This is a genomic window from Ferriphaselus sp. R-1 (assembly GCF_000746095.1).
Taxonomy (GTDB): domain Bacteria; phylum Pseudomonadota; class Gammaproteobacteria; order Burkholderiales; family Gallionellaceae; genus Ferriphaselus.
Genome location: NZ_JQKP01000015.1, coordinates 1 through 57,671 on the forward strand (window position 1 = coordinate 1; position 57,671 = coordinate 57,671).

Sequence of the window (57,671 nt, forward strand, 5' to 3'; positions counted from 1 at the left end):
CAAGCGGAAGCAAACGGGCAGCAGACAACAGAGTTTTAGCAGGAGACAACCGACAGCGATTGCATGGCAAACGAATTGATGGCAAACAGGTCAGACCGGCGCAGGCAATTCAGTTAATTGCGATGGCTCCCTGCCGCAGCAACACACGGCAAAGCCGCTAGGGCGATTTGAAACTTGCGCGCGAATTCCATCATGGCTCGGACGGCTCGCCGCCCAACAGGAAGCCGGATATACGGAAGCAGTTGCACCCAAAACCATCAACACGCGTTGCTTGCAAAACGGGAGGTGTCCATATAGGGGAAATACGCGAAATCTGAACTGCAGAGAATTGGAGAAACAAAAAGGCCCGCACGTGGCGGGCTTTTGCGGTGGTTCCGGGTTGGGCTGACCCAACCCGGGACTGTCTGGCGGAGAGAGAGGGATTCGAACCCTCGATCCAAGTTTTAGCTCGGATGCACCCTTAGCAGGGGTGTGCCTTCGACCTCTCGGCCATCTCTCCAGCGGGCGCGCAGGATACTCGAATCAGCGCGTCAGGTCAAACTTATGCGTCTTCTTGATCGAGGTCGAAGGCTTTGTGCAGTACGCGCACGGCCAGTTCCAGATACTTCTCGTCGATGACGACGGAGATCTTGATCTCGGAGGTGGAGATCATCTGGATGTTGATGCCTTCCTCGGCCAGAGTGCGGAACATCTTGCTGGCGATGCCGACGTGGGAGCGCATGCCGACACCGACTACGGAGACCTTGGCGGTCTTGTTGTCGCCGACCACGTCGCGTGCGCCGATGTGCGGTTGGACCTGGTTCTTCAGGATGTCCATCGCCTTGGCGAACTCGCTGCGGTTGACGGTGAACGAGAAGTCAGTGGTGCCGTCGGTGCCGACGTTCTGGATGATCATGTCCACGTCGATGTTGGCATCCGACACCGGGCCGAGGATCTGGTAAGCGATGCCGGGCTTGTCGGGTACGCCGATGACGGTGATCTTGGCTTCGTCGCGGTTGAAGGCGATGCCGGAGATGATGGCCTGTTCCATTGTATTTTCCTCAAACGTGATCAGCGTGCCTTCGCCCGGTTCGTCCAGGAACGAAGAGAGTACGCGCAACTTGACTTTGTATTTGCCGGCGAATTCCACCGAGCGGATCTGCAGCACCTTGGAGCCCAGGCTGGCCATCTCCAGCATCTCCTCGAAGGTGATGCTCTTCAGGCGGCGGGCTTCCGGCACCACGCGCGGGTCGGTAGTGTAGACACCGTCGACATCGGTGTAGATCTGGCATTCGTCGGCGCGCAGGGCGGCGGCCAGCGCCACACCGGTGGTGTCCGAGCCGCCGCGTCCTAGCGTGGTGATGTTGCCATGCTCGTCCACGCCCTGGAAACCGGCGACCACCACGACGTAGTCATTCGCCAAGTCGGCGCGGATGTTCTGCTCGTCTATGCTCAGGATGCGCGCCTTGGTGTGGGCGCTGTCGGTGAGGATCTTGACCTGGCTGCCGGTGTAGCTCCTGGCCTGCAAGCCTTCGGCCTGCAGCGCCATCGCCAGCAGGCCGATGGTGACTTGCTCGCCGGTGGAGACGATGACATCCAGCTCGCGCGGGTCGGGCGTGGTCTGGATCTCTTTGGCCAGTGCGATCAGGCGGTTGGTCTCGCCGCTCATGGCAGAGACGGCAACCACGACCTGATGACCTTGTGCCTTGAATTTTGCGACACGGCGCGCGACGTTCTTGATGCGCTCCGGACTGCCGACGGAGGTGCCGCCGTATTTTTGAACTATCAGTGCCACGATATTCCTAGCGATACGTTACAAAACGGCGCGCATTTTACCTGAGTGCGGGATAAAGTGGACAGAAAACGCGTGCTGCCGAGTCTGTTAAACTCCGCCGGAATCGAAACGTCGCCCGCCTTGACCATGCCCAGAATCGCCACCCGTAACTATTCCGCCGACACCGCCCGCAGCCTTGCCGGGAGCGGCATCCCGCCCTTGTTGGCGCGGGTCTACGCCGCACGCGGCATCGCGGTGGCGGATGAGCTGGCAGGCGGCTTGGCGCGCTTGTTGCCATTCGAGCGGATGAAGGGCGCGCGTGCGATGGCAGTGCGGCTGGCCGAGGCCATCGCAGCGGGGAAAAAGCTGCTGGTGGTGGCCGATTACGATGCCGACGGGGCGACCGCCTGCGCGGTGGCGGTACGCGGCTTGCGGATGTTCGGCGCGCGCGTCGAGTTCATCGTGCCCAACCGTTTCGAGTACGGCTACGGGCTGACCCCGGAGATCGTGCGGCTGGCAGCGGGAGCGGAGCCTGATCTCATCGTCACCGTGGACAACGGCATCGCCAGCGTGGACGGCGTGGCCGAGGCCAACCGGCTGGGCATCGAGGTGCTGGTCACTGACCATCACCTGCCCGGCGACGCGCTGCCGCAGGCCGCCTGCATCGTCAACCCCAACCAACCCGGCTGCGATTTTCCCAGCAAGCATCTGGCGGGCGTGGGGGTGATGTTCTACGTGCTGCTGGCGCTGCGGGCGGAGTTGCGTGAGCGCGGGGCGTTCGCCGGGCGGGAGGCACCTAATCTGGCGGTGCTGCTCGATCTCGTTGCCCTCGGTACCGTGGCCGACGTGGTGCGGCTGGACCAGAACAACCGCATCCTCGTCCAGCAAGGTCTGGCGCGTATCCGCGCCGGGCGGGCGTGTGCGGGCGTCGCGGCCTTGTTGCAGATCGCGCGCAAGCAGGCGGCGCAGGCTTCGACCTACGAGCTCGGCTTTGTGGTCGGCCCGCGCCTCAATGCCGCCGGGCGGCTGGAGGACATGAGCCTGGGCATCCGTTGCCTGCTGAGCGACGACCCGGAGGAAGCCGCCACCCTGGCGCAGCAGCTCGACGAACTGAACCGCGCCCGGCGCGACATCGAGGCCGACATGCAGGAATCCGCGCTGGCGGCGCTGGAGCGGGTCGATCCCAGCGAGGGGAGTTCGCTGGTCATCTACAACGAAGACTGGCATCAGGGCGTGATCGGCATTCTCGCATCGCGCCTCAAGGACAGATTCCATCGCCCGGTGATCGCCTTCGCCCAGGCGAACGAGGCCGAACTGAAAGGCTCCGGGCGCAGCATCCCCGGCCTGCACTTGCGCGATGCACTCGATCTCGTTGCCAAGCGCCATCCGCACTTGATCCAGAAGTTCGGCGGCCACGCGATGGCAGCGGGGGTGAGCGTGCGCGCCGAGCATTTCGAGGCGTTCCGCGCCGCGTTCGAGGCAGTGGCGCAGGAGCTGCTCAGCCCAGCCGACCTGACCAAGGTCATAGAGACCGACGGCGAACTGGCTGCCGCAGAGTTTTCGTTGGACATGGTGCGGGCGCTGGAGCAGCAGGTGTGGGGGCAGGGTTTTCCGCAGCCCAGCTTCGAGGGCGAGTTCACCGTGCAGGCGCAGCGCGTGGTGGGCGAGAAGCACCTCAAACTGAAACTCGCCGCTCACCGCACCCAGTTCGAAGCCATCCGTTTCTTCAACGCCGACGAGCTGCCCGAGCGCATCCGCGCCGTGTTCAAACTGGCGATCAACGAATATCAGGGCAATACCAGCCTGCAACTCATCATCGAACACTGCGAGCCGGTTTGAGCCACCCTCCGGTATGGCGTCCTTCAGCTTGCGATTGACGCTGCACTCGCTGGGTGATACTTTGGTGACACCCATTTACAAAGGAAACATCATGGCCACCACCACGACACTCAAGCTGTCCGACGAGCTCAAGGCGCGCATTTCGGTCGCCGCCGAGGCGGCCAACCAGTCGCCGCACGCTTTCATGGTGGAAGCGCTGGCGGCGCAGACGGCGCTGGCCGAGCGCCGTCAGGCTTTCGTCGCCGATGCCTTGCTGGCCGAGCAGGAGGTGGCCGAGTACGGCTTGGTGCATGATGCTGACGAAGTTTTCAGCTATCTCCAGAGCAAACTGTCCGGCGCTGACGCGACCCGCCCCGTACCGAAAAAACTGCTGCCATGACCCGTCTGGCGTTCGCACCCCGAGCGCTGGCCGATCTCGAACGCCTGAGCGAATTTCTGTTGGAGCACCATCCCGCTGCGGCGCAGGCGACCGGCGCATTGCTGATCGACGGGCTGCAAATCCTCCAGCGGCATCCACTGGTGGGGCGGGGGGCGGAGCAGGGGTTGCGCGAACTGATGATTTCGCGCGGGCGTAGCGGCTACCTTGCGCTGTACCGCTACGACGCGTTGCGCGATCAGGTACTGGTGCTGGCGGTGCGACACCAGCGCGAAGGCGGTTACATCGGCTGACCGGGGCGTTGCCCACCGCGCGAATCCTCATTCCAATCCGCACATCGTCCCGCCAAGCCCGGCGCAACTCGCTATAATCCGCGCCTTTCCAAAGTATCCCGGAGCCTGACATGGAAGCCGAACAACTCAACGCCCTCACCAACTTGCTGGCCGACCTGCGTGTGCGCAGTGCCGAGCTGCGGAGGTATCTTTGACTTCGATGGCAAAGAAGAACGCCTGACCGAAGTCGAACAACTCTCCGAAGATCCCGACCTTTGGCAGGATGCCAAGCGCGCCCAGGAGCTGGGCAAAGAGCGCAAGGCGCTGGAAGCGGTGGTGGTGACGCTGCGCGAAGTGGCGCAAGCGCTGGATGACAATGCCGAACTGCTGGAGATGGCGCTGGAAGAGGGCGACGAAGCCAGCGTGCTGGGCGTGGCCGACGACGTGCAGGCGGTTGCCCGCCGCGTCGAAGAGCTGGAGTTCCGCCGCATGTTCTCGGGCGAGCTGGATGCTGCTAACTGCTTCATCGACATCCAGTCCGGCTCGGGCGGCACCGAGGCGCAGGATTGGGCCTCCATGCTGTTGCGTATGTACATCCGCTACAGCGAGCGCAAGGGCTACACGGTCGAAGTGCTGGAAGAGTCCGACGGCGACGTGGCCGGCATCAAGGGCGCGACCATCAAGGTCTCCGGCGAATATGCCTACGGCCACCTGCGCACCGAATCCGGCGTGCACCGTCTGGTGCGCAAATCGCCATTCGACTCCAATGCCCGCCGCCACACTTCGTTCGTCAGCGTGTTCATCTACCCCGAGGTGGACGACTCCATCGAGATCGAGATTAATCCCGCCGACCTGCGCGTGGACACCTACCGTGCCTCCGGCGCGGGCGGTCAGCACATCAACAAGACCGACTCGGCGGTGCGTATCACCCACATCCCCACCGGCATCGTGGTGCAGTGCCAGAACGACCGCTCGCAGCACAAGAACCGCGCCGAAGCCATGTCCATGCTGAAATCGCGCATGTACGAGGAAGAACTGCGCAAGCGCAATGCCGAGAAACAGGCGCTGGAAGACACCAAGTCCGACATCGGCTGGGGCCACCAGATCCGTTCCTACGTGCTCGACCAGTCCCGCATCAAAGACCTGCGCACCAACTACGAAGTCGGCAACACTCAAGCCGTGCTGGATGGCGACCTCGACGACTTCATCGCCGCGAGTTTGAAGCAGGGCGTGTAGCGGGGGGAGACTTCAGGTTCTGGTGGTGGCGGCTTGCAAGCACTCTTCCAGGTTGGCCTCAACGCAATTGACTACCGCATGGTCGAGCTTTCCGTCGTCAGCTTGCTGCTTGAGGATGGCCATTATCTGATCCGGCGGTAGCGAATTTCGGTAGGGGCGGTTCTGCACCAGCGCCTGGAATACGTCGGCAACGGCGACGATGCGCGCTTCGAGTGAGATGCCGCCTTCGGCCAGCTTCCCCGGCTTTTCCAGCAACTCGTCGGGCACACGCAGCTTGCCGATGTCGTGCAGCAAACCAGTCACTTCCAGCATTTCACATCTTTCTTCCGATAGCGCGAACTTAACGCCCAGATAGCGGGTATAGGGAGAGTTCCAGGCTGTCAATTAGAAGAATGGCTACATTGTCCCAAGATAACACTCCATGGCAATTCACCTTGGGCTATGCCAGAATTGACGCAGTAGGGAGAATGAGCGGGCAGGTGTCATGATTTATACACGCCGAGAATTTCTGGCCATGTCGGGGATGCTGGCGCTTTCCGGGTTGACTGGATGTGCTTTGAAGCAGCCCCCGCTGCGTATCGCTAGCCACGTCTGGCCGGGCTACGAGTTCATGTTTCTGGCACGCGAGCAGCACTGGCTCGACACCAATAGTGTTCAGCTGGTGGAACTACCTGCCGCGACCGATTCCATGCACGCGCTGGCAGCGGGCGATGTGGATGGGGCGGCCCTGACCCTGGATGAAACCTTGCGCATGTGCAGCAACGGTGTACCACTGACCGTGGTGCTGGTTTTTGATGTTTCTGTAGGCGCAGATGTCTTGCTGGCCAAGCCCCAAATCACCCAATTGAGCGATCTGGCGGGGAAGTGTATCGGGGTCGAACACACCGCGCTGGGCGCGCTGATGCTGGGGAAGGTGCTCGAAGCTGCCAAGTTGCGCCCGGAAGACATTCACCCCTGTGCGTTTCTCATCAATCAACAAGAGGCGGCCTGGCGTTCAGGAACGCTGGATGCGGTCATCACTTACGAGCCGACGGCAACCCGGCTGGAGCAATTGGGAGCGCGGCGCCTGTTCGACAGCCGGCAGATTCCCAACACCATCGTGGATGTGCTGGCCGTCAAACCTTCGGCGTTGCAGCGTGACCCGCAGGCGGTAAAGCATCTGGTGGCATCCCATTTTCGTGGCGTGGCCCACTATCAGCGCAACACGCCTGATGCCGTTTATCGCATGACATCCCGCCTGAGATTGCCGGTCGAGCAAGTATCCAGCGTATTCAAGGGGATTCAATTGCCTTGGCTGGATCATAACTACCGCTTGCTGTCGGGCAATCCCCCGTCCTTGCTTGAGCCGGCGCGCGCATTGGTGACTACCATGCTGAATGCGGGCCTGCTGTCCAAGCCCGTTACACTCGACAGCTTGTTCACGGCTGACTTTTTGCCCCTGCCGGAGGCTACATGAGCCCGTTTCGATCCCTGCGTTATACCGTGCCTGCCATGGTGTTACTGGCCTTCATGGGCATGACTCTGTTGTCCGCCTGGTTTGACTATCACAATCTCGAACAACACGTTGAACAAGACGTGGCGATCCGAACTGTCGATGCCGCCGCGCGTCTCGGACAACTCGCCGAACGCGATCTTGCTGAGTTTCCTGCCCATATCGAGCAAGAGGTGATGTCTCTGGCGGCGCACGTGAACGATCAGTTGCATATCGTGGCCGTACTCGACCCAGAGGGGCGGGTCGTCTTTGCGCAGCAGGCTGACTGGTCTGACCGTCCTGCTCAGGATGTGATCAAGGCCTGGTCCGCCAACCGCTGGATTCAAGCCATGCATCAGGCCTTACCCTTGGCGGAGTGGGACGACAGGCAGCGTCGTTTTTCGGTGCTGATGTCATTCCAGTACCCGCGTGCGCCCAACGAGTTGGTCAGCAGCAAGCGGGGTGCGATCTATCTCGACTACGACATTAGCGATGAACTGGTTCGCTATCGAGCCCAGCTGTTTGACACTGTGCTGCGGGATCTGGCGATTGCCGCGCTGCTCACCGCGCTGCTGTCCTATGTGTTGCACCGAGCAATTACCCAGCCGTTGCGCCGGTTGCAGCAGGCGACCCGTCGGGTGGCTACGGGCGATGCCAGCGTAGCCCTGACCGGGTTCGATAGTGGCGAACTTGCGGAATTGGCCGCTGACATGCGCACCATGGCGCAAAACGTGCAACTTGCTCAAAAGGGGCTGGATCAGCAACGCCTGTTCCTCAAGCGTTTGCTGGCTACCTTGCCCGACCTGGTCTGGCTGAAAGACCCGGAGGGGCGGTATCTGTTTTGCAACCCGCGTTTCCAAGCGTTTTTTGGGCACAGTGAAGCCGAGATCATCGGCAGGACCGACGATTACTTCGTGTCCCGCGAGCTGGCCGATTTTTTCCGCCGGAATGACCTCCTGGCGATCGAGGTGGGCAAACCCAGGGTCAATGAGGAGGAGCTGGTGTTTGCCAGCGATGGTCACGTCGAGAATGTGGAAACCATCAAGACCCCGCTCTATGGCGACGATGGCGCATTGATCGGCGTGCTGGGTATCGCGCGGGACATGAGTGAACGGTTGCGTGACGGTCAAGCGCTGCGTAGTAGCGAAGCGACCCTGCAAGCCATACTGTCGGCTACCGAGGATGGACTGCTGGCTATCAGCAGTGCGGGGCGGGTACTGCTGGCGAATGCACGGTTCACCGAGCTGTGGCGTATTCCACAGACCGTGCTGGAGAGCAGCGATGACCGGATGCTACTGGAGCATGTGCTGGACCAGCTGGTCGATGCGCCCGGCTTTCTGGCCGAGGTCGAGCGCTTGTATGGCTCTGCCGAGTCCAGTTTCGATACCTTGCAATTCAAGGATGGGCGCGTGTTCGAGCGCTATTCCTGCCCGCTGCTGCAGGACGGCGTGCAGACAGGGCGAGTCTGGTCGTTCCGCGATGTGACGACTCGCAAGCAGGCTGAGCGCCTGTTGTTGCAGGAGCGCAATCTGTTCATCGGTGGCCCGGCAGTCGCCTATGCCGTATTGCTGCAGGATGGGTTTCCGCTCAGCTATATCTCGCCCAATGTTCTCGATGTGTTCGGTTATGCCCGTGAAGAAGTGATGCAACCCGACTTCCGTCTGATGGATCATGTTCATCCTGAAGACAGCGCGCGCATGACTGCAGAGCTGGAGGCAGCGTTGGTGGCGGGTGTGCGCCAGTTTGAGCAACATTACCGAATGCGCCACAAGGATGGTGGCTGGCGCTGGATCACCGATTACACGGTTCCGGTCTATGCTGGGGATGGCTCGGTAGGCGAGGTGCGCGGATATTTGCTGGATAGAACCGAGCAGCATCAGTTGATGGAGTCGATGCGCATCGAATCGGCGTATCGTCAGGCGCTGCTGGATAACTTCCCCTTCCTGGTCTGGATGAAGGATACGGCTAGTCATTTCCTGGCCGCGAACCGCGTGTTTGCTGAGGCGGCAGGTGTGGCATCGGTCAGCGCGCTATTGGGCAAGACCGATCTGGATGTCTTTAAGCCTGAACTGGCCCGGGCTTATATGGCCGATGATCGTGAAGTGGTGGACACTGGCCAGCCGAAGAATGTGGAGGAACCGATCGAGATCGCTGGACAGCCAGCTCGCTGGTTCGAGACTTACAAATCTCCGGTGCGGGACGGCGAGGTGATTGTGGGTACGGTGGGTTTTGCCCGCGATATCACGGAGCGCAAGCAGGCAGAGGAGGCGCTGCGCAACAGCGAATTGCGCTTCCACGCGCTGTTTGATGGGGCGCTTGAGGGCATTGTGGTGGCGGATGCCGAGACGCAGCAGATCAGGATGACCAACCGCACTGCGCAAACCATGCTGGGGTATAGCGCAGCAGAATTGCTGTCGATGACGGTCAGCGATTTGCATCCGGCGGCAGATCTGCCCCAGGTGCTCGAAGTGTTCGGGCGCAGGGCGCGCGGGGAGTCGATTCCCGACGCGGAATTTCCTGTAAAGCGCAAGGATGGCAGTGTGTTTTTTTCACGCATCGAAGCCGCGCAAATGGAGCTGGATGGTCGCCACTGCGCGGTCGGGTTTTTCCGTGACACGACCGAACGCAGGCAGGCTGAGGAGGTGATGCATCGCCTTACCTACACAGACCCGCTGACCGGTCTGCCCAATCGGGATCGTTTGATCGAGGTGCTAGACCAGGCATTGTCGCAGGCGCATCAGTCCGGCAAGTTGGGCGCGCTGATCAAGATCAACGTGGATCGGTTCAAGACGATCAATGATGCCGCAGGCCACGCGCTAGGCGACAAATTGCTGGTGGAGTTGGCCGAGCGCATCGGTGATCTGCTGCAGCCCGGCGATGTACTGGTCCGATTGACCGGCGATGCTTTCGGCGTGTTGCTTTCCTCCCTGGGGCACAGTCGAACTGAGGCGCTGCAACATGCGCAACTGGTAGTGAACATGCTGTACGTTGCGTTGAGTGAGCCGTTCTGGCTGAACAATGAGAACGTGCGCGTGACGGTCAGTATGGGGGTGGCCGTGTACCCTGAAGGCGAGCGGCAGGGCGCTGCGGATGTGCTGCACAATGCCATGTTGGCGCTGCATCGAGCCAAACAGGCGGGCGGCGATCAATCGGTGGTGTTTGAAAATCGCATGGATGAGGTCGCCAAGCAGCGCTTCCAGTTGGAGCATGAACTGCGCAGTGCCCTGCCCGCCCGTGAACTGCGTCTGTACCTGCAACCGCAGGTGAATGCCGCCGGCAAAACGGTGGGAGCCGAAGCTCTGGTGCGCTGGCAACATCCGCAGCGCGGACTGGTGCCTCCGGTAGCATTCATCCCGATTGCCGAAGAGACTGACCTGATCATTGATCTGGAAGAGTGGGTCATGGCCGAGGTCTGTCGCTGGTTGACGCATCCTGTTCTCGCCTCGCGCAGCTTGCGCATAGCCGTCAATGTCAGTCCGCGCCATTTCCGCCGTGCCAATTTCGTGGCCTGGCTGAAGGAGCTGCTGGCTTCGTCCGGCGTGGAGCCTTCTCGCCTCATGCTGGAGGTGACAGAGGGTCTGGTGATCGAGAACGTGAACGATGTGATCGCCAAGATGCATGAGTTGACCGCGTTGGGCATCCACTTCTCGGTGGATGATTTTGGCACCGGCTATTCCTCGCTGGCCTATCTGCGGCGTCTGCCGCTGCACGAACTCAAGATCGATAAAACCTTTGTGCAAGAGGCGCCGGACAATCCCGAAGGGGCTGCACTGGTGGAAACCATACTTTCGGTGGCCAAGCACTTGCATCTGAAGGTGGTGGCCGAAGGGGTAGAAACGGTCGAGCAGGCCGAGTTCCTGAATACGCGCGCTGTCGTGGTGCATCAAGGGTATCTGTTCGGCAGGCCGGATGTGCCGGAGCGATTCCTGGAGCGTCTGGTCGCTGAGGATAAGGAGGCGCAATGAGCGTCGTCGCGCGCTGTTTGACCGCAGTCGGTTGGAACTCGCTGTACCTGCTGCGGCGCATGATGCTGGCTACGTTCTTGTGCTTCTTCACCCTGACGGCGAGTGGTCAGGACGTGAGGATAGCTATACTGGCGAACCGTACCATTGCCGAATGTGAGGCGCGCTGGCAGCCGTTGGCGGCGTATCTGCGCCCCTCGCTGGAGGGGCGGCAGGTGAAGGTTCAGGTGATGTCGCCGGAGGATATTCAGAGCGCCGTGCTGTTGCGTCAGGTGGATTTCGTGCTGACCAATCCCATGCAATACCAGCTCTTGCTTCATCGTGGCGGGCTATCAGCCCCGCTGGTGACGCTGGTCGAGCAGGAGCGGGGTCAGGCATTGTCCGCCATGGGCGGTGCGATCATCACGCTGGCAAACCGTAGCGACATCGCTGGTCTGGATGATGTGGTTGGGCTGTCGGTGGCGGTGACTTCCACGGAATCCATGGGCGGCTACGTGGCGCAGCGTTACGAGTTTTTTGCCGAGGGCGTCGATCTGATGCGCGGTACCAAGTGGGTGTTTGTCGGCATGCCCTACGACCAGGTCGTGCAGGCGGTACTGGATCGTCGTGCCGATGTGGGATTTATTCGCGGTGGCGAGATCGAGTACATGGAGCAACGGGGTCGTTTGAGTCACGGTCAGCTCAAGGTGATACATAGCCAGAACCTGCCGGAATATCCCTATGCCGTATCCACCCGCTTGTATCCGGAGTGGCCGCTGGCTGCCATGCCCGGCGTGAATGATGACCTCGTGCGTGCGGTGACGGCCGCGCTGTTGGCCATGCCGCACGGGGGGGAAGCGGCTCGCGCCATCGGCATTCATGGTTTTTCCACGCCGGCGAACTATCAGTCTGTCGAGTCCGTGCTGCGCGAGCTGCGCCTGCCTCCGTTCGAGGCTTTGCCGTCGTTCACCGTCAACGATGCCTGGCAGCGCTGGCGGGGCGAGTTTTCCGGCGTGGCCGGCTTGTTTTTTATCATTGTCGTCCTCACGCTGGGCTTGCTGGCCGGTCGTCTTCGCCTGAAGCGGCAACAGCTCAAGCTGGTAGAGCAGTCGCGCCAATTGAAGGAGACCGCACAGCAGTTGCAATTGGCATTAAGCAGTGCCGAACTGGGGACCTGGGCTTGGCATATCCCCAGTGGTGAGGTTACGTTTGATGCCCGTTGGGCGGAGATGCTGGGTTACAAGCCGGACCAACTGGAGCCCAACCTGAGCACTTGGGAGCGACTGGTTCATGCCGACGATTGGGATGTGATCGAAGCGGCTTTGCAGTCGCATTTGCGTGGCGAAACGGCGCAGTATGCTTCCGAGCATCGGCTGAAGCACAAAGATGGTCACTGGATCTGGGTACTGGACAGTGGCAAGGTGGTGGAGCGCGATGCCGAGGGCAAGCCGCTGCGCGCGGTTGGCATCCATCAGGACATCACGCAGCGCAAATTGATGGAACAGCAGTTGCGCGAACTCGCCAACACGGATGTGTTGACCGCGCTGCCCAACCGTCGCCATTTCCTGTCGCGCCTGGAAGAGGAGCTCGCACGTCTGCGGCGCGGCGGCGAGCAACATGCAGCTCTCCTGTTGCTTGATCTGGATTTCTTCAAACGCGTCAATGACAGCTTCGGCCATGAAGCGGGTGACAAGGTGCTGCGTGCGTTTGCTGATACTGTGCGCGGTACTTTGCGCAAAAGCGACGTGGCTGGGCGTTTGGGCGGCGAGGAATTTGGGATATTGCTGCCCGGTATTGTGCAGGGGAACGCACGCGAATTCGCTGAGCGTTTGCGTGAGAAAGTGGCCGCTGGCAGCATCGAATATCAGGGGCAGACGCTAAAGATCACCGTCAGTATCGGCCTCACTGAGCTGACTTCCGAAGGGGCTCCGCAGACGCAACTGGCGCGCGCCGACAAAGCCCTGTATCAAGCCAAGGAGTTAGGCCGGAATCGCGTGGAGTCGTATTCTCTGTCCATGGTTTAGCTCAGGCGGAGGCGGAGCTGTCTAGTCATGCCGTAAAGTTCAGCAGATCCGCATTTGCCCGTACAATGCGCGACTACCATGAACATCCAGACCTTTCCCGATAGCCCGTTCCGCCTGCACCTGCCGTTCCAGCCTGCAGGCGACCAGCCGACCGCCATCGCGCAACTGGTGGAAGGCATCCAGGACGGTCTTGCTTTCCAGACTTTGCTCGGCGTGACCGGCTCCGGCAAGACCTTTACCATGGCCAATGTCATCGCGCGCTGCGGCCGTCCGGCCATCGTGATGGCGCCGAACAAGACGCTGGCGGCGCAGCTGTATGCCGAGATGCGCGAGTTCTTCCCCGAGAACGCGGTCGAGTATTTCGTTTCCTACTACGATTATTACCAGCCCGAGGCCTATGTGCCCTCGCGCGACATGTACATCGAGAAGGATTCCAGCATCAACGAGCAGATCGAGCAGATGCGCTTGTCGGCCACGAAATCGCTGCTGGAGCGGCAGGATTCCGTCATCGTCGCCACGGTCTCGTCTATCTACGGTATCGGCGACCCGGTGGATTATCACGGCATGATTCTGCATCTGCGCGAAGGCGAGAAGATCCCGCAGCGCGACATTATTCAGCGCTTGGTGGCGATGCAGTACGACCGCAATGACGTGGACTTCTCGCGCGGCAACTTCCGCGTGCGCGGCGATGTGATCGACATCTTTCCGGCGGAAAACAGCGAACATGCGCTGCGCCTGTCGCTGTTCGACGACGAGGTCGAAACGCTGTCGCTGTTCGACCCGCTCACCGGTCACATCCTCACCCGCGTGGTGCGCTTCACCGTCTATCCGTCCAGCCATTACGTCACGCCGCGCGAGACCACCTTGCGCGCCATCGAGACGATCAAGGTCGAGCTGGCCGAGCGCATCGCCTTTTTCCAGAAAGAGGGCAAGCTGGTGGAAGCGCAGCGCATCGAGCAGCGTACCCGCCACGATCTGGAGATGCTGGCCGAGATCGGTTTCACCAAAGGCATCGAGAACTATTCGCGCCACCTGTCCGGGCGACCGGCGGGCGCGGCACCGCCTACGCTGCTGGACTATCTGCCGCCGGATGCCTTGATGTTCCTGGACGAGAGCCACGTGATGATCCCGCAGGTCGGCGGCATGTACAAAGGTGACCGCGCCAGAAAAGAAAACTTGGTCAACTACGGCTTCCGCCTGCCGTCGGCGCTGGACAACCGCCCGCTGCGCTTCGACGAGTTCGAGCGCGTGATGCGTCAGGCCATCTTTGTCTCCGCTACGCCCTCCACGTATGAGGCCGAGCATCAGGGGCAGGTGGTCGAGCAAGTGGTGCGCCCGACCGGGCTGGTCGATCCGGTGATCGAGGTGCGTCCCGCCACGCATCAGGTGGACGACCTGATGAGCGAGGTGAACGAGCGCATCAAGGCGGGCGAGCGCGTGCTGGTCACCACGCTGACCAAGCGCATGGCCGAAGACCTGACGGACTATTTTACCGAGCACGGCATCAAGGTGCGCTACCTGCACTCCGACATCGAGACCGTGGAGCGGGTGGAGATCATCCGCGACCTGCGTCTGGGCATGTTCGACGTGCTGGTGGGCATCAACCTGCTGCGCGAGGGGCTGGACATCCCTGAAGTGTCGCTGGTCGCCATTCTGGATGCGGACAAGGAGGGTTTCCTGCGTTCCGAGCGTTCGCTGATCCAGACCATAGGCCGCGCTGCGCGCCACCTCAATGGAAAAGCCTTGCTGTATGCGGATCGCATCACCGATTCCATGCGCCGCGCCATCGACGAGACCGAGCGCCGCCGCGCCAAACAGCTCGCCCACAACGAGCAACACGGCATCACGCCCAAGGGCGTGGTCAAGCGCATCAAGGACATCATCGACGGCGCGTACGACGTGGATGCCGAACGTAAATCACTCAAGGCGGCGCAGGCCGAGGCCAAATATCTGGCGATGAGCGAAAAGGATGTCTCCAAGGAGATCAAGCGGCTGGAGAAAGAGATGCTGGCCGCAGCAAAGAATCTGGAGTTCGAGAAAGCTGCCGACCTGCGCGACCAGTTGAAGAAGCTGCGGGAGACTGTGTTCCAGTTGCCCGAATGAAAACGGGCGCGACCTTGTGATCGCGCCCGTTTCGGCTGTGCTGCTTCGAATTACTGCTTGGGAATCTGCGGGCAGTCGGAATTCATCATCAAGCCAGCGCCGTAGCCGATGCTGCCGATGGCCAGCATGGCGAAACCCATGCCCAAGAACGTCTTGCCGCTGGCGAACGCCAAGGCCACACAAGCCAGACCGAAGGCCATGATCATCACTGGTTTGCTCATTCCGTACCCCTTAAATAATGGAAGTTGTTGAATTCGTTTCAAGCGCCCTGTCGCTTGAGTGGGCGTGATTCTACCGGAATTCGCCCGTCGTGCAATTTGATAATCGCAGGGGAGCGCATTAACATGCGACACCCTAGCCACGGAGTCCTGCCATGAAACCTGTCGCCATCTTTCGCCATGCTCCCTCCGAAGGCCCCGGCCTGCTGGCCGATTACCTGAACGAACGCGGCATTCCCTGGCAGCTGGTGCGTATCGACGCGGGCGAGGCAGTGCCGGATGCGGCGGCAGGATTCTCCGGGCTGGCGTTCATGGGCGGCCCGATGAGCGTGAACGACGACCTGCCGTGGATAGCGCCGGTACTGGCTTTGATCCGCGATGCCGTGGCGCGCGAGATCCCGGTGCTCGGACATTGTCTGGGCGGGCAGTTGATGAGCAAAGCGCTGGGCGGAGTGGTGACGCGCAACCCGGTCAAGGAGATCGGCTGGGGCCGGGTGGCTGTGGCGGAAAGCGCGGCTGCGCGCGACTGGTTCGGGGAGGTGCGGGCGTTTCAGGCGTTCCACTGGCATGGCGAGACTTTCTCCCTGCCGCCGGGTGCGGAGTTGCTGCTGTCCAGTCAGCACTGCGCCCATCAAGCCTACTCACTGGGCAAGCACCTCGCCTTGCAATGCCATATCGAGATGACCGAAGCCATGATCCGCGACTGGTGCGCAGTCGGCGCAGACGAGATCGCTGCCGCACCCGATTCACCGGCGGTCCAGACCGTGGGGCAGATGCAGGCGGAAATGGCGGATCAGCTCCCCCAACTGCATGCCGTGTCGCAGCGGCTCTACGGTCATTGGGTAAGTGGACTGCGAGATTGATCGAAAAGACAATTTTCTATTGGGGGGATTCTTTGCTATAATCCCGCCGCAGTTTTGAGATGGGCCTTGAGCCCGTTTTTTATTTGTGGAACGGAAAACATGGCGGATGTGGCAAAGCTGGTCGAAACGACCGTGGTGGGGCTGGGTTACGAGCTGGTGGACTTCGAGGTCTCCGGTCGTGGCCTGATGCGCGTTTTCCTGGATAAGCCGGAAGGCATCGCGCTGGAAGACTGCGAGCGGGTCAGTCATCAGTTGACGCGCTTGTTCACGGTGGAGAACGTGGAGTTCGACAGGCTGGAAGTGTCGTCGCCGGGCTTGGACAGGCCGCTGAAGAAAGAGGCGGACTTTGTGCGCTTCGCCGGGGCGAAGGCGCAAGTGAAGTTGCGTATGCCCCTGAGTGGGCGGAAGAATTTTGTCGGCATCCTGGGTGGTGTGCAGGATGGTGTGATGCAGCTCGATGTCGATGGCGTGCCGGTAGATATCGAGTTGGCGAATGTGGACAAGGCGCGTCTGGTGCCGGTGTTCGATTGAGATTGTATCGTTGGAGACAGTGAAATGAGTCGTGAAGTCCTGTTGTTGGTTGATGTCCTGGCGCGTGAGAAGAACGTGGATCGGGAAGTGGTGTTCGGCGCGCTGGAGTCGGCTCTGGCATCCGCCACGAAGAAGCGTTTCGAGGACGAGGCCGATGTGCGCGTCAGCATCGACCGCAATACCGGCGAATATGATTCCTTCCGCCGCTGGCAGGTGATGGACGACGAGACCTTTGAGACACCTGATCTGCACATTAAGCTGGAAGAGGCGAGGAAGTCGAATCCCGACATCCAGTTGGAAGAGTTCATCGAGGAGCCGCTGGAATCCATCGACTTCGGTCGTATCGGCGCGCAGGCCGCCAAGCAGGTGATCTTCCAGAAGATCCGTGATGCCGAGCGCGAGCAGATCCTCGCCGACTTCATGGCGCGCAGCGAGCATCTGGTGTCCGGCACGGTCAAGCGCCTGGAGCGCGGCAATGCCATCATCGAGTTCGGCAAGATCGAAGCGCTGCTGCCGCGTGAACAGATGATCCCCAAGGAGAATCTGCGCGTGGGCGACCGCGTCCGTGCCTATCTGCTGCGTGTCGATCGCGGTGTGCGTGGTCCGCAGATCATCTTATCCCGTGTCTCGCCCGAGTTCCTGGTCAAGCTGTTCGAGCTGGAAGTGCCGGAGATCGAGGAAGGGCTGCTGGAGATCGTCAGCGCCGCCCGTGACCCCGGTTCCCGCGCCAAGATCGCCGTGCGCTCGCACGACCAGCGCCTCGACCCTATCGGCACTTGCGTCGGTATGCGCGGTTCGCGCGTGCAGGCAGTGACCAACGAGCTGGCTGGTGAGCGTGTGGACATCGTGCTGTGGTCGGAAGACCCGGCGACCAACGTGATCAACGCGCTGGCTCCGGCGGATGTGACCAGCATCGTGGTGGACGAAGAGCAGCACAGCATGGACGTGGTGGTGGAAGAGGAAAGTCTGGCGCAAGCCATCGGTCGCGGCGGTCAGAACGTGCGTCTGGCCAGCCAGATGACCGGCTGGGAGCTGAACATCATGACCGTCGAGGATTTCGAGGCGAAGAACGGTCAGGAGACGGCCAAGGTGCGCGACCTGTTCATGTCCAAGCTGGACGTGGACGAGGAAGTCGCCGACATCCTGGTGCAGGAAGGCTTCAATACGCTGGAAGAGGTGGCTTACGTGCCGCTGGAAGAGATGCTGGAGATCGAAGCGTTCGATGAGGCGACCGTCGAAGAGTTGCGCAGCCGCGCCCGTAACGCCTTGCTGACGGCGGCGATCGCCAACGAAGAAGAAGTGGAACACCATATCGAAGACCTGCATAAGCTGGATGGCATGGACGACGAGACTGCGCGCATCCTGGCAAGCAAGGGTGTGGGTACGCAGGAAGCGCTGGCCGATCTGGACGTGGAAGAGTTGGTCGACATGACGGGCATGGACGCAGAGCGCGCCAATGCGCTGATCATGGCGGCTCGCGCTCCCTGGTTCGCATAAGGCGGCTTCGATACAAACTTAGGGGTAGTGGCAATGGGAAAAATGAATGTGGCGCAGTTCGCCGGCGAGCTCGGTCAGCCGGTATCACTGCTGCTGGAGCAGTTTCAGTCTGCTGGCGTGGCCAAGCAGTCCGAGGCTGACCAGGTATCCGAGCAGGACAAGGCTCAGTTGTTGGCGTATCTGCGCACCGCGCACGGTGGGGCCAGCAAGAGCAAGATCACTTTGACCCGGCGCGAAACCACCGAGATCAAGAAGTCGGACAGTTCCGGCAAGGCACGCACCATCCAGGTGGAGGTGCGCAAGAAGCGCGTGGTGGCACCACAGCAGCCCGTAGCGGCAGCGGTCGTGTCGGTTGCCACGGCGGCTGATCCCGTCGCCCCGGCTGCGCCAGTCACCCCGGTCGCCAATGTGCTGACTGATGGTGAGCGTGCCGCCCGCGAGGCGGAAGCACGTCTGCAAGCTGAACTGGCGGAGCGTCAAGCCGCCGAGATCCGTGCCAAGCAGGAGCGTAACAAGCGCAAGCATGCCGAGCCCGAGCAGCCGGAAGTGGTCGCTGCGCAGCCGGTGTCTGAGCCGGCTCCATCGGCAGCGCCTGTCGCTACGCCGCAGATCGGTGCGCCGGTGGTGCTTGCGGCACCGGCTGCCCCAGCTGATCTGACCGATGGGACGTTGCACAAACCTGCACCCCGTCCCGGTGACAAGGTGTCCAAGCCCGCCCTCAAGAAGGGTGTCGCCAAACCAGCCGTTCCGGCCAAGGACAGCCCGTGGGATGCCGATGGTCACAAGAAGCGCACGCCAGCCAAGACGGCGGTGGATGCCCGCGCGACGACCACCCGCAACACCGGGCATGGTCGGGCACTGCGTCACGATAAGCACAGCAAGCAGGATGCGGCACAACACGCATTCTCCCTGCCGACTGAGCCTATGGTGCGCGAGGTGATGGTCCCGGAGACCCTCACTGTGGCCGAGTTGGCGCAGAAGATGGCGGTCAAGGCTGCCGAGATCATCAAGGTGCTGATGAAGATGGGCTCGATGGTCACCATCAACCAGGTGCTGGATCAGGAGACTGCGATGATCGTGGTCGAAGAGTTGGGTCACGTCGCCAAGGCGGCCAAGGCCGACGATCCCGATGCCTATCTGGTGGATGATGCCGAGCACAAGGACCTGGTGATGGAGCATCGCGCCCCGGTGGTGACGGTGATGGGCCACGTCGACCACGGCAAGACCTCGCTGCTGGACTACATCCGCCGCACCCGTGTCGCTTCCGGCGAAGCGGGCGGCATCACCCAGCACATCGGCGCGTATCACGTGGATACGCCGCGCGGTATGGTGACGTTCCTCGATACACCGGGTCACGAAGCGTTCACCGCGATGCGTGCGCGTGGTGCCAAGGTGACCGACATCGTGGTGCTGGTGGTGGCGGCGGACGACGGCGTGATGCCGCAGACCCGCGAAGCTATCCACCACGCCAAGGCGGCGGGCGTGCCCATCGTGGTGGCCGTGACCAAGATCGACAAGCCTGAAGCCAACTCCGAGCGCGTCAAGCAGGAGCTGGTGACCGAAGGCGTGGTGCCGGAAGATTGGGGCGGCGATGCGATGTTCGTGGAAGTCTCGGCCAAGAGTGGTCAGGGCATCGACGCGTTGCTGGAAGGTATCCTGCTGCAGGCGGAAGTGCTGGAATTGAAGGCGGCCAAGGATGCCAACGCCAAGGGTATCGTGATCGAGGCCCGCCTGGACAAGGGCAAGGGCCCGGTCGCCACCGTGCTGGTGCAGGGCGGTACGCTGAAGCGCGGCGACACCGTGCTGGTCGGCGCCGTGTTCGGTCGCGTGCGCGCCATGTTGGACGAGAACGGCAAGCCGACCACGGAAGCCGGTCCCTCCATCCCGGTGGAAATTCAAGGTTTGTCCGAAGTGCCGGTGGCCGGCGAGGATTTCCTGGTGCTGTCCGACGAGAAGAAGGCGCGCGAGATCGCGCTGTTCCGTCAGGGCAAGTTCCGCGACGTGAAGCTGGCCAAGCAGCAGGCCGCCAAGCTGGAGAACATGTTCGAGCAGATGGCCGAAGGCGAGGTCAGCACGCTGGCCTTGATCATCAAGGCCGACGTGCAGGGTTCGTGCGAAGCCATCGCGCATTCGCTGGCCAAGCTGTCCACCCCCGAAGTCAAAGTCAACATCATCCACAGTGCGGTGGGCGGCATCACCGAGTCCGACATCAATCTGGCGCTGGCTTCCAAGGCCATCGTCATCGGCTTCAACTCGCGTGCCGACGCGACGGCGCGCAAGCTGGCCGAAGCCTCGGGCGTGGAGATCCGTTACTACAACATCATCTACGCCATGGTCGATGAGATCAAGGCGGCGATGTCCGGCATGTTGGCTCCCGAGAAGAAGGAAGTCATCTTGGGTGCGGTCGAGATCCGTCAGGTGTTCCACATCTCCAAGGTGGGTACGATCGCCGGTTGCTATGTGACCGAAGGTCTGGTCAAGCGCAGCGCCGAAGTCCGCGTGCTGCGCAGCAACGTGGTGATCCACACCGGTGAACTGGATTCGCTCAAGCGCTTCAAGGACGACGTGAAGGAAGTGAAATCCAACTTCGAGTGCGGCTTGTCGCTCAAGGGCTACAATGATCTGGAAGTCGGCGATGTGCTGGAAGTGTTCGAGATCGTCGAAGTGGCACGCGCACTGTAATGCCCAAGGATTACGCCCGCACCGACCGCATCGCCCAGCAGATCCAGCGCGAACTGGCTGAGGCGATTCGTCTGGAGTTGAAAGACCCGCGCGTGAAGCTGGTGACGGTGACCGATGTCGAGGTCGCCAAGGATTATTCCCACGCCAAGGTGTTTTACACTGCGCTGGAGGGGAATAGCCCTGAGCTGCAGCAAGGGCTGGAGCGCGCCAGCGGGTTCTTGCGCCGCCATGTCGGGCAGGCGATCAAGCTGCGCATCGTGCCGCAACTGCACTTTGTCTATGATGCCTCGGTCGAGCGTGGCTCGCAGCTGTCGCAACTGATCGACCAGGCGGTCGCCAGCGATCGGCATTCCGCAGAGGATTGAGGCGGTCGGCATGGCACGAGACTACCGTGCGCTGGACGGCGTGTTGCTGTTCGACAAGCCGCTGGAACTGAGCTCCAACACGGCACTGCAAAAGGTGCGCCACTTGTTCCAGGCGGACAAGGCGGGGCATACCGGCACGCTCGATCCGCTGGCGACCGGCTTGCTGCCGGTCTGTTTCGGCGAGGCGACCAAGTTCTCCACGGCGTTACTGGATGCGGACAAGACCTATCTGGCCAAGGCCAGGTTAGGCCAGGTGACCAGCACCGGCGATGCCGAGGGCGAAGTCATCGCCAGTCACGAGGTGACGGTGGACGAGGCGCAAGTCCGGGCCGCTTTGCTGCATTTTGTGGGCGAGATCGAACAGTTGCCGCCCATGCACAGCGCCATCAAGTTTCAGGGCAAGCCGCTGTATGAGTACATACGCAAGGGCGAGAGGGTAGCGCGCGAGAAACGCCGCGTGACCATCCATGCGTTGACTCTGGTGAGCTTTTCCGGCGATGAGTTGGAGTTCTCGGTGCGTTGCAGCAAAGGGACTTATGTCCGCACGCTGGCCGAGGATATAGGCGCGCACCTGGGCTGCGGCGCGCACCTGATCGGTCTGCGCCGTACCGCTATCGCCGGTCTCAGTCTGGACCATGCCGTGAGTTGGGCGGCGTTGCAGGTGATGAGTCCGGTGGAGCGCGACAGCCACATTCTGCCCGTGGATACGCTGCTGCCGGAGTATCCGGCGTTGCAGCTGGATGAGGTGCAGACCCGGCGATTGGCACAGGGTCAGCAGTTGACGGTCGATGCTGACCTGCCGGAAGGCAAGCTGCGTTTGTACGGTGCCGGACGGTTCATCGGCGTAGGAAATCTGAAAGGGGGGCGTTTGTCCCCGGAACGACTGTCGGCAAGCGTGGCAAAAAGCGCCGCGAATGCTGATTTGACTTGAGAAATCGCCCCGAACGGGGGTAGAATGCCGCACTTTTTTTAGGAGAGAGTAAGAGATGTCCATCACCACTGCGCAAAAGGCGCAAATTGTTTCCGATTTCCAACGTGCCCAAGCCGACACTGGCTCCCCCGAAGTGCAAGTGGCGCTGATGACCGCACGTATCAACTACCTGACCGATCACTTCAAAGAGCACAGCAAGGATCACCACTCCCGTCGTGGCCTGCTGCGTCTGGTGAGCCGTCGTCGCAAGCTGCTCGACTACTTGAAGAGCAAGAACGAAGACAGCTACCGCACGCTGATCAAGCGCCTGGAACTGCGCAAGTAATTCAAGACGGGGCGCGGCAGTGCCCCGTTTTTTCTTCAGCCGTCTGACGAATCCGCTGGCGCAGCGTGCGCCAGTACACGCATTTAGAGAGGTCAATCTTGAGCCAGTACAAAAAAACAATCACTTACGGCAAGCACCAACTGACTATCGAGACCGGCGAGATCGCTCGCCAGGCATCCGGTGCGGTGATGGTGAGTCTGGATGACACCGTGGTGTTGGTCACCGTGGTCGGTCGCAAGGATGCCAAGCCCGAGCAGGATTTCTTCCCGCTGACCGTGGATTATCAAGAGCGCACCTACGCTGCAGGCAAGATCCCCGGCGGCTTCTTCCGTCGTGAAGGTCGTCCTTCCGAGAAGGAGATCCTGACCTCCCGTCTGATCGACCGTCCGCTGCGTCCGCTGTTCCCGGAAGGTTTCTACAATGAAGTGCAGATCGTGGCGACCGTGATGTCCAGCGATCCGCAGATCGACTCGGACATTCCGTCGATGATCGGTGCCTCGGCGGCTCTGGCCCTGTCCGGCATTCCCTTCGACGGCCCCATCGGCGCGGCGCGCGTGGGCTATCTGAACGGCGAATACGTGCTGAACCCGACGGCTGACGAGCTGAAAGAATCCAAGATGGATCTGGTCGTGGCCGGTACCGACCGCGCCGTGCTGATGGTCGAATCCGAAGCGCTGGAACTGTCCGAAGAAGTCATGCTGGGTGCGGTGGTGTTTGGCCACGAACAGATGCGCGTCGTGATCGATGCCATCAATGAGATGGCTGATGAAGTCGGCGCGGATGCCTGGGACTGGACCGCTCCGGCCAAGGACGAAGCTCTGATCGCACGTCTGGCCGAACTGGCCGAAGCCGATCTGCAAGCGGCTTACGCCGTGCGTTCCAAGCAGGCGCGCACCGTTCAGTTGAGCGAGATCAACAAGCGCGTGGTCGATACCCTGCTGGCTGAAGATGCGACTCGCCAGAAGAATCACGTCAACGACGCGTTCAGCGCGCTGGAAGCCAAGATCGTGCGCGGCCAGATTCTGGGCGGCGAGCCACGTATCGACGGTCGCGACACCCGCACCGTGCGTCCGATCACCATCCGTACCGGCGTGCTGCCGCGTGCCCACGGTTCGGTGCTGTTCACCCGTGGCGAGACACAGGCTCTGGTGGTGGCGACTCTGGGCTCCATGCGTGACGCGCAGACCATCGACGCGCTGCAAGGCGAGTACAGCGACCGTTTCATGCTGCACTACAACTTCCCGCCGTATTCCACCGGTGAGACCGGTCGTGTCGGTACGCCCAAGCGCCGCGAGATCGGCCACGGTCGTCTGGCCAAGCGCGCCATCTTCGGCGTGCTGCCTTCTGCCGATGACTGCGGCTATGCGATGCGCGTGGTGTCCGAGATCACCGAATCCAACGGTTCCAGCTCGATGGCCTCCGTCTGCGGCGGCTGCCTGTCGCTGATGGATGCCGGTGTGCCGCTGAAGGCGCACGTGGCCGGTATCGCCATGGGCCTGATCAAGGATGGCAACCGCTTTGCCGTGCTGACCGACATCCTGGGCGACGAGGATCATCTGGGCGACATGGACTTCAAGGTGGCCGGTTCCGATGCGGGCATCACCGCGCTGCAGATGGACATCAAGATCAACGGCATCACCAAGGATATCATGCAGGCTGCACTGAGCCAGGCCAAGGAAGGCCGTATGCACATCCTCGGCTTGATGAAGGAAGCGCTGCCCGCTTCGCGTTCCGAAGTCTCCGACTTTGCGCCGCGCATGCTGAAGATGAAGATCAATCCGGACAAGATCCGCGACGTGATCGGCAAGGGCGGCTCGGTGATTCGTGCCATCACCGAAGAGACCGGCACCACCATCGACATCGACGACGAAGGCAATATCACCATCTCCTGCGTCAGCGGCGAGGCGGGTCTGGCCGCGCAGAAGCGCATCCAGGACATCGTGGCCGAAGTCGAAGTGGGCCGCATCTACGAAGGTCCGGTGGTCAAGCTGGCCGAGTTCGGCGCGTTCATCAACATCTTGCCCGGCAAGGATGGTCTGCTGCACATCTCGCAGATCTCCAGCGAGCGTGTCGAGAAAGTGTCTGACTACCTGAAGGAAGGCCAGGTTGTGCGCGTCAAGGTGTTGGAGATCGACGACAAGGGCCGCATGAAGCTGAGCATGAAGGCCGTGGCTGCGGAAGAAAAAGCCGCTGCCGAAGCACAAGCTCCCGCTGCCGAATAAGCAGCCGATGCCGAACTGATGCCCCGCTGATGCGGGGCATTTTCATTTGAACGATCATGCTTGCCTGGAAAGACGGACAACCCTATTCCAATCGCTACGGCGATGTGTACTTCTCCACCGATTCCGGGCTGGAGGAGTCGCGCCATGTGTTCCTGCACGGCAACCGGCTGGCCGAGCGGTTCGCTGCGCTGCGGCCCGGTGAGGCGTTCACCCTGGGCGAGACCGGCTTCGGCACCGGGCTGAACTTCCTTTGCGCCTGGCAACTGTTCGAACAGGTCGCGCCAGCCGGGGCGACACTGGATTTCTTCAGCATCGAGAAATTCCCCCTGCGGGACGAGGAGCTGCGTGACGCGCTGGCGCTCTGGCCGGAGTTGGTGGCGCAAGCCGAGGTCATGCAGCAAAAATGGCGCAGACGTGTCCATGGCTGGAATCGCTGGACCTTCGGCGGTGGACGAGTGCGCTTGACGCTGGCCATCACCGACGTGGCGGATGCCTTGGCGAAACTGCCCGGCGGGCGTTTCGGGCAGGGACAGGTGGATGCCTGGTTCCTGGACGGTTTCTCTCCCGCCAAGAATCCGGAGATGTGGTCGCCCGAGGTGTTCGCCGGTATCGCTCGGGCTTCCCGTGCGGGGGCGACGCTGGCGACCTACAGCAGCGCGGGCTGGGTGCGGCGCGGGCTGGTCGAGGTTGGCTTCCAGATGGAAAAAGCTCCCGGATTTGGCCGCAAGCGCGAGATGTCGCGCGGGGTGCTGGACGGTGTGGCGGCGAGCGATGCGCCGCCGCGCTCGGCTATCGTTATCGGTGGCGGGCTGGCGGGCTGTGCCGCAGCTTATGCGCTGGCGCAGCGCGGGGTTCAGGTCACGCTGGTCGAACGGGCCGGGGAGCTGGCCAGTGGTGCTTCGGGCAATCCACGCGGGATTCTGCATGCCCGATTCAGCGCGGGCATGAACCCGCTGCATCGTTTCGTGCTTGCCGCGTACGGCCACGCCCTGTCGGCGCTGGACGAGCTGCTTCCGGTGGATGGCAAGTTGCGCGCTGAGTGCGGGCTGTTGCAACTGGCGTTTTCGGACGCCGAGATCAAACGGATCGGGCGGCTGGTCACGCTGGACTGGCCCGTGCCTCTGTTCGAGGCGGTGGATGCAGAGACGGCCTCCAAGCGTACCGGCATGGCGATGGAGCGGGGTGGTTTGTGGTTCCCGAGTGCGGGCTGGGTAGTGCCGCCTGCGCTGTGCCAACGCTGGGCCAGCGCAGCAGGCATCACTCTGGCGCTGGGGCATGGGGTGGACACGCTGGCTCAGACCGGAGCAGGCTGGCAGGTCGCCGGTCAGGATGGCGACGGGCGGGCGTGGCAAGCTGAGGCCGATATCGTGGTGGTGTGTTGCGGCCATCAGGCCACCTCGCTCGCCCAGTTCGCACACTTTCCGCTGACCCCGGTGCGCGGCCAGATCAGCGCCTTGCCGGGCACCACGGCCAGCGTCGCGCTGGATGCGGTGGTCTGTGCCGACGGCTACAGCTCACCTGCCGAGTGCGGCTACCACATCGTCGGAGCGACGCACAGCTTCGACGACGTGGATACCTCGGTGCGCACCGTCGACCATGCCGTCAACCTGGCACGGCTGGGCGAGCATATGCCTGCCCTGCGCGAGGCATTGGGTGACCTCGACCTCGACCAGCTTGGTGGCCGTGCCTCGATCCGTTGCTCCGCGCCGGGAGCCATGCCGCTGGTCGGTCGGGTGGAGCCGGGCTTGTATTGCAGCCTGGCCCACGGCACACGCGGTTTGCTCACCGCCGGTCTGTCGGCTGAGCTGATCGCCTCCCTTGCCTGTGCCACCTTGCCGCCGCTGCCGATGACGGTCGTCGTTGAGCTGTCTCCCGAACTGCGCCTCAAACCCAAGCACTCCCTCTGAAGGATCAGCCATGACTTTGCAAACCCTTACCCTGCTTGAAACCCGCGTGCTCGGCGTGCTGGCGGAGAAACAGCGCACCGTGCCCGACACCTACCCCATGACACTCAACGCGCTGCTGTCCGGCTGCAACCAGAAGACCAGCCGCAACCCGGTGCTGGATGCGACCGAGGCCGAGGTGCAAGCCGCGCTGGACAGTTTGCGCGCACAGACGCTGGTGGTCGAATCCAGCGGCGGACGGGTGGCACGTTATGCCCACAACATCGAGCGCGTGCTGCGCGTCCCCAGCCAATCGACCGCCTTGCTCGCCACCCTCATGCTGCGCGGCCCGCAAACGGCGGGTGAGCTGCGCATCAATAGCGAACGCCTGCACGCCTTCGCCGACATCTCCTCGGTCGAGAGCTTCCTCGATGAGCTGCGCGAACGGGAGGCGGGCGCGCTGGTCGTCGAACTCCCGCGCCAGCCCGGCTCCCGCGAGAGTCGCTGGATGCACTTGCTGTCAGGCGAGCCGGTGATCGAGGCGGTTGCGGTGCCCCACGCCCAGCCGTCGGGCGAGGTCAGCCTGGGCGAGATCGCCGCGCTCAAGGCCGATGTCGCGCGTCTGCAATATGAGGTGGCCGAGCTGCGACAGATCGTGGGTCGGCTGTGTACGGAGTTGGGGGCGTGAACCTGCGGGAACTTCGCGCTGTGGCGCTTCCCGGCTAATCCCTCTATAATCGCGACCCATCGAATCCGCCGCATTTCGCCCGACTCCATGCAACTTTTCGCCTTCGGCATCAACCACCAGACCGCGCCGCTTTCCGTGCGGGAGCAGGTGTCGTTCAATGTGAACGCGGTGGAAGAGGCGTTGCGCAGCATGGTCGATCACGGGGCGGCCAAGGAAGCGACCATCCTTTCGACCTGCAACCGCACCGAGATCTATTGCAATACCACGGAACCGGCGCGCGCTATCGACTGGATGGCCGAGTTCCACCAGCTGCCGCAGCGCGAGATCGAGCCCTATCTGTACACCCTGCCACGCGAACTGGCGGTGAAACACGCTTTCCGTGTGGCCTCCGGGCTGGATTCCATGGTGCTGGGCGAGCCGCAGATCCTGGGCCAGATGAAGCAGGCGGTGCGCCACGCCGAGCAGGCGGGCACCTTGGGTTTTGTGCTGCACAAGCTGTTCCACCGCACCTTCTCGGTGGCCAAAGATGTACGCACGCAGACCGAGATCGGCGCGAACCTGATCTCCATGGCGGCGGCAGCAGTCAAGCTGGCCGAGCGCATCTTCCCGTCCATCGAAGGCCAGCGCGTGTTGTTCATCGGCGCGGGCGAGATGATCGAGCTGAATGCTGTCCACTTCGCCGCGCGCAATCCCGCCCACATCACTGTGGCCAACCGCACGCTGGAACGCGCCCAGATGCTGGCGCGCCGCATCAACGGCCAGGCCATCACCCTGAACGAGCTGCCCGAGCAACTGGCGCTGCATGACATCATCGTGACCTGCACCGCCAGCCCGCTGCCTATCCTGGGCAAGGGCATGGTCGAGCGCGCACTCAAGCAACGCAAACATCGCCCCATCTTCATCGTCGATCTGGCCGTGCCGCGTGACGTGGAGCAGGAGGTCGAGGAGTTGCGCGACGTATTCCTCTACACCGTGGACGACTTGGCCGAAGTGGTCAAGGATGGTCAGGATGCCCGTCAGGGCGCGGTGAAGGACGCCGAGGTCATCATTGATTCCGGCGTGGCCGACTTCGTCAACTGGATGGATTCGCGCGAAGTGGTGCCCACCATCCGCGCCCTGCGTGACCACGCCGAGCGTCATCGCCGCCACGAGCTGGACAAGGCACAGCGCATGCTGTCCAAGGGCGAAGATCCGCTGCGCGTGCTGGAAGTGATGAGTGCCGGGTTGCTGAACAAATTCCTCCATGCGCCCACCCACGCGCTCAATCACGCCGCACCTGACCATCGCGCGGCCTTGCTGGACGCGGTACATCAGCTACACCATCTGCACGACCCCGAATGAACGAGAGCATCGCCTCCAAGCTCCAGCAGCTTTGCGCGCGGCTGGACGAGGTCAATCAGCTATTGAGCAGCGAAGAGGCTACGCGCGACATGGATGGCTTCCGCAAGCTGAACCGTGAGCGCACCGAGCTGGAGCCGGTGGTGGCGGCCTATCTGGCCTATCAGGGCTGCGAGGCCGACATCGCGGCGGCGCAGGACATGGCCAGCGATCCCGAGATGCGCGAGTTCGCGGCAGAAGAGGAGCGCGAGGCGCGCGTCCGCATGGAGGCGCTGGATCTGGAGCTGCAAAAGCTGCTGCTGCCCAAAGACCCCAACGATGAACGCAACGTGTTCCTCGAAGTGCGCGCCGGCACTGGCGGCGACGAGGCGGCGCTGTTCGCCGGCGACCTGTTCCGCATGTACACGCGCTTTGCCGAGCGCAACCGCTGGCATGTGGAGGTCGTGTCCGAGAGCGAGGGCGAGAAGGGCGGCTACAAGGAGATCATCGCGCGCATCGTGGGGCAGGGCGCGTATTCCGTGCTCAAGTTCGAGTCCGGTGCCCACCGTGTGCAGCGCGTGCCCGCCACCGAGTCGCAAGGGCGCGTCCACACATCGGCCTGTACCGTAGCGGTGCTGCCGGAGGCGGACGAGGTGAGCGATGTGGTGCTGAACCCCGCCGATTTGCGCATCGACACTTTCCGCGCCAGCGGTGCGGGCGGCCAGCACATCAACAAGACCGACTCCGCCGTGCGCATCACCCACTTGCCGACCGGCACCGTGGTCGAATGCCAGGACGGGCGCTCGCAGCACCAGAACAAGGCGCAAGCGATGCGCGTGCTGGCGGCACGCATCAAGGACAAGGAAGAGCGCGAGGCGCACAGCAAACTCGCCGCCGAGCGCAAATCGCTGGTCGGCAGCGGCGACCGTTCCGAGCGCATTCGCACCTACAACTTCCCGCAGGGCCGCGTCACCGACCACCGCATCAACCTCACGCTGTACAAGATGGACTTCATCATGGACGGCGACATCAGCGAACTCACCGGCGCACTGATGGCCGAGCACCAGGCCGAACAGCTCGCGGCCCTGGCAGACACCAGAAACTGATACCTGCCGTCTCCCCGATGCCTATGCATCCGGCCTGACTAGGCCAAAGGATATATTGCCAGCCCCGCTAAATTCGGGGAGACTGCGCGCCGGCTGAAAGTGCCCGATGATGGCTGGAGCGCGTCGCGGTAGCGACTGGCAGCCGGGATGCTCTCACGTCCAACCACCTCATGAAAACAACAAAGGGAGTGTGCAATGATCAAGAAATCACAGCTGTTGGTGGCGTTATTCACCGTCTATCTGGGCGGTTGCGCATCTGTGCCGATGGCCTCTGTCGAAGAAGATACCAAGCAGAAACAGTTCGCTCCTCCGTCACAGGGGATGTCCGGCGTGTACATCTTCAGGAATTCCAGCTTTGGTGCGGCGCTGACCAAACTCCTGTATATCGACGACCAGTTGATCGGTGCCAGTGCGGCGAACACCTATTTCTACCGAGAGATCAAGCCGGGTGAACACAAACTGTCGACCCAGACCGAGTTCGGCAACAATCATCTAAAGATCAAGACCGAGGGCGACAAGAATTACTACGTTCGCCAATACATCAAGTTGGGTGCCTTCGTTGGCGGAGCGGGCCTTGAGCAATACAATGAGGAGAAGGGAAAGGCGGGAGTGCGCGAGTGCAAGCTGGCCAAGACTACTGGGTCGACTACCCCCGCACCTGCTCAGGCAACTTCGACAGATACCAGTCCAACTGTGGCCACTACGGGGGCCGGTTCTGTTGCTCAATAACTTCGGCAACCGCCAGACTTGAAGAAAAGCGGGTAGGTCAGAGAACAAGACTATCGGGTAAAACAACTGCTTGGGATTTACTAATACAGCGCGGGAATCTTGCTGTTTGCGGCAGCACTACGGGAACGGGAGGCATGCGCCTCCCGTTTTGTCTTGCTCGCCGGGAAGTTCTCAGCGCGTGGGGATGTCGTCCTTGGGCGTGTTCTGCTCGGTGGCGAACAGTACGGCAGCTTTCACGCGCGATGACAGGTTGAGCTTGGTGAGGATGTGGCGGACGTGGAGTTTTACGGTGTCGTAGCTGATGGACAGGGTCTGGGCGATGGCTTTGTTGCTTTCGCCGCGTGCCAGCAGTTGCAGGATCTCGCGCTCGCGCTCGGTCAGCAGCTTGAGCGAGTGTCTGGGTTCCGGGTCGGACTTGTCGCCGCGTAGCAGGTTGATCATCTTGACGGTCATGGTGGGGGCGACCACCAGTTCGCCGGCGGCGACGCGGCGGATGGCATCGACCACTTCTTCCGGAGCCATGTCCTTGAGCAGATAGCCGCGCACGCCAGCGCGTATCGCATTGGACAGATCGGTCTCGGAGTCGCTCATGGTGAGCATCACGACCGGGGTCTGCACGCCTTCGCTGCGCAGTTTTTCCACCAGCGCGATGCCATCCAGTGGCTTCATACGCAGGTCGACGATGAGCAAGTCCGGCTTCTGTTCCAGCAGGACGCGCAATTCTTCGATGTGCCCGGTCGCCCCCAGTACGGAGAAGCCGTAGCAGTTCGACAGCAGCTCGCTCAAGCCGCGACGGCACAGGCCTTGATCGTCGACCAGGATCACTTTCAGCTTCTCATTCATTCATTGCTCTCCAGTCCAGCGTGGGTTGGGGGAAGGACAGTTGCACCTGCGTGCCCTGGCCGGGTGTGCTCTTGACGCTGATCTCGCCGCCGATGCGCTGCGCTCGTTCGCGCATGATCATGACCCCGTAGTGCCCTTCCACCGGAGTGAAGGTCAGTGAACCTCGACCGTTGTCTTCGATGGTGAACACGAAATAGTCGTTGCAGGCATCCACGAACAGCCGGGCGTGGCTGGCTGCAGAGTGGCGGGCGACGTTGGTCAGCGCTTCACGCACGATATGCAGGATCTCGATCTCGTATTCGAGCGGCAGTTCGAGGTCGACCAGGCGGTTGTGGTAGTCGAGCTTGATGTCGTTGCGTGTGCGGAACTGGGTGGTCAGGTCGTGCAGGGCGGTCAGCAGCCCGCGCGAGTCGATCTCGCCACGGAAGTCGGTGATCAGTTCGCGTGCGCTCTTTTGGCCCATCTCCATGGCTTCGTCCAGGTCCTGCGCGCATTTCGCAGCCATGACCGGGTTGCCGGAACGCAGCGACTCTTGCAGTACGCTGACGCGCATGCGGGCGTAGATCAGGGTTTGCGCCAGCGTGTCGTGGATCTCGCTCGCCATGGCCTGACGTGCTTTCATGCGCTCGATGCGTTTCAACTCGCGGTTGGCGCGGGTGTGCTCGATGGTCGCCCCCATGATCTCGGCGAAGGCGGCAATGATGTTCATGCTGTGGCTGGAGGCATTGCGGTGCACGTCGAAGAACACGGTCAGGATGCCCAACGGTTCGCCGGGGGTGCCGGGTGCCTCCAGCGGGGCAGCGACCAGCGACTGGAAGCGGCAGGTCGCGTGCGGGCAGCTTTGGCGGGCATCGCACGCGCTGATGTCGGCGGTGTGGACCACATGCCCCAGGGTCGCGCAGTCACGCACCGCACAGTCCAGTTCGACGAAGTTCTCGGCTTCCTGCTTCAGCTCCGCAGATAGTCCCGCCGAGCTGATGATCTGCATGGTGTTGCCGTCCGGCGAGAGCAGTCGCACTACACCGGCGGTCGCGTTGACCGTGCCGATGATGCTTTCCAGAGAGTTCTTCAGCAGAGTGCGCAGTCTGCCCATCTGGGGGGCTGAGGCTGCGATGGTGTGACCGGCAGGCGCGACGAACTCCGGGTCGCATGGCCAGGCGAACGCGGAGGAGTCGGTGAATGTGATGGGTGTCGTATTATTTTGCATCGGCCTGAGCCTGATCACGGTGAGCGCCCGCGAGACTAAGCTGATTCATTCAAAATATCAACATCCTGAACGGATTAATCAACTATCCAACCCATCAGGGTTATACGCGTCCCCACCCAATGAGGTTATAGACACCCGGATGCGCGATTCAGCTTAATAGCGCACCTTATAAAAGTGCGTACGCTGTCCTGGATTCGGGGATGGCCGTTGCGACAAAATCCTATAAAGAGTTGATATGTCCTCGCCCATACACGACCCGATAGCGCCACCCATCCCCGATGTTGCCACGACCGTCAAGACCACCACTTGCTACATGTGCGCCTGCCGTTGCGGCATCAAGGTGCACCTGCGCGACGGCGAGGTGCGCTACATCGAGGGCAATCCCGACCATCCGCTGAACAAGGGCGTGATCTGCGCCAAGGGCGGCTCGGGCATCATGAAGCAATATTCTCCCGCGCGCTTGACCAAGCCGCTGCGCCGCAAGCCGGGTACGGAGCGTGGTGCCAACCAGTTCGAGGAGATCAGTTGGGACGAGACCTTCGACATCCTGGAAAAACGCCTGTCGCACCTGCGCGCCACCGACCCCAAGAAATTCGCGCTGTTCACCGGACGCGACCAGATGCAGGCGCTGACCGGCCTGTTTGCACGCCAGTTCGGCACGCCCAACTACGCGGCGCACGGCGGTTTCTGCTCGGTCAACATGGCGGCGGGGATGATCTACACCATAGGCGGTTCGTTCTGGGAGTTCGGTGGCCCCGACCTGGAACGTGCCCGCGTGTTTTACATGATAGGGACGGCGGAAGACCACCACTCCAATCCGCTGAAGAGCGCCATCGGCGAGTTCAAGCGCAACGGCGGGCGTTTCGTCGCCATCAATCCGGTGCGCAGCGGCTATGCCGCCATCGCCGACGAGTGGATTCCGATCAAGCCGGGCACTGACGGCGCGCTGATCCTGGCCATCATCCGCGAGATCATCGCGCTCGGTCTGTACGACCGCGAGTTTCTGGCGCGCTACACCAACTCCGGTCAACTGGTGAATCAGGATCAGTCCAGCCAGGACTTCGGCATGTTCGTGCGCGATCCCGCAGGCGATGTCATCAACCCGCTGCGTCCGCACAACTTCATGTGGTGGGACCGGCATAGCGACCGGGCGGTGGCCGATCACGCCAAAGGCGCAGACCCGCGTTTGCAGGGCGAATACATCTTACCGGACGGCACGCCGGTGAAACCTGCGTTCCAGCTGCTCAAGGAGCGCGTGGCCGACTGCACGCCGGAGTGGGCGGCCGACATCACCGGCATTCCCGCCGACACAATCAAGCGCATCGCCCACGAGATGGGCATCACGGCGCGTGACCAGAAGATCGAGCTGCCTATCCCGTGGACGGACTGGTGGGGCGAGGAGCACGAGACCGTCACCGGCAACCCGGTGGCGTTCCACTCCATGCGCGGTCTGGCGGCGCACTCCAATGGTTTCCAGAGCATCCGTGCGCTAGCGATCCTGATGTCGCTGCTGGGCACCATCGACCGTCCCGGCGGCTTCCGTCACAAGGCTCCGTATCCGCGCGCCATCCCGCCGAACGCGCGGCCATCGAAGGGGCCGGAAGCGGTGCAGCCGAACACTCCGCTGGGCGGTGCGCCGCTGGGCTGGGCCGAGACACCGGACGATCTGTTCGTGGATGCGGACGGCCAGCCGGTGCGCATCGACAAGGGTTTCTCCTGGGAGCATCCGCTGTCGGCACACGGCCTGATGCACAACGTCATCACCAACGCCTGGCGCGGCGACCCGTATCCCATCGACACGCTGCTGCTGTTCATGGCCAACATGGCGTGGAACTCCAGCATGAACACCGCGCAGGTGCGCGACATGCTCACCGACAAGAACGCCGACGGCGGCTACAAGATCCCGTTCATCGTGGTGTGCGACGCTTTCCAGTCCGAGACTACGGCGTTCGCCGATCTGATCTTGCCGGACACCACCTATCTGGAGCGCAACGACTGCATGTCCATGCTCGACCGCCCGATCTCGGAATTCGATGGTCCGGTGGATGCGGTGCGCGTGCCCATCGTCGCGCCCAAGGGCGAGTGCAAGCCGTTCCAGGAAGTGCTGGTCGAACTGGCCGGACGGCTCAAGTTGCCCGCGTTCACCACCGCAGAAGGCGGGCGCAAGTTCAGTGGCTACAAGGATTTCGTCATCAATTACGAGACTGCGCCGGGCTCTGGCATCGGCTTCCTCACCGGCTGGCGCGGCAAGGACGGCGACCAGGCGATGCGCGGCGAGCCGAATCCCAAGCAATGGGAGATGTACGAAAAGAACGGCTGTTTCTTTCAGTACCACTTGCCGCCGTCCAGCCAGTACATGCGCAACTGGAACAAGGAGTACATGGAGTGGTCGCAGCAGGCCGGTCTGCGTCGCGACAACGACCCCATCATCATCCACATCTATTCCGAGCTGTTGCAGGGTTTCCGCCTGGCCGCGCAGGGCAAGCGCCCCGGAAAACAGCCGCCGGACGAGCTGCGCGAGCGCGTCGCCACCTATTTCGACCCGCTGCCGTTCTGGTATGCGCCGCTGGAAGACGAGCAGAGCGACCTGAAGAAATACCCGCTGAACGCGTTGACCCAGCGCCCGATGGCGATGTACCACTCGTGGGATTCTCAGAACGTCTGGTTGCGCCAGATCCACACCTACAACTACCTCTACGTGAATTCGGCCACCGCAGCAGCGGCGGGCATTGCCGACGGCGGCTGGATGTGGGTCGAGTCGCAATGGGGCAAGGTGCGCTGCCTGTGCCGCTACTCCGAAGCAGTGGAGCCGGGCACGGTGTGGACCTGGAACGCCATCGGCAAGTCCTCTGGCGCGTGGAATCTGAGTAAGGATGCCAACGAGTCGCAGCAGGGCTTTCTGCTCAACCACCTGATCTCGGAAGAGCTGCGCGGCCAGCGGCAGGGCACGCACATCTCCAACTCTGACCCCATCACCGGCCAGGCGGCCTGGTATGACGTGCGTGTGCGCATCTATCCGGCAGAGGCGGGCGAAGCGGAGCACAGCTATCCGCAGTTCGAGTCCATGCAGCCGGTGCCCGGCATGGAGCCGGCCAAGCAAGGCTGGCTGGCGTGGTTCGCCGGAAAAGGAAAGAACAAATGACCCAACTCGCCTTAGTTATCGACCTCAACGTCTGCGTCGGTTGTCATGCCTGCGTGACCAACTGCAAGCAGTGGAACACGTCCGGCGCTGCCGGTGCGCTGGTGGATTGCAATCCTTACGAGGCCGAGCCGAACGGCACCTTCTTCAACCGGGTGCAGACCTTTGAGGTCGGCTCGTTCCCGAACACCGAGACGGTGCATTTCCCCAAGAGCTGCCTGCATTGCGAAGACCCGGCCTGCGTGCCGGTGTGTCCTACCGGCGCGTCCTACAAGCGCAAGGAAGACGGCATCGTGCTGGTGGATTACGACAAGTGCATAGGCTGCAAATACTGCTCTTGGGCGTGCCCCTACGGTGTGCGCGAGTTCGACGAACAGCGCAAGGTGATGACCAAGTGCACGCTGTGCGTGGATCGCATCTACGACGAGAGCCTGCCGGAAGAGCGGCGCAAACCGTCCTGCGTGCTGGCTTGCCCGCCGGGTGCGCGTTTGTTCGGCGATGTGCACGATCCGGATTCCGAGGTCTCGGTCGCCATCCGCGAACGCGGCGGTTACCAGCTGATGCCCGAGGCGGGCACCAATCCGGCCAACCACTACCTGCCGCGCCGCAAGACCGTGATCCCGGTGCGGGCCGAGGAACTTTACCGTTCCGACAATCCGCACAAGATCGACGGGGCTCCGTTCGACAAGAACTTGCCACCTACCACTGAAGAACTCAACTGAGGCTAAAAGATGCGTCCAGCTTTTTCCGTATTATTTCTGACCACGCTGATCGGCGCGGGGCAGGGCTTGTTCATCACGTTGTTTTTCTGCGAACTGCTGGCCGGCGCGACGCTGGGCAGCGGCTTCTTCGTCGGCGGTGCGGTGCTGGTGCTGGTCTTCAGCAGCCTGGGCGGCATCTCTTCGGTGTTCCACCTGGGGCATCCGGAACGTGCCTGGCGCGCCATGACGATGTGGCGCACCTCCTGGCTGGCGCGCGAGGGCATCGCACTGCCCGCCTTCATGGCAGCGGTGTTCGCCTACGGTCTGGCACACTGGCTGAACTTGGGCCACACCCTCGCCATCGGCACGGTCGGGGTCGTACTGGCCATCGTGCTGTTCGTTTGCACCGGCATGATCTACGGCGCGATCAAGGTGTTGAAGGAATGGGCGCATCCGCTGACCATCGTGAACTTCATCGTACTGGGCTGCGCCTCCGGCACCACGTTGGCCGCTGCCTACGCCAGCTTCACCGGCCCCGTGCTGGCAGGCTCCTTGGCGCAGGCGGCGCTGTCGCTCACCGTGCTGGGAGTGTTGACGCGCGCGGCATCGCTGTGGCGCAACGCGACGCTGCGCCCGGTCAGCACACTGCAAACGGCCATCGGCATCCGCCATCCGCGCATCGTGCAGAAGTCGCAAGGCGCGATGGGCGGTTCGTACAACACGCGCGAATTCTTCCACGGCAAGAGTCCGGCCTTCGTGCGCGGCGTGTTGCTGACGATGCTGCTGGGGGCTTTCGTGCTGCCGCTGCTGCTGGTATTGTCGCTGCCGTTGCTGGCTTTCATTGTCCAGTATCTGGGCCTGCTGGCCGAGCGCTGGTACTTCTTCGCCGAGGCTCAGCATCCACAGAACCTTTACTACCAGACCGTAGGCTGAGCGCGCGCCCTTGAAGAACCAACACTCACGCAGATACTGGCTCTACCACCTGCTGCCCTTCATGCAATGGAAGCATCTGGTGGACAAACAGTCCACCCGTGCCGACCTGATCGCCGGGCTGACCGGTGCCATGATCGTGCTGCCGCAGGGCGTGGCTTTCGCCACTATCGCGGGTATGCCGCCGGAATACGGCTTGTACGCCGCGATGCTGCCCGCCATCATCGCGGCGCTGTTCGGTTCGAGCTGGCATCTGGTGTCCGGCCCGACCACGGCCATCTCCATCGCGGTGTTCGCCGCCGTCAGTCCGCTGGCCGAACCCGGCTCGCCACAGTTCATCCAGATGGTGTTGACGATGACCTTTCTGGTCGGCGTGTTCCAGTTAATCCTGGGCGCGGCGCGCATGGGCTTGCTGGTCAATTTCATCTCTCATACGGTGGTGATCGGCTTCACGGCGGGTGCGGCGGTGCTGATCGCCGCCAGTCAGGTGAAGAACTTCCTCGGCATCCCCATCCCGCGCGGTGCGCCGTTCCATGTGGTCATCCAGCAGACCATCGCGCAGTTCGGCAGCATCAATCCCTATGTGCTGTTCATCGGGGCGGTCACGCTGGCGACCGGCATCCTGGCCAAGCGGCTGGTGCCCAAGTTCCCCTACATGATCCTGGCCATGGTGGTTGGCAGTCTGGTGGCGTACTTCGTCAATGCCAGCTACGGGGTGGAGGTGACTCACATCAAGACGGTGGGGGCCTTACCCGCCCATCTGCCGCCGTTCGGCATCCCCGATTTCTCCTACGATACCCTGCACAAGGTACTGTTCCCGGCGCTGGTGGTGACCATGCTTGCGCTGACCGAGGCGGTGTCGATCTCGCGCGCCATCGCGGTCAAATCCGAGCAGCGCATCGACGGTAACCAGGAGTTCATCGGTCAGGGCCTGTCCAACGTGGTCGGCGCGTTCTTCAGCAGCTATGCCTCCTGCGGCTCGTTCAACCGCAGCGGTGTGAACTATGCCGCCGGTGCGCAGACACCGCTGGCCACGGTGTACGCCTCCATCTTTCTGGTGCTGATCCTGCTGCTGGTGGCTCCCCTGGCCTCGTTCCTGCCGACGGCGGCGATGGCAGGCATCCTGTTCCTGGTGGCCTGGGGGCTGATCGATTTTCACCACATCTTCGCCATCGTGCGCACCAGCCGTGCCGAGACGGTCACCTTGTTTGTCACCCTGATAGGCACCCTGGTTGACCTGGAGAAGGGCATCTTCTTCGGCATCCTGTTGTCGCTGGCGCTCTATCTGTTCCGCGTGTCGCGTCCGACCATGGAGGCTTCGGTGCCCGCCAGGGAGGAGGGCTCGTACCATTTCGTCGATGCCAAGGGCAATCCGGAATGTCCGCAGATCCGCATCGTGCGGGTGAACGGTTCCATCTTCTTCGGCGCGGTCGATTACGTGCGCAGCGGGCTGATGCAGATCGACGAGAACAACCCGCGCCAGAAGACCGTGCTGCTGCTGGCTAGCGGAATCAACTTCGTGGATGTGGCCGGAGCCGAGATGCTGGAACAAGAGGCGCGCCGTCGCCGCAAGCTGGGCGGCGGGCTGTATTTCTACCGCTGCAACGAGGACATTTACCGCTTCCTGCGCAAGGCGGACAAGCTCGACGACATCGGTGCCGGCGGCTTCTTCCCGGCCAAGTCGAACTGGATCAAGCCGGTGTACTCCACGCTCGATTCCGATATCTGTCGCAACTGCAAGGTGCGCATCTTCTCCGAGTGCCACAAAGAGTTGCCTGACGGCGAACCCCGCACCGCATGAACAAAGTCGCGCCGCGCCTGCTGCCGTTCCTTTCCTGGTGGCCGTTGCGTGGAGCGGACCTGCGCGCCGACCTGATCGCTGGCATCACGGTTGCGCTGGTGCTCATCCCGCAATCCATGGCCTACGCCCAATTGGCCGGGATGCCAGCCTACTATGGCTTGTACGCGGCTTTCCTGCCCGGCATGGTGGCGGCGATGTGGGGCTCGTCGGCGCATCTGGCGACCGGGCCGGTGGCGGTGGTCGCCTTGTTGACGGCTTCCGCGCTCGCCCCGCTGGCGGCCTCCGGCTCGGTGCAGTTCATCGTGCTGGCGGTAGCGCTGGCCTTGCTGGTCGGCCTGATCCAACTGGCGCTGGGCGTGTTCAGGCTGGGGGTGGTGGTCAGCTTCCTGTCGCATCCGGTCATCGTCGGCTTTACCAATGCCGCTGCGATCATCATCGCCCTGTCCCAGGTCAACAAACTGTTCGGCATCTCCATCGGGCGCAGCGAGCATTTCCTGCAAGACGTGTGGGGCATGCTGCAGCAGGTCGGCGATACGCATCTGCCCACCCTGATGATGGGGCTGGGAGCGTGCGTCATCATGCTCGGCATGAAGCGCTACACGCCCAGGCTCCCCAATGTGCTGGTCGCGGTGGTGCTGGCCACACTGGTGAGCTGGGCGACAGGTTATGAGCGCAACAGCAGCAGTCGCATCGATTACCTGATGGATGGCCAGGTCAGGCTGCTGGCCGATGAGTTCATGCGCACGGAGGCGCGTATCGCCCAGCTGCGGACGCACATCAGCCAGCACAGCGCCGAGTTGCAGCAGTTCCGGAGGCAGGGCGAGAACAGCCAGCGCGTGGCGGCGGTGCGTTACGAGATCGAACTGCTACAGCTGGAGCTGAGCAACGCCGAGCAGGAGAGCCGCAAGAACAACCGCTCGCTGCGCCGCTTCGTGTTCGAGCAGGTCCCGGCGCACGATGGCATCGCGCCCCGGCTCTACCTGCGCGGGCAAGTGCCTGCGGGCGAGCGCTCCGACGGCTACCGCTGGCGCATCGGCAAGGTGAAGGACGGCGAACTGAAGCTGATCGGCGGCGGCGAAGTGGTCGGCAGCATCCCCTCCGGACTGCCGGAACTGTCCGTGCCCGTGTTGCACTGGAGTGATGTGGGTACGCTGTTGTCCAGCGCGCTGGTCATCGCGCTGGTCGGCTTCATGGAGGCGATCTCCATCGCCAAGGCGATGGCGGCAAGAACCCGGCAGCGCATCGACCCCAACCAGGAGTTGATCGGGCAGGGGCTGGCCAACATCGTCGGCAGCTTCAGCCAGGCCTTCCCGGTCAGCGGCTCGTTCTCGCGTTCGGCGGTCAATCTGAACTCGGGCGGACGCTCCGGCATGTCGTCCGTGTTCGCCAGTCTGCTGGTGCTGTCGACCCTGCTGTTCCTCACCCCGCTGCTCTACCATTTGCCGCAGGCGGTGCTGGCCGCGATCATCATCATGGCGGTGCTGGGGTTGGTGAACCTCTCCGCCATGCGCCATGCCTGGCAGGTGCATCGGCACGATGGCATCGCCGCCAGTGTGACCTTCGTTGCCACGCTGGCCTTTGCTCCGCATCTGGACAACGGCATCCTGCTCGGTGCGGCCATCGCCATCGGGTTGTTCCTCTACCGCACCATGCAGCCGCGCGTAGCCCGTCTGGGGCGACATGCCGACGGCACTTTGCGCGATGTGAAGGTCTATCCCGAGATGCCGACCAGTGCAGCCATCGTGCCCGTCCGGTTCGATGGTCAGCTGTATTTTGCCAACGTAGGCTATTTCGAGGACGCGGTGCTGGAAGCGGTGGCAGACAAACCGCGTGCCAGTCACGTGCTGGTGGTAGGCAACGGCATCAACAATCTGGATGCCTCCGGTGAGCAAGTCGTTCGTGCGCTGCACCAGCGCCTGCGCGCCAACGGGGTAAGACTGGTATTCTCCGGCCTCAAGAAGCAGGTGCTGGACGTGATGCGCCGTACCGGCTTGCTGGACGAGATCGGCGCGGATAGCTTCTATCCGGATGAGGACAGGGCGCTGACCGCGATCTGTGACTGGCTGGGCGAGGCGGGCGGGACGGATCCGTTCCATCCAGACCGGAAGCCATCTGGACAATGAAGGGCGGTTTTGCTTCAATGCCCGCATACCTCCAATGGGTTATCGCGCCCACCCGTCGTGGGTATGGACGCAGATCGGCGCTACGTTCTTAATTACGCGCCTGCTGCATAGTTTTATGGCTATCTGGCCGCAGAAGAATTTTTACCCGGAGGAGATGAAAGATGAATTTCGACAAAGAACTGGACGCACGTGGATTGTCCTGCCCGCTTCCCATCCTGAAGACCAAGAAGTCCCTGGCTGATATGGGCAGCGGTCAAGTGCTCAAGGTCGTTTCCACCGACTGTGGTTCGGTCAAGGATATGCAAGCCTTTGCCAAGCAGACCGGCAATGAGCTGGTATCGCAGACCGAAGCAGGCGGGGAGTACACCTTCTTCCTGGCCAAGAAATAACCGGCATCGCGCCGCACAGGGAGAGTCACATGAGTAAAAAGATGGCGATCATTGCCACCAAGGGCACGCTGGACATGGCCTACCCGCCGTTCATCCTCGGCTCGACCGCCGCCGCACTCGGCTACGATGTGCAGATCTTCTTCACTTTCTATGGTCTGCAACTGCTGCGCAAGGATATCTCCGACGTGAAGATCAGTCCGCTGGCCAACCCGGCCATGCCTATGCCTATCCCAATGCCGGTGATGGTGCAGATGCTGCCCGGTATGGAAAGCATGGCGACCATGATGATGAAGGAAAAGCTGAAGAAGCATGGTGTCGCGCCGCTGGAGCAACTGCGTGAGCTGTGTCTGGAGGCCGATGTTAAATTCATCGCCTGCCAGATGACGGTCGATCTGTTCGAGTTCGACAAGAGTGACTTCATCGACAATGTCGAATATGGGGGGGCCGCGACCTTCATGGAGTTCGCGGGCGAGACCGACATCTGTCTGTTCGTCTGATCTGTGACAACGCCGTGGTGTTCCCACGGCGTTGTCGCTTTGGCAACACCGCATACAAAAATCTCAGGGAGAAAACAACATGAAGCAGAAGATACTCGTTGCAGCACTGGCGGCTGGCGGGATGGTCACGCCGCTGGCCCACGCCACTAACGGCATGAACCTGGAAGGTTACGGCCCGGTCGCCGCCAGCATGGGCGGCGCTTCCATGGCCTATGACAACGGCACCGCCGCCGTGATGAACAATCCGGCGACCTTGGGCCTGATGAAGGAAGGCGCACAACTGGATGTCGCGATCGGTCTGCTGGCTCCGAGCATCTCCGCCAAGGCCGGACCGATGGCGGCTGATTCCTCGGCCACCGCCTTCTACATGCCGGCCATGGGTTACGCCAGAAGGAGCGGTCAGTGGACCTACGGTGCGGGCGTGATGTCGCAAGGCGGCATGGGAACCGAGTACTCGGCCAATTCCTTCATGGCGGCGGGTTCGGGGCAGACGGTGCGCTCCGAAGTGGGCGTCGGTCGCGTGATCGTGCCGCTGGTGTATCAGGCTACCGAGGACATCAATATCGGCGGCAGCGTCGATTTCGTCTGGGCTGGCATGGACATCAAGATGGCGATGCCCGGTGCGAGCTTCATGGGCATGATGCCGGGTACGGCGCAGACCTACGGCAGCGCCAGCGGTTCGATGGTCAACACTTTGGGCGGAGCCATGGCGGGAGGCATGCTGAACGGCGTGAACTGGGCGCGGGTGGACTTCTCCAACAACGATGCCTTCAGCGGCCAGGCCAAGGGTACCGGCTATGCGTTCAAATTGGGCGGGACGTTCAAGGTCAGCAATTCCGTGACGCTGGGGGCGACTTACCACAGCAAGACGGCGCTGGGTGACCTCACCAGCACCGGCGGTGCCTCGATGTCGATGAATGTGGTCGGACCAGCCACCGGTAACGTGGCGACCACGATTCCGGTCACCGGCAGTGTCGCGGTGCACAACTTCCAGTGGCCGGAGACGTTCGGCTTCGGGATGGCCATCCAGGCGACCGACGAGTTGCTGCTGGTAGCCGATTACAAGCGCATCGGCTGGAAGAGCGTCATGAAGAACTTCCGCATGACCTTTACCTCGGATGCGGTGCAGGCCAGCCCGATGGCTGCGGCCTTCGGCATGGGCGGCAAGACGGTGGACATGACCCTGAACCAGAACTGGAGCGACCAGAATGTGTTCGAGTTCGGTGCCTCCTACAAGGTGAGCGATGCGTTCACGGTGCGAGGCGGTGTCAATATCGCCAACAATCCGGTCCCGGACATGTACATGAACCCGTTGTTCCCGGCCATAGGCAAGAGTCATGAGACTCTGGGCGCGAGCTATGCCTTCAATCAGGCTTCCAGCATCCATTTCGATTTTGCCTACATGAACAAGGTCACGGCGACCAACGGTCAGGGCGTGTCGGTCGATTTCGGCGGGTTCAGCTCCCAGTTGGTGTACGGCTACAAGTTCTGACAGTTCCGTACCTGAACGAGGCTGACGACGCGGGTCGTCAGCCTTTTTCTTTTCCGGCAGGTGCGGCGAAGACTCGTCCCCGGCTAAAGTTTGCGCCCCTGATGCCGTTAGCGAGGGCATCCCTCCGCACAGAGAGTTTCGGGCATATCCCTATTGGCCATATGAGCAGCATAGATACCCTTACCGGATTCCCGAACCGTTTCGGCTGTTTGCAGATGGCCGAGCAACTTTCCTCCGATGCCGTGGTTTCGGGCCAGCCCTACGCCATCCTCTGGATAGACATGGATCGCTTCAAACAGGTCAACGAGTCGTTCGGCCATATGGGCGGGGACGAGGTGATCAAGAGTCTGGCCATCCGTTTCCGCACGCGCATGGGCGGTCGGGCCGAGCTTTGTCGGATGGGCGCAGACGAGTTCGTGTTGTTGGTGCCCCGATGTGATCGGGACCAGGCTCAGCGATTGGCTACGGAACTCTGTAGCACCATCGAAGAGCCGATCGCGGTGGGCAATCTCGTGCTGCACCCCACGGCGAGCATAGGCATCGCCATCTTCGAGCTGGGCGAAGGTTCGCTCGAACTGCTGGAGCGGGCCGACCGCGCCATGTTGGCGGCCAAGACCAAAGGCGGGCAAGGCGTGGTCTGCTCGGGTGACGAGCCTATTCCGGGCCGTCTCGGAGTCACCTTGGCGCGCGAGGAGTTGGCGGTCGAGAACAGCCTGCATTTTGCGCTTGAGAACGGCGGTCTCTGCCTGCATTACCAGCCCATCATCCATGCCCATGGCCATATCGAGGCCGTCGAAGCGTTGATGCGTTGCTCCGTGAACGGCGAGAGCATCCCTCCGGGGAAATTCATCCCTGTCGCGGAAAAGACCGGGCTGATCATCCGTCTCGGCGAGTGGTGTCTGTTGCAAGGCGCGATGCATGCTCGTCGCTTGTTCGATGCCGGCTACGACACCAAGGTGGCCATCAATGTGTCGCGGGCGCAGCTGATCTCGCCGAAGTTCACTCAGGCGTTGCACGCGGCACTGATCTGCTCGAATGCGCAGCCGGGGCAGATCGAACTGGAGCTGACCGAATCCTTGTTCATGGACGTGTCGGACCACGTACAGCGGAATTTGAAAAATGCTCTTGCGGCGGGGGTCAGGCTGGCGATCGATGACTTCGGCACTGGATATTCCTGCCTGGCCAATCTGAAGGATATTCCTGCCGGTAAACTGAAACTCGATCGTGCCTTTGTGACCGTGCTGCCTGAGGATCGTCGCGCCTTATCCGTCGTGCGGGCGATGACCCAGTTAGGGCATGAGCTGGGCATGACCATCGTGGCGGAGGGGTGCGAGAGACAGGAAGAGATCGACGCGTTGCTTGAGGTCGGTGTGGATGCCATACAGGGGTACTTTTATGCCAGACCCATGCCAGAGGAGCAGTTGCTTCCCTGGTTGCAACAAAGGAGTGCTACATGATGAACGAGCAAAATCAGGGACCCTCTGCGGTCGATGACCTGTTCGAGCGTACCTTGCTCGATGTCGGGATCCCGCCGTGCCCGGTAGTGCTGGACCGCTTCATGGCCGAGGTGCGTAAGGACGAGCCTGACTACACGCGGCTGGCGAATATCATCGGCTCGGATGTCAGCCTGTCCGCAGGCTTGATCAAGACGGCCAACTCGCCGTATTTCGGCGTGCGCCAGCGTGTGCGCTCGGTCAATGAGGCATTGACGATACTCGGGCTGAATACGGCCAGTCGTGCCGTGGCCGGCATCATTCTGCGCAAGACTTTCCCCAATGTGCCCAATCTGGAACGGTTCTGGGATGCATCCGCCAGGGTGGCGCGGCTGTCCGGCTGGTTGGCGCAACAGCTGGAGATACGCGGCCTGCGCGCCGAGGATGCCTACACCTTCGGCCTGTTCCGTGACTGTGGCATCCCGGTGTTGCTCGGACGCTTTCCGGGTTATCAGGCGGTGCTGGATCGTGCCAACCACGATGCTCAGGTGTCGTTCACCGAGGTCGAGGAGGAAGCCATCCCGACCAATCATGCGATGGTGGGCTGCATCCTGGCACAAAGCTGGTGGTTGCCCGAGGAGATCTGCCGGGCCATCCGCAGCCATCATGACTTGCGGGCGCTCACCCAGGCCGGCTCTGACCTGCCCATGCTGAGTCGTCGGCTGATCGCCATTGCCCAGCTTGCTGAGCACATCTTGCAGCACCAGCTTGGCCTGAGCCAGACGCAAGAGTGGTGCAAGTTGGGGGAGGCCTGCATGCAGTTGCTGGACATGGAAGAGGCGCGTCTGGAGGCCTTGTATGGCGAAGCGACTCCCATAGTTTCGTCGGACGAGTAAGCGTCCGGCGACGGCGGCTCAGAGCCAGTTTGCCCGACGGAAACGAAAATAGAGGTAGTAGCAGGTCGCCGAGATCGTCAGCAGGGCGAGCGGATAGCCGTAACGCCAGCCCAGTTCAGGCATGTATTGGAAGTTCATCCCCCAGATGCCGACGAATGCGGTGGCGACGGCAAAGATGCCTGCCCAGGCTGCCAGTTGTTTGTTCACATCGTTCTGCTCGATGCTGACCGTGGACTGGCAGACCAGGATGGCGGTGCTGATGGTGTCGCGCACCGCGTCCAGCGCGGTGTTGATGCGCACCAGATGGTCGTAGACATCACGGAAGTACTCTTGCGTGTTGGCGCAAGGCGGCGGCACCCGGCCACCGTGCATCTTGCCTGCGGCCTCCATCAGCGGGGCGACCGCGTGCTTCAATACCATCACCTTGCGTTTGAGCAGGTAGATCTGCTCGATGTTGCCGCGTGCGCTGTCCTTGTCGAACAAGTGTTCCTCGATGGCTTCCAGTTGTGATTCCAGCACCTCGACCAGCGGAAAGTAGCGATCCACCACGGCATCCATCAACGCGTACAGCACGAAGCCGGAGCCGAGCGCCAGCAACTCCGGTTCACGCTCGCAGCGCTCGCGTACGTTTGCAAAGCTTTGTTCGCTGCGGTTGCGCACGGTCAGGATGAAGTTGCTCCCGACGAAGATGTTCAGCTCCCCGACCGACAGGTCATTACCGATCAGCTCGACCAAATGGAGGGCGACGAACATCGAATCGCGGTATTCCTCCAGTTTGGGGCGTTGGTGGCCGTGTCGGGCATCTTCCACCGATAGGTCATGTAAGCTGAACTCCTCCTGCATCTTGTCCAGTTCGGCGGCTGACGTGTCACGCAGCGCGACCCAGATCAGGCAATCGGGGTGGGTCAGATAGTCGCTGATGTCGTCGATGGGGATGTCAGCCAGCTTGGCACCTTGTCGATAGACCGAGCAGTTGATCAACATGAGGCAATTCCGTGACGGTACAAGTCGGATACTCCGGGGGCTGTGGGTGGCAAAATCATACCGCGTTTCCGCCGCACGAGGCGGCCTGATAATCCGTACAGCTTTCTGGTTGCGCCTGCCATAATCGTGGCCGTCGACAAACGGTTTCGGGTGGGGAAGTATGGATGCGGTTTCGAGTCTGGCGCTGGCAGCGGGATTGGGGTGGGCGAGCGGCATCCGGTTATATGCCACCGTGTTCCTGGTTGGCGCACTGGCGCATCTCGGCTACCTTCAGCTCCCCGAATCGCTGGCCGTACTGTCGCATCCCTACCTCATCGGCTTGTCCGGACTGCTGCTGGTGGTCGAGTTCATCGCCGACAAATCGCCGCTGATCGATAGCGCGTGGGACAGCATCCACACCTTTATCCGCATTCCCGCCGGTGCCTTGCTGGCGATGGGGGCGATCAACAGCGCCGATCCGGTCGTGGCGGCATCGGTCGCCCTGCTCGGCGGTACCTTGGCGGGCGGCACGCATCTCGCCAAATCCGGTGCCCGGGCGTTCATCAACACCTCGCCCGAGCCGGTGAGTAACTGGGCGGCCTCGTTCGGCGAGGACGGCCTGGTCGCTGTCGGCCTGTGGTTGATGTTCTCTCATCCCACACTATTCCTGCTCTTTCTGGTGATCTTCAGCGCCCTGGTCGTTTGGCTGCTGCCCAAGCTGTGGCGCGGCATCCGACTCAGCTGGCGACACTTGTCCGGTCGGGTCGGGCAGGGCGGTGGCCCGCGTGACTGACCCTGATCCCTGCTCGGAAGCTGAACGAAACGCCTGCGCGATGCGATAATGACACTCCGGCGTGGCACGGCTACGCTGCGCGAACCTAACCAATCAGAACGGAAAAATCATGACGACAATCCATATCCAACAAATGATGGCCGACAGCGGCGTGGCCTTCGGCACCAGCGGCGCACGCGGACTGGTCAGCCAGATGAGCGACGCGGTGTGCGCGGCTTACACGCTGGCTTTCCTGCAAGGTCTGGGATTGGATCGCGCCGGACAGAAGATTGCCTTGGGTATCGACTTGCGCCCCTCCAGTCCGGCCATCGCCCGCGCCTGTGCGGCGGCGATCCGCGAGGCGGGTTGCGAGGTGGATTATTGCGGCGTGCTGCCGACCCCGGCGCTGGCGCTGCACAGTCTGGCGCTGGGCATCCCCGCCATCATGGTCACCGGCAGCCACATCCCGTTCGACCGCAACGGCATCAAGTTCTATACCGCGCAAGGCGAGATCAGCAAGGCCGACGAAGCCGCCATTGCCGGAGCGACGGTCGAGATCGGCGCGCTGACGGGCGAGCTGCCCGTCGCCAACCCGGTCGCGCTGGATCACTTCCGCCACCGTTATACCGACCTGTTCTCGGCTGACTTGCTGAAAGGCTGGCGCGTCGGTGTGTACGAGCATTCCAGCGCCGCCCGCGACGTGCTGAAGCAGATCCTCGCCGACCTCGGTGCGGAAGTGTTGGGGCTGGAACGCACCGACACCTTCGTGCCCATCGACACCGAGGCTGTGGGCGAGGAAGACCGCCAGCGTGGTCGCAACTGGGCGGCGCAATACCGACTGGACGCGATCCTCTCCACCGACGGCGACGGCGATCGTCCGCTGATCGGTGACGAGACCGGCGAATGGTTGCGCGGCGACGTGGTCGGCCTGCTGTGTTCGCACTTCCTTGGCGCGGATACGGTCGTCACGCCAGTGAGCTGCAACACTGCCATCGAAGCTTCCGGCTGGTTCAAGCACGTCATCCGCACCCGCATCGGCTCGCCCTACGTCATCGCCGGGATGGAGCAAGCCAGCGGCGGCGTGGCTGGCTTCGAAGCCAACGGCGGCTTCCTCGCCGGCAACCACCTCGTCGTCAACGGCCACCGGCTGGCTGCGCTGCCCACCCGCGACTCCATCCTGCCCGCACTTGCGCTGCTGGCGATGGCACGGCAACAAGGCTGCAAACTCTCTGGATTGTTGAACGGTCTGCCACAGCGTTTCACCGCCAGCGACCGCTTGCAGAACTTCGCCGTCGCCGCCAGCCGCGCCTTGCTGGAGCGTCTGCAAGCCAGCGAAGATGCCTACCGCAGCCTGTGGGGCGACGCGTTGGGTGCAGTGGTCAAACGCGATACCACCGACGGCTTGCGCCTCACCTTCGCCAACGGCGAGATCGCCCACCTCCGCCCCTCCGGTAATGCCCCGGAACTGCGCTGCTACGCCGAAGCCGACAGCGTGGAGCGCGCGCAAGTGCTGGTGCGGGAAACGCTGGCGAAGATCGCCAACAGCTGAGCCGCACGCGAGCCGATCACTGGGGCGGCCTCGCCTGCGGCGATCAGTGTGGCGGGGTGTTTCCGAATATTTTCCCGAGACTCGTTGACGCTTGCTCAGGAATGGGTATAATGCGCGCCTCGTTTGGGTCGTTAGCTCAGCTGGTAGAGCAGCGGACTCTTAATCCGTTGGTCGAGTGTTCGAATCACTCACGACCCACCAAACAAGCCAAAAGGTTAGCGAATTATCGCTACCCTTTTTTATTTTCAGTTGTGTCATTTTTGTGCCGTTGCCCCCCTCCCAAGCTGGAGTCCTATGGCGATACAATGAAATCATGATGCGCTTAATGAAAACGAGTCTGCTAGTAACGCTGCTCTGCCTAACCTCCCTGGGTAGTGAGGCTGGGGAGCGCGCTTCAGAAACGGTAGCGCCCCAAGTTGATGGCGAATTGAGTGCGATTTCAGCGTTGGACGTGCCTCGCTACATGGGTACATGGTTCGAGATAGCTAAATACCCAAACTGGTTTCAGAGAAAATGTACTGGCAATACCAAGGCTGAGTATAGCCTCGCGAGCGATGGTCATCTGAAGGTCGTTAATCGTTGCCGTATCAAAAGTGGCGAACTGATTGAGGCGACGGGTCTGGCCAGGCAGGTAGGTCAAGCAAACTCCCCTAAATTAACAGTTAGATTCGCACCTGCGTGGCTTTCTTTTTTGCCATTCGTGTGGGGAGACTACTGGGTGATCGATATCGATGACGACTATCAGTTAGTTGCAGTGAGTGAGCCAAAGAGAGAATACCTGTGGATTCTTTCCAGAATGCCCAAGATTGACTCCGCCCGCTATAGGGCGCTGCTGGCCAGGTTGCAGCAGAAGGGGTTCGATCTAAATAGGCTTGAGCTTACCAAGCAGGACTGATGCCCAGCCCCCTAGCCTACCATCCTCCCCCTCAGTAATGCCCTCGGACTTTTCGGCATTGGATCACCCGGAATGAAAAAAAGCACCTAGTCATTTCTGGCTAAGTGCTTGTTTTGTTTGGCTCCCCGACCTGGACTCGAACCAGGGACCTGCGGATTAACAGCACAAGTAAGAATCTGAAAATAATAAAGAAAGTGCAAGAAAGGTAAGGATTTATTTTCTGCCGAAACTGTGCCGAACCCACTTTCCGAAACTATTCCGAACCAAACTTTGGGCATTTTGGTGGATTATTTCGAGTCGCCCAAGCAAATCAACCAAATAGGCGAAAATGATGCCGAGCGAAATCCGATCCCCGAAAATTTCGGTTTCCGAACCTTGGCGAGGTGGCCCACAGCGGCCCACGGCGGCCAGCAGATGGGGGCAGTCATCCCGGCCCGGCAACGGGGCCAAGGCGGTGCGTTAATGGGCAAACACGGGGCGATTCCGGTTGGGGCGCGGGGCGGCGGCGGAGTCCGGCAGCAGGGGGCTGGGGGAGGAAATCCTGAAAACCTGCGAAACTGAAAAGCTGAATGGTGTCGTGGGGCTACCCTGCACGACCTTGGGGCTGTCCCGCGCGCAAACCTGCCCCCCTCCACAGGGTTCCCCGATAATTCAACCGGCTCGGCGTCGAGGCGACGGGTGTATGGGAAATTTTTTCGATGTGCCTGCTTTTCCTTTCCGCCAAAACGTTCTTTAGGGGCGAATGATAACAAGGGCTGCTTTCCACAAAATTCCGGACACGCTCTTCATTTCCTTTAAGCAGAAATGCCTCCATATCTCCGATATACTCACCGGAAGCGTTTTTTGCATTGAGGGTAATGCAAGCCGCATCGTTACTAATTAGTGTAAATTCACCAAATTCGGCAGAGTCTGGATAGCTTAGGACAGCTCGCACAGCATTTGGTGCATCGGATTCCGCGCTGCAAGCGGCAAGCATTAGTACGAAGGAAAGCAGTACAAATGATTTCTTCATAATTGTCCTTGTTTAACTATGAATGCGTTTCCAAACAGCTTTCCGCCAGCCTCCGGCGCCAGGATTGAATTTCAGGATGCCGCTGATAACTCCCCGGCCTTAATCTGGATGGCGGGAGTTGACGGCCTTTGCAACTGGTTCAATAAGGGGTGGCTCGAATTCACAGGTCGTTCCATTGAACAAGAACGAGGAAATGGCTGGGCGGAAGGCGTCTATGCTGACGATTTGCAGTCATGTATCGAGCAATACCTCAAGCACTTCAACGCCCGAGAGCACTTCCTGCTGGAATATCGTTTACGCCGTTATGATGGGCAGTACCGATGGATTCTTGATTCCGGAGCCCCCTCGTTCGATGCTGCAGGGACATTTCTCGGCTACAACGGGGTGTGCTTTGACATCACAGAGCGTAAAAAAATCGAAAGTGTGCTGAACGAAGAAAGCCAGCGCTTTCGCAGCATATTGGACAACCTGTTTGCTTATGTTGCGCTACTCGATATCAATGGTGTGGTGCAGGAAGTCAATAAAGCGCCGCTAGAGCGTGCCGGCTATCGCCGAGAAGACGTGGTGGGTAAGTATTTCTATGATGCGCCGTGGTGGAATTATGACGATCAGGTGCGTGAGCAACTGATCGCTGCTATCGATTCCGCAAGGCAGGGCAAGGCGAGCCGTTATGACGTGGAAGCCAAAATGGGGAATGAGTTAATTCCAATTGACTTCCTCATTGCCCCTATTTATGACGAGGCAGGTAAAGTGATTGGCTTGCTTCCCACTGCGGTCGATATTACTGAACGCAAACGTCTGGAGATGGAGTTGCATCGTCAGGCGCGTCTGGATTATCTGACCGGTCTCTCAAATCGTCGAGACTTTATGGAGCGTGCCCAGCTTGAATTGGCCCGTACCCAACGATATGGCAATGCGCTCTCAGTCCTAATGCTGGATGTGGACAATTTCAAAAAGATCAATGACAGCCACGGCCATGATGCCGGCGATATGGTTCTGAAATCGATCGCGCTGACATTTCATAAAGTGTTGCGCAGTGTAGATATCATCGGTCGTTTGGGCGGCGAAGAGTTTGCGGTGATCCTGCCCGAAACCGGAGTTGAAACAGCGCTTGAAGTGGCGGAGCGGTTACGGGAGACAATCTCCGCAAGTGAGGTCGCATTATCCGATGGGCTGCGAATCCACTTCACAGTTTCCATTGGCGCGGCATCCATCAACAATATCGCTTCAAACATAGACACATTGCTTAGAGAGTCTGACAGAGCACTTTACAAAGCCAAACTGACCGGAAAGAACAAAGTCTGTACGTAATATTCATAGTGCTACGGGGATGTGGTGAGGGTGATAGAGCAAAGATTTGGAAGATATTGGGCTCCTGCTTTAACTCTCCATCGGTCAAAGCAGATTCGGCAAGAACTCAATCCCGGTGCGCTGCACCAATTCCTGATAACTGATCGGCCTGCCGACACGGGCATCGTCTGTATTCTCGATCCAGTGTGCCCAGGCTCGGTGATTGCTGGGATCATAGACCAGCTTGAACAGGTAACGTGGTACCCAGACGTGGGTGTTACCTATCGTGGTAGGTGCCGTGTCATAGACGGGGCCTGAGATGACGTAGACATCACCTTGGGCACGCATCACATATTTGCGGGTATCTTTTTCAAGCTTCGCCCATGTCTTGCGATTGTTGTTGGGCGCTTGCGGCACGATATTGGCCAACGAGAAGCTTTGAGCCATCGCATCATCCGTAGCCATGTCGGCAGCGGGGGCCATGTGTCCCCGGTCATAGCCTGAGCTGCGGTAGTCATCCAGTTGGGCGCGTTCGGAGTTGGGGAGTCTGGCCTCGGCATAGAACTGATCGGTACGTTCTATATCCTTTTCAATCATCGCTCGATTGAGTCGTTCGGCGACATAGACCGGACTATGGCTGCTGCCTGAATGCAATACAGCGAATCCGTCAAAGCATAACGCTCTGGGCTTCATGTCTTGCTGGGAGGCACGGATGACGGGAGACTTCCCATGTGCAAAGAACTGCGGGCACTGATCGAAGCTGGTGGAACCGGCATGGACAGCCACAGACGGCAGCAGAAGTGAGGCGGTAACGACGTGCTTGAGTAGCTTGGAAACGAGGGACATGCGCTAGAGTATATCTCCAATGGCCTAGCCTACAGGCGAACGAGGGATAGGACAGACTAGCCGCCCAATCGTTCACCCGAGAAGTTGCACGTCAGATTTCCAGATTCCCAGATTTTCAGGTTTTCAGCTCCCCACTAGCCATCCCAATGGGGTGCCCCACGGACTTTTTAATGCCGACCCTCGGACTTTTCGGCATTGGATCACCCGGAATGAAAAAAAGCACCTAGTCATTTCTGACTAAGTGCTTGTTTTGTTTGGCTCCCCGACCTGGACTCGAACCAGGGACCTGCGGATTAACAGGGCGAGCCAGTAAAAACATGAGTCATTTATAATCAGTCACTTGTAACGCTTGCTAACTTACAAAGCCTACTGAAATCGACCTGATTTGTGCCATTTCCAATTGTGTCATGGCACAAATATGGCACAGTCCAGTTGTGCCGTGGGCCCTTCTCTCAGGAAGCGCTCTATCCCAGATCGAATGCTCGTTCTCTCAAAGTCTCATACAGCTGCGCTGGCCCTAGCAGCACGTCCTTTAATCCGCTCCGCACCTTCTCCGAACCAAGCGCCTGCTTGCTCAAGGTTGAATGCGCCGACAGCGCATCCATGATCGCATTCAGAATCGCGTTAGACAGATCGGGGGAATTGGCGAACTGCTCCTTGGTATTGTTGTTGGCCTGCTGTACCAGAATCTCGGATTCGAGCAGCTTGCCCTTCAAAACATGGTTCACGTAAATCAGCTTGTCGTCTTCGGTCAGATCGCCCTCGAATAGCTCGTTCACCTTGGTGATGATCTCGGCCAGATAAACCTTCTCCTTCTGCTGCACCTCGCCACTGCCTGTTTCGGTCAGAGGCGATAGCTTGGGATACTCGCCATTCACCAGTGCCAAGTTGCGCTTACCCTGATCCTTCAGCTTGTGATGGGTGAGCGTCACCTTGGAGAGATCGACGCCTTCCCGTTCGCGCCCGAACTCCAGCAAGGGCAGCAGTCGCTTGAAGAAGATCGCCCGCTTCTCGATGGCGGTATTGCCGTAATCGAAGATTTGCGACAGAAAGGCATACACCCGCTGGAATGCGCCCAGATTACGCTTGAACAGCATCAGCGCATTCATCTCGTCTTGCGCCTCTTGTTCGGCCCTTGCATCCTTGTTGGCAACAGCGGCCTGATGATTGGCATGTGCCGCCCGGTAACGCTTGAGCAAACGATCAGCCACTGGCTCGATGGCAGCAGAAAGCTCCGCCTGTGACGCGTTCGGGTTCATTTCCACTGTCACCACCCGATCCACCTCGTTGTCGTCGTAGTGGCCTTCGGCATCCAGCTTGGCGCGCAGGTCATACACCAGATTGGGATCAGTCACGCCGTCCAGTTCCGCCGTTTCGTAATAGGTCTTGAAAGCTGCCAGCACCTCGTTCGGGTCATTCACGAAGTCGAGGATGTAGGTCGTATCCTTGCCGGGATGGGCGCGGTTCAGTCTGGAAAGTGTCTGCACCGCCTGTATGCCCGCCAATCGCTTGTCCACATACATGCCGCACAGCAAGGGCTGGTCAAAGCCAGTCTGGAATTTGTTGGCGACTAGCAGAATCTGATACTCCTCGGTGGCAAAGGCTTCGCGGATGTCTCGCCCGTTCAAATTGGAGTTAAGCACCTTGCTGGTTTCGGAGAGCGGATCGGGGTTGGATTCCTGATCGTTCACCTCGCCCGAGAATGCCACTAGCGTACCGATCCTGTAGCCCTGCGACTTGATGTACTTGTCGATGGCAATTTGCCAGCGCACCGCCTCCAGACGGCTACCGACCACCACCATCGCCTTGGCTTTGCCTTCCAGCAACGGCTGCACGCTGTCGCGGAAGTGTTCCACCACCACTTGCACCTTCTGGCTGATGTTGTAGGGATGCAGGCGCACCCAGCGCATGATGCCCTTCATCGCCGTGCTGCGCTCCACTTCCACATCAATCCACTCGCGCCCCTCGTTGGCGAGCTTGAAGGCCAGCTTGTAGGGCGTGTAGTTTTTCAGCACGTCGAGAATGAATCCCTCCTCGATGGCCTGTCGCATGGAATAGACATGGAACGGCGCAGGCAGATTTTCATCGCTGGCTGATAATGCCGGATTGGGGCGACGACCGAACAGTTCGAGCGTCTTGGCCTTGGGCGTGGCGGTGAAAGCAACATAGGTGATGCCCGCATCGTTCGCCCGCGCTGCCATCTGCATTGCCAGCAGGTCTTCCGTTCCCACCTCGCCGCCGTCTGCCAGTTCCTGCATTTCTTCCGCACTTAGCAACTGCTTGAGCTTGGAAGCCGCCGCGCCGGTCTGCGAGCTATGCGCCTCATCGGCAATCACGGCAAAGCGTTTGCCTTGAGTAGCGGCGAGTTCCTGCACAGCCTGTAGCGCAAAGGGGAATGTCTGAATGGTGCACACCACGATCTTCTTCCCGCCCGACAACGCCTGCGCCAGCTCGCCGCTCTTGCTCTGGCTTTCGCCCTTGATGGTGGCGACCACACCCGCCGTACGCTCGAAATCGAAGATGGCTTCCTGCAACTGCGTATCCAGCACCGTGCGATCCGAAACCACCAGCACCGAGTCGAACAGCTTCTTGTGCTGGGCATCGTGCAAGTCGGCAAGGAAGTGAGCCGTCCACGCGATGGAGTTGGTCTTGCCCGAGCCAGCGGAATGCTGAATCAGGTACTTCTGGCCTGCACCTTCTGATAGCACTGCCGCCACCAGTTTCCGCGTTGCATCCAGCTGGTGATAGCGCGGGAAGATGATCGCCTTGATCTGCTTCTTGCTGTCGCGTTTAGCGACGATGTAACGCCCGATGATCTCCAGCCAGCTATCGCGTGCCCAGACCTGTTCCCACAAATACGCGGTGCGGTGTCCGTTCGGGTTTACCGGATTGCCTGCCGCGCCGTGATCGCCCAAATTGAACGGCAGGAAAGTGGTCGCCGCACCCAGCAGGCGGGTGGTCATCATGGCGGCACTATTGCTCACCGCGAAATGCACCAACGCGCCACGCGGGAAGTCCAGCAATGTCTCGGCGGCAGCTTGCCCCTTGGGTTTGGGATGGCGGTCGAAGCGGTATTGATCCACCGCATCCTCTACCGACTGGGTAAAGTCGGACTTCAGCTCCACCGTAGCAATCGGCAGGCCATTCAGGAATAGCACCAGATCAATCGCATTCTCGTTGAACAGCGAATAGCGCACCTGCCGCACCACGCGCAGCCGATTGGCGGCGTACTTGGCTTGCAGTTCCGGGTTCATCGCCAGCGCGGGCTTGAACTGGGCAAGCTGCAAAGGCTGACGCAAACCCAATAACTCGATGCCATGCCGCAACACATCCAGCGTGCCCCGGTCATCCAGTTGGCGGCGTAACCGATCCAGCAACACCGCGTCGGCAGCGGCGCCGTGGTTCTTGCTCAGCGTTTCCCATGCTTTGGGTTGGGTAGCCTGCACCCAAGCAATCACATCGGCGGGAAACAAGGCGCGGGTTCGGTCATAGGCCGAGAAATCACCGTCCGCATACAGCCAATCGTGTGCCGCAAGGTGAGCGCAGATGTCGTTCTCGAATTCGATTTCCTTGTGCAGGCTCATGGTTTATTTACCAAGTCTGGATGGTTGGTCTGCAACCAATGCTGCGTGTGCGCCAACAATTGTTCCGCTTCTTTCAAACAATCTGCCAATGCGCTATCGGCAATCGGATCACCTTCGTAATCGTTCAAGTTGCGCTGCTTGCGCAAAGCATCCAGCACGATCACCGTCTCTTTGGACACCTGCAATGTGAGCGGTAAACTTTGAATTGCCAATTGATGATGGCCGGGCTGGCTGGTCGCAGTCCGATAACCATTTGCCCACAAGCCCAGCATCGCGCATTGCATGATGGTTTTATAAGCCGCATCAAAACGATTATCCGCGCCCAACTCCTTGAGATTTGCATCCACCAAATTGCGCTGCGCCGCCAACAGCAATTTAAGTACCGCGCCTCGTGTGGGCACAAATGCCTGCAACTTATGGATGGCCAGTAAATTCTGCAAAGTCATGTTCAGTCCCGATCAAATACAACTTGGGTTTAGCCAGCACATCCATCACCAATGGCTCTTGGTTATGCAGGCGCAGTTGAAACTCCGCAGGCGAATAAACCACCGGATTGATCTCGCGCTGTAATTTTTCTTGAGCCGAATACAGCGCCCGCACCACCTCGGCAAAACTCGCCTCACCCACTATCAGCACATCCACATCGCTGCCCGCCGTTTCAGTGCCTTGCGCGAATGAACCAAACAGCAACGCAAATTGAATCTGCGACGCAATGCCCCCCAACGCACTCAACACCACACTCACAGCACCGCTGGTTTTACGGAACACCCCCGCCAACTCGGCAAATACCGGACACGCACGGTTGGCCTGATACAACACCTGATTGCCTTGCTTCTCACGCAACAACAAACCCGCTTCCGCCAGCTTGCTCAACTCGCGATGCAACGTCCCCGCCGTTGTTCCGGTCTGCCGCGCTAGCTCGCGCACGTGAAAACGC

Annotated in this window: 46 protein-coding genes and 2 tRNA genes (1 of these 48 running past the window's edge); 36 read left to right on the forward strand and 12 right to left on the reverse strand. The window is 61.0% G+C overall.

The window, feature by feature from the left end:
• Nucleotides 1-405: 405 nt before the first annotated feature.
• Together DM08_RS09310 and DM08_RS09315 are read right to left on the reverse strand one after the other, a co-directional pair.
• Nucleotides 406-499, reverse strand: a tRNA-Ser gene (locus tag DM08_RS09310).
• A 42-nt stretch (nt 500-541) separates the two neighbouring features.
• Nucleotides 542-1,774 (reverse strand): aspartate kinase, encoded by a 1,233-nt coding sequence (locus DM08_RS09315; RefSeq protein ID WP_035384398.1) that lies wholly within the window; start codon nt 1,772-1,774, stop codon nt 542-544.
• A 126-nt stretch (nt 1,775-1,900) separates the two neighbouring features.
• Between DM08_RS09315 and recJ the strand changes: the two genes are divergently transcribed.
• The 4 genes from recJ (at nt 1,901) to prfB (ending at nt 5,476) form a co-directional block, all read left to right on the forward strand.
• Nucleotides 1,901-3,592: a single-stranded-DNA-specific exonuclease RecJ gene (recJ, locus tag DM08_RS09320; RefSeq protein ID WP_035384399.1), complete on the forward strand. Its 1,692-nt coding sequence runs from the start codon at nt 1,901-1,903 to the stop codon at nt 3,590-3,592.
• Between the two features lie 91 nt (nt 3,593-3,683).
• Nucleotides 3,684-3,971: a CopG family ribbon-helix-helix protein gene (locus DM08_RS09325; RefSeq protein ID WP_035384436.1), complete on the forward strand. Its 288-nt coding sequence runs from the start codon at nt 3,684-3,686 to the stop codon at nt 3,969-3,971.
• Nucleotides 3,968-4,261, forward strand: a complete 294-nt coding sequence (locus DM08_RS09330; RefSeq protein ID WP_035384400.1) for a type II toxin-antitoxin system RelE/ParE family toxin — start codon at nt 3,968-3,970, stop codon at nt 4,259-4,261. Before DM08_RS09325 ends, DM08_RS09330 begins: the two co-directional genes overlap by 4 nt.
• A gap of 110 nt (nt 4,262-4,371) precedes the next feature.
• A protein-coding gene (prfB, locus tag DM08_RS09335; RefSeq protein WP_152555816.1) for a peptide chain release factor 2 occupies nt 4,372-5,476 on the forward strand; the annotation gives its coding sequence in 2 pieces (ribosomal slippage) (nt 4,372-4,452 and nt 4,454-5,476; 1,104 coding nt in all).
• A gap of 12 nt (nt 5,477-5,488) precedes the next feature.
• On the opposite strand, the gene DM08_RS09340 is transcribed toward prfB, so the two are convergent.
• A complete protein-coding gene (locus DM08_RS09340) occupies nt 5,489-5,788 on the reverse strand; it encodes an HD-GYP domain-containing protein (RefSeq protein WP_035384401.1) in 300 nt (99 codons plus the stop codon).
• Between the two features lie 172 nt (nt 5,789-5,960).
• On the opposite strand from DM08_RS09340, the gene DM08_RS09345 reads away from it, so the two are divergent.
• The 4 genes from DM08_RS09345 to uvrB all read left to right on the forward strand — a co-directional run bounded on the left by DM08_RS09345 (nt 5,961) and on the right by uvrB (nt 15,015).
• Complete coding sequence (locus tag DM08_RS09345; protein ID WP_035384402.1) at nt 5,961-6,932, forward strand: ABC transporter substrate-binding protein; 972 nt, start codon at nt 5,961-5,963, stop codon at nt 6,930-6,932.
• Nucleotides 6,929-10,912, forward strand: coding sequence for an EAL domain-containing protein (locus DM08_RS12330; RefSeq protein ID WP_051938065.1), 3,984 nt, complete (start codon nt 6,929-6,931; stop codon nt 10,910-10,912). The genes DM08_RS09345 and DM08_RS12330 overlap by 4 nt, the downstream gene beginning before the upstream one ends.
• On the forward strand, nt 10,909-12,912 hold the full coding sequence (locus DM08_RS12335) for a diguanylate cyclase (protein WP_051938067.1): 2,004 nt from the start codon (nt 10,909-10,911) through the stop codon (nt 12,910-12,912). Before DM08_RS12330 ends, DM08_RS12335 begins: the two co-directional genes overlap by 4 nt.
• Nucleotides 12,913-12,990: 78 nt before the next feature.
• Entirely contained in the window at nt 12,991-15,015 is a 2,025-nt protein-coding gene (gene uvrB / locus DM08_RS09360; RefSeq protein WP_035384403.1) for an excinuclease ABC subunit UvrB, read from the forward strand.
• Between the two features lie 50 nt (nt 15,016-15,065).
• On the opposite strand, the gene DM08_RS13185 is transcribed toward uvrB, so the two are convergent.
• On the reverse strand, nt 15,066-15,236 hold the full coding sequence (locus tag DM08_RS13185; RefSeq protein WP_237560262.1) for a hypothetical protein: 171 nt from the start codon (nt 15,234-15,236) through the stop codon (nt 15,066-15,068).
• Nucleotides 15,237-15,388: 152 nt separating this feature from the next.
• Between DM08_RS13185 and DM08_RS09365 the strand changes: the two genes are divergently transcribed.
• From DM08_RS09365 to DM08_RS09425, 13 genes are all read left to right on the forward strand, one after another.
• On the forward strand, nt 15,389-16,096 hold the full coding sequence (locus tag DM08_RS09365; protein WP_035384404.1) for a type 1 glutamine amidotransferase: 708 nt from the start codon (nt 15,389-15,391) through the stop codon (nt 16,094-16,096).
• A 99-nt stretch (nt 16,097-16,195) separates the two neighbouring features.
• Nucleotides 16,196-16,627 (forward strand): ribosome maturation factor RimP, encoded by a 432-nt coding sequence (gene rimP / locus DM08_RS09370; RefSeq protein WP_035384405.1) that lies wholly within the window; start codon nt 16,196-16,198, stop codon nt 16,625-16,627.
• 24 nt (nt 16,628-16,651) lie between these two features.
• Nucleotides 16,652-18,124, forward strand: coding sequence for a transcription termination factor NusA (gene nusA, locus DM08_RS09375; protein ID WP_035384406.1), 1,473 nt, complete (start codon nt 16,652-16,654; stop codon nt 18,122-18,124).
• A 33-nt stretch (nt 18,125-18,157) separates the two neighbouring features.
• Complete coding sequence (gene infB, locus DM08_RS09380; protein WP_035384407.1) at nt 18,158-20,806, forward strand: translation initiation factor IF-2; 2,649 nt, start codon at nt 18,158-18,160, stop codon at nt 20,804-20,806.
• Nucleotides 20,806-21,171, forward strand: coding sequence for a 30S ribosome-binding factor RbfA (gene rbfA, locus DM08_RS09385; protein WP_035384408.1), 366 nt, complete (start codon nt 20,806-20,808; stop codon nt 21,169-21,171). Before infB ends, rbfA begins: the two co-directional genes overlap by 1 nt.
• Before the next feature lie 10 nt (nt 21,172-21,181).
• Nucleotides 21,182-22,102: a tRNA pseudouridine(55) synthase TruB gene (gene truB / locus DM08_RS09390; RefSeq protein WP_035384409.1), complete on the forward strand. Its 921-nt coding sequence runs from the start codon at nt 21,182-21,184 to the stop codon at nt 22,100-22,102.
• 55 nt (nt 22,103-22,157) lie between these two features.
• Entirely contained in the window at nt 22,158-22,427 is a 270-nt protein-coding gene (gene rpsO, locus DM08_RS09395; protein WP_035384410.1) for a 30S ribosomal protein S15, read from the forward strand.
• Between the two features lie 98 nt (nt 22,428-22,525).
• Nucleotides 22,526-24,649, forward strand: coding sequence for a polyribonucleotide nucleotidyltransferase (pnp, locus tag DM08_RS09400; RefSeq protein ID WP_035384411.1), 2,124 nt, complete (start codon nt 22,526-22,528; stop codon nt 24,647-24,649).
• 56 nt (nt 24,650-24,705) lie between these two features.
• A complete protein-coding gene (gene mnmC, locus DM08_RS09405) occupies nt 24,706-26,556 on the forward strand; it encodes a bifunctional tRNA (5-methylaminomethyl-2-thiouridine)(34)-methyltransferase MnmC2/FAD-dependent 5-carboxymethylaminomethyl-2-thiouridine(34) oxidoreductase MnmC1 (RefSeq protein WP_035384412.1) in 1,851 nt (616 codons plus the stop codon).
• 10 nt (nt 26,557-26,566) lie between these two features.
• Nucleotides 26,567-27,220 (forward strand): YceH family protein, encoded by a 654-nt coding sequence (locus DM08_RS09410; protein WP_035384413.1) that lies wholly within the window; start codon nt 26,567-26,569, stop codon nt 27,218-27,220.
• A gap of 87 nt (nt 27,221-27,307) precedes the next feature.
• On the forward strand, nt 27,308-28,561 hold the full coding sequence (gene hemA / locus DM08_RS09415) for a glutamyl-tRNA reductase (protein ID WP_035384414.1): 1,254 nt from the start codon (nt 27,308-27,310) through the stop codon (nt 28,559-28,561).
• The gene (prfA, locus tag DM08_RS09420) at nt 28,558-29,643 is read left to right on the forward strand and encodes a peptide chain release factor 1 (protein WP_035384415.1); all 1,086 of its coding nucleotides are present in this window, start codon (nt 28,558-28,560) and stop codon (nt 29,641-29,643) included. Before hemA ends, prfA begins: the two co-directional genes overlap by 4 nt.
• A 195-nt stretch (nt 29,644-29,838) precedes the next feature.
• Nucleotides 29,839-30,372: a DUF2846 domain-containing protein gene (locus DM08_RS09425; protein ID WP_081908849.1), complete on the forward strand. Its 534-nt coding sequence runs from the start codon at nt 29,839-29,841 to the stop codon at nt 30,370-30,372.
• 171 nt (nt 30,373-30,543) lie between these two features.
• Here the strand turns inward: DM08_RS09425 and DM08_RS09430 are convergent, their stop codons facing one another.
• Nucleotides 30,544-31,215, reverse strand: a complete 672-nt coding sequence (locus tag DM08_RS09430) for a response regulator (RefSeq protein ID WP_035384416.1) — start codon at nt 31,213-31,215, stop codon at nt 30,544-30,546.
• Nucleotides 31,208-32,422, reverse strand: a complete 1,215-nt coding sequence (locus tag DM08_RS09435) for a GAF domain-containing sensor histidine kinase (RefSeq protein WP_035384417.1) — start codon at nt 32,420-32,422, stop codon at nt 31,208-31,210. The genes DM08_RS09430 and DM08_RS09435 overlap by 8 nt, the downstream gene beginning before the upstream one ends.
• Before the next feature lie 235 nt (nt 32,423-32,657).
• Here DM08_RS09435 and DM08_RS09440 point away from each other — a divergent pair, with 235 nt between their 5' ends.
• From DM08_RS09440 to DM08_RS09485, 10 genes are all read left to right on the forward strand, one after another.
• Entirely contained in the window at nt 32,658-35,564 is a 2,907-nt protein-coding gene (locus DM08_RS09440) for a molybdopterin oxidoreductase family protein (protein ID WP_035384418.1), read from the forward strand.
• Complete coding sequence (gene soeB / locus DM08_RS09445) at nt 35,561-36,283, forward strand: sulfite dehydrogenase subunit SoeB (RefSeq protein WP_035384419.1); 723 nt, start codon at nt 35,561-35,563, stop codon at nt 36,281-36,283. The genes DM08_RS09440 and soeB overlap by 4 nt, the downstream gene beginning before the upstream one ends.
• A gap of 9 nt (nt 36,284-36,292) precedes the next feature.
• The gene (locus DM08_RS09450) at nt 36,293-37,195 is read left to right on the forward strand and encodes a dimethyl sulfoxide reductase anchor subunit family protein (protein ID WP_035384420.1); all 903 of its coding nucleotides are present in this window, start codon (nt 36,293-36,295) and stop codon (nt 37,193-37,195) included.
• Nucleotides 37,196-37,205: 10 nt separating this feature from the next.
• Nucleotides 37,206-38,993, forward strand: a complete 1,788-nt coding sequence (locus DM08_RS09455; protein WP_237560263.1) for a SulP family inorganic anion transporter — start codon at nt 37,206-37,208, stop codon at nt 38,991-38,993.
• Nucleotides 38,990-41,116, forward strand: a complete 2,127-nt coding sequence (locus DM08_RS09460) for a SulP family inorganic anion transporter (protein WP_051938069.1) — start codon at nt 38,990-38,992, stop codon at nt 41,114-41,116. Before DM08_RS09455 ends, DM08_RS09460 begins: the two co-directional genes overlap by 4 nt.
• Nucleotides 41,117-41,277: 161 nt before the next feature.
• Nucleotides 41,278-41,505, forward strand: a complete 228-nt coding sequence (locus DM08_RS09465) for a sulfurtransferase TusA family protein (RefSeq protein WP_035384421.1) — start codon at nt 41,278-41,280, stop codon at nt 41,503-41,505.
• Nucleotides 41,506-41,534: 29 nt separating this feature from the next.
• Nucleotides 41,535-42,002, forward strand: a complete 468-nt coding sequence (locus DM08_RS09470; protein WP_035384422.1) for a sulfur carrier protein DsrE2 — start codon at nt 41,535-41,537, stop codon at nt 42,000-42,002.
• A 79-nt stretch (nt 42,003-42,081) separates the two neighbouring features.
• A complete protein-coding gene (locus tag DM08_RS09475; protein WP_035384423.1) occupies nt 42,082-43,494 on the forward strand; it encodes an OmpP1/FadL family transporter in 1,413 nt (470 codons plus the stop codon).
• Nucleotides 43,495-43,655: 161 nt separating this feature from the next.
• On the forward strand, nt 43,656-44,951 hold the full coding sequence (locus tag DM08_RS09480) for a putative bifunctional diguanylate cyclase/phosphodiesterase (protein ID WP_035384424.1): 1,296 nt from the start codon (nt 43,656-43,658) through the stop codon (nt 44,949-44,951).
• Complete coding sequence (locus tag DM08_RS09485) at nt 44,948-45,823, forward strand: HDOD domain-containing protein (protein ID WP_051938071.1); 876 nt, start codon at nt 44,948-44,950, stop codon at nt 45,821-45,823. The genes DM08_RS09480 and DM08_RS09485 overlap by 4 nt, the downstream gene beginning before the upstream one ends.
• 18 nt (nt 45,824-45,841) lie before the next feature.
• On the opposite strand, the gene DM08_RS09490 is transcribed toward DM08_RS09485, so the two are convergent.
• Nucleotides 45,842-46,807 (reverse strand): magnesium and cobalt transport protein CorA, encoded by a 966-nt coding sequence (locus tag DM08_RS09490; protein WP_035384425.1) that lies wholly within the window; start codon nt 46,805-46,807, stop codon nt 45,842-45,844.
• 160 nt (nt 46,808-46,967) lie between these two features.
• On the opposite strand from DM08_RS09490, the gene DM08_RS09495 reads away from it, so the two are divergent.
• The 4 genes from DM08_RS09495 to DM08_RS09510 all read left to right on the forward strand — a co-directional run bounded on the left by DM08_RS09495 (nt 46,968) and on the right by DM08_RS09510 (nt 50,002).
• Nucleotides 46,968-47,579 (forward strand): DUF4126 domain-containing protein, encoded by a 612-nt coding sequence (locus DM08_RS09495; RefSeq protein ID WP_035384426.1) that lies wholly within the window; start codon nt 46,968-46,970, stop codon nt 47,577-47,579.
• Nucleotides 47,580-47,688: 109 nt separating this feature from the next.
• Complete coding sequence (locus tag DM08_RS09500; RefSeq protein ID WP_035384427.1) at nt 47,689-49,107, forward strand: phosphomannomutase; 1,419 nt, start codon at nt 47,689-47,691, stop codon at nt 49,105-49,107.
• A gap of 125 nt (nt 49,108-49,232) precedes the next feature.
• Nucleotides 49,233-49,308 (forward strand) — tRNA-Lys (locus tag DM08_RS09505).
• A gap of 124 nt (nt 49,309-49,432) precedes the next feature.
• Complete coding sequence (locus DM08_RS09510) at nt 49,433-50,002, forward strand: lipocalin family protein (RefSeq protein ID WP_035384444.1); 570 nt, start codon at nt 49,433-49,435, stop codon at nt 50,000-50,002.
• A 583-nt stretch (nt 50,003-50,585) separates the two neighbouring features.
• On the opposite strand, the gene DM08_RS12905 is transcribed toward DM08_RS09510, so the two are convergent.
• The gene (locus DM08_RS12905; RefSeq protein ID WP_152555818.1) at nt 50,586-51,014 is read right to left on the reverse strand and encodes a lipoprotein; all 429 of its coding nucleotides are present in this window, start codon (nt 51,012-51,014) and stop codon (nt 50,586-50,588) included.
• A gap of 18 nt (nt 51,015-51,032) precedes the next feature.
• Here DM08_RS12905 and DM08_RS09520 point away from each other — a divergent pair, with 18 nt between their 5' ends.
• On the forward strand, nt 51,033-52,325 hold the full coding sequence (locus DM08_RS09520) for a sensor domain-containing diguanylate cyclase (RefSeq protein ID WP_051938073.1): 1,293 nt from the start codon (nt 51,033-51,035) through the stop codon (nt 52,323-52,325).
• An 84-nt stretch (nt 52,326-52,409) separates the two neighbouring features.
• On the opposite strand, the gene DM08_RS09525 is transcribed toward DM08_RS09520, so the two are convergent.
• From DM08_RS09525 to DM08_RS09540, 4 genes are all read right to left on the reverse strand, one after another.
• Entirely contained in the window at nt 52,410-53,150 is a 741-nt protein-coding gene (locus DM08_RS09525) for a DNA/RNA non-specific endonuclease (RefSeq protein ID WP_035384429.1), read from the reverse strand.
• Nucleotides 53,151-53,614: 464 nt separating this feature from the next.
• A complete protein-coding gene (locus DM08_RS09530; RefSeq protein ID WP_035384430.1) occupies nt 53,615-56,734 on the reverse strand; it encodes a type I restriction endonuclease subunit R in 3,120 nt (1,039 codons plus the stop codon).
• Entirely contained in the window at nt 56,731-57,180 is a 450-nt protein-coding gene (locus DM08_RS09535; protein WP_035384431.1) for a hypothetical protein, read from the reverse strand. The genes DM08_RS09530 and DM08_RS09535 overlap by 4 nt, the downstream gene beginning before the upstream one ends.
• Nucleotides 57,149-57,671: the 3' portion of a nucleotidyltransferase domain-containing protein gene (locus DM08_RS09540; protein ID WP_035384432.1), read on the reverse strand. Its footprint extends 86 nt past the window's final position; only the last 523 of its 609 coding nucleotides appear in the window; the start codon falls outside the window, past its right edge — the gene reads right to left on this strand; it ends in the stop codon at nt 57,149-57,151. Before DM08_RS09540 ends, DM08_RS09535 begins: the two co-directional genes overlap by 32 nt.

What these genes read in the sequence shown, in the direction of transcription:
- recJ (WP_035384399.1), top strand. Translation starts at nt 1,901, where the DNA reads ATGCCCAGAATCGCCACCCGTAACTATTCCGCCGACACCGCCCGCAGC.
- DM08_RS09325 (WP_035384436.1), top strand. Translation starts at nt 3,684, where the DNA reads ATGGCCACCACCACGACACTCAAGCTGTCCGACGAGCTCAAGGCGCGC.
- DM08_RS09330 (WP_035384400.1), top strand. Translation starts at nt 3,968, where the DNA reads ATGACCCGTCTGGCGTTCGCACCCCGAGCGCTGGCCGATCTCGAACGC.
- DM08_RS09340 (WP_035384401.1), bottom strand. Translation starts at nt 5,788, where the DNA reads ATGCTGGAAGTGACTGGTTTGCTGCACGACATCGGCAAGCTGCGTGTG.
- DM08_RS09345 (WP_035384402.1), top strand. Translation starts at nt 5,961, where the DNA reads ATGATTTATACACGCCGAGAATTTCTGGCCATGTCGGGGATGCTGGCG.
- DM08_RS12330 (WP_051938065.1), top strand. Translation starts at nt 6,929, where the DNA reads ATGAGCCCGTTTCGATCCCTGCGTTATACCGTGCCTGCCATGGTGTTA.
- DM08_RS12335 (WP_051938067.1), top strand. Translation starts at nt 10,909, where the DNA reads ATGAGCGTCGTCGCGCGCTGTTTGACCGCAGTCGGTTGGAACTCGCTG.
- uvrB (WP_035384403.1), top strand. Translation starts at nt 12,991, where the DNA reads ATGAACATCCAGACCTTTCCCGATAGCCCGTTCCGCCTGCACCTGCCG.
- DM08_RS13185 (WP_237560262.1), bottom strand. Translation starts at nt 15,236, where the DNA reads ATGAGCAAACCAGTGATGATCATGGCCTTCGGTCTGGCTTGTGTGGCC.
- DM08_RS09365 (WP_035384404.1), top strand. Translation starts at nt 15,389, where the DNA reads ATGAAACCTGTCGCCATCTTTCGCCATGCTCCCTCCGAAGGCCCCGGC.
- rimP (WP_035384405.1), top strand. Translation starts at nt 16,196, where the DNA reads ATGGCGGATGTGGCAAAGCTGGTCGAAACGACCGTGGTGGGGCTGGGT.
- nusA (WP_035384406.1), top strand. Translation starts at nt 16,652, where the DNA reads ATGAGTCGTGAAGTCCTGTTGTTGGTTGATGTCCTGGCGCGTGAGAAG.
- infB (WP_035384407.1), top strand. Translation starts at nt 18,158, where the DNA reads ATGGGAAAAATGAATGTGGCGCAGTTCGCCGGCGAGCTCGGTCAGCCG.
- rbfA (WP_035384408.1), top strand. Translation starts at nt 20,806, where the DNA reads ATGCCCAAGGATTACGCCCGCACCGACCGCATCGCCCAGCAGATCCAG.
- truB (WP_035384409.1), top strand. Translation starts at nt 21,182, where the DNA reads ATGGCACGAGACTACCGTGCGCTGGACGGCGTGTTGCTGTTCGACAAG.
- rpsO (WP_035384410.1), top strand. Translation starts at nt 22,158, where the DNA reads ATGTCCATCACCACTGCGCAAAAGGCGCAAATTGTTTCCGATTTCCAA.
- mnmC (WP_035384412.1), top strand. Translation starts at nt 24,706, where the DNA reads ATGCTTGCCTGGAAAGACGGACAACCCTATTCCAATCGCTACGGCGAT.
- DM08_RS09410 (WP_035384413.1), top strand. Translation starts at nt 26,567, where the DNA reads ATGACTTTGCAAACCCTTACCCTGCTTGAAACCCGCGTGCTCGGCGTG.
- hemA (WP_035384414.1), top strand. Translation starts at nt 27,308, where the DNA reads ATGCAACTTTTCGCCTTCGGCATCAACCACCAGACCGCGCCGCTTTCC.
- prfA (WP_035384415.1), top strand. Translation starts at nt 28,558, where the DNA reads ATGAACGAGAGCATCGCCTCCAAGCTCCAGCAGCTTTGCGCGCGGCTG.
- DM08_RS09425 (WP_081908849.1), top strand. Translation starts at nt 29,839, where the DNA reads ATGATCAAGAAATCACAGCTGTTGGTGGCGTTATTCACCGTCTATCTG.
- DM08_RS09430 (WP_035384416.1), bottom strand. Translation starts at nt 31,215, where the DNA reads ATGAATGAGAAGCTGAAAGTGATCCTGGTCGACGATCAAGGCCTGTGC.
- DM08_RS09435 (WP_035384417.1), bottom strand. Translation starts at nt 32,422, where the DNA reads ATGCAAAATAATACGACACCCATCACATTCACCGACTCCTCCGCGTTC.
- DM08_RS09440 (WP_035384418.1), top strand. Translation starts at nt 32,658, where the DNA reads ATGTCCTCGCCCATACACGACCCGATAGCGCCACCCATCCCCGATGTT.
- soeB (WP_035384419.1), top strand. Translation starts at nt 35,561, where the DNA reads ATGACCCAACTCGCCTTAGTTATCGACCTCAACGTCTGCGTCGGTTGT.
- DM08_RS09450 (WP_035384420.1), top strand. Translation starts at nt 36,293, where the DNA reads ATGCGTCCAGCTTTTTCCGTATTATTTCTGACCACGCTGATCGGCGCG.
- DM08_RS09460 (WP_051938069.1), top strand. Translation starts at nt 38,990, where the DNA reads ATGAACAAAGTCGCGCCGCGCCTGCTGCCGTTCCTTTCCTGGTGGCCG.
- DM08_RS09465 (WP_035384421.1), top strand. Translation starts at nt 41,278, where the DNA reads ATGAATTTCGACAAAGAACTGGACGCACGTGGATTGTCCTGCCCGCTT.
- DM08_RS09470 (WP_035384422.1), top strand. Translation starts at nt 41,535, where the DNA reads ATGAGTAAAAAGATGGCGATCATTGCCACCAAGGGCACGCTGGACATG.
- DM08_RS09475 (WP_035384423.1), top strand. Translation starts at nt 42,082, where the DNA reads ATGAAGCAGAAGATACTCGTTGCAGCACTGGCGGCTGGCGGGATGGTC.
- DM08_RS09480 (WP_035384424.1), top strand. Translation starts at nt 43,656, where the DNA reads ATGAGCAGCATAGATACCCTTACCGGATTCCCGAACCGTTTCGGCTGT.
- DM08_RS09485 (WP_051938071.1), top strand. Translation starts at nt 44,948, where the DNA reads ATGATGAACGAGCAAAATCAGGGACCCTCTGCGGTCGATGACCTGTTC.
- DM08_RS09490 (WP_035384425.1), bottom strand. Translation starts at nt 46,807, where the DNA reads ATGTTGATCAACTGCTCGGTCTATCGACAAGGTGCCAAGCTGGCTGAC.
- DM08_RS09495 (WP_035384426.1), top strand. Translation starts at nt 46,968, where the DNA reads ATGGATGCGGTTTCGAGTCTGGCGCTGGCAGCGGGATTGGGGTGGGCG.
- DM08_RS09500 (WP_035384427.1), top strand. Translation starts at nt 47,689, where the DNA reads ATGACGACAATCCATATCCAACAAATGATGGCCGACAGCGGCGTGGCC.
- DM08_RS09510 (WP_035384444.1), top strand. Translation starts at nt 49,433, where the DNA reads ATGAAAACGAGTCTGCTAGTAACGCTGCTCTGCCTAACCTCCCTGGGT.
- DM08_RS12905 (WP_152555818.1), bottom strand. Translation starts at nt 51,014, where the DNA reads ATGAAGAAATCATTTGTACTGCTTTCCTTCGTACTAATGCTTGCCGCT.
- DM08_RS09520 (WP_051938073.1), top strand. Translation starts at nt 51,033, where the DNA reads ATGAATGCGTTTCCAAACAGCTTTCCGCCAGCCTCCGGCGCCAGGATT.
- DM08_RS09525 (WP_035384429.1), bottom strand. Translation starts at nt 53,150, where the DNA reads ATGTCCCTCGTTTCCAAGCTACTCAAGCACGTCGTTACCGCCTCACTT.
- DM08_RS09530 (WP_035384430.1), bottom strand. Translation starts at nt 56,734, where the DNA reads ATGAGCCTGCACAAGGAAATCGAATTCGAGAACGACATCTGCGCTCAC.
- DM08_RS09535 (WP_035384431.1), bottom strand. Translation starts at nt 57,180, where the DNA reads ATGACTTTGCAGAATTTACTGGCCATCCATAAGTTGCAGGCATTTGTG.